Below are 57,108 nucleotides of genomic sequence, written 5' to 3'. Positions count from 1 at the left end.
GCCCGAGCGCAGCCAGCCCGGCGAGCGCCGCGACGCGCGGCACGTTCGGGCCGCCCGGGGCGAGGATTCCCGTGTCGACGGTCTGCTGCACCGCGATGGGCACGAGCACGCGGCCGATCGACGCGACGACCGCGAGCAGGACCGTGACCTGCCAGCCGACCAGCAGCTGGGGTGAGACCTGGATCCCGCGGCGCAGCGTCGCGAGCACTCCCAGGGTGCTGGCGGGAGCGACCCGGTGGTTGCCGCTCATGCCGGCTCCTCCACGACCTCGAGGGCCGCCTCGTCGGCGGCCTCGGCCGCGCGGCGGGCCGTCTCCTGCTCGTACGCCGTGGCCAGCTCGCGGTAGCCGGGGTCCCGCGCGAGCAGCTCGTCGTGCGTGCCGCGGTCGACCACGCGACCGGCCTCGACGTGCACGACCTCGTCGGCCAGCAGGACCGAGGACATCCGGTACGCGACGAGCAGCACGGTCGGGCTGCCGGCGCCGCCGTCGTCGCGCAGGCCGCGCAGGATCGCCTGCTCGATGCGCGGGTCGACGGCCGACGTCGCGTCGTCGAGCACCAGCACCGCGGGGCGCCGGACGAGGGCGCGTGCGAGCGCGAGGCGCTGCCGCTGACCGCCCGAGAGGTTGGCGCCGCGCTCGCCGAGGGGCGCATCCAGGCCACCGGGCAGCGCACGGACGACGTCGTCGACGCGGGCGAGGCGCAGCGCCGCCCAGACAGCCTCGTCGTCGGGCGAGCCGGCCTCCCCCGCATCGGCGAGCGTCACGTTCGACCGGACCGTGTCCTCGAAGATGAACGTCGACTGCGCGACGAGGGCCACGTGCCGGCTGAGGTCGTCCGGCCGCACGTCTCGCAGGTCGAGGCCGTCGACGTGCACCGACCCGTGGGACGGGTCCGAGAGCCGGCTGACCAGCGACACCAGGGTCGTCTTGCCCGCGCCCGTCGGTCCGACGAGCGCGACGGTGCGGCCCGCGGCCACGTCGAGATCGACGTCGTGCAGCAGCTCGAGCTCACCGCCGCCGGGCAGGGCCACGGAGCGCCCGACGTCCCGCAGCTCGACGCGGGCTCCGGCGCCGGGCGACCACGGGGTGGTGCCCACGCTCAGCGCACCGTGCGCGTCGATGACGCGCGCGATCCGGTCGTAGCCGACGAGCGCACGCGGGACCTCGCCGAGCACCCAGCCGAACGCCCGCACCGGCACCGCGAGCAGCGTCAGCAGGTAGGCGGCGGCCACGACGTCGCCCGTCTCCACCCGCCCCGCGCTGACCTGCATCGTGCCGACCACCAGCACCAGCAGCGTGCCCAGGCTCGGCAGCAGGTCGATGACCGGGTCGAACAGCGCGCGGACGATCCCCACGCGCACGTTGGCGTCGCGCAGCTGCGCGGCCCGCGCCGCGAACCGGGCCTCCTCGCGCGCCGCCGTGCCCAGGGACGTGACCAGCACCGCGGCCTCGAAGCTCTCGTGGGCGATGTCCGCGACCTCGGCGCGCAGCTGCTGCGCGTGGATCGCCGCGGGCGACATGCGGCGCTGGAACACGAGGTTCGCGACGACGGCGAGCGGCAGGACCACCAGGGCGGCCAGCGCGAGCCACACGTCGGTCCGGAACAGCGCGACCGCCGCGACGACGAGCATGACCACGACTCCCAGCGCGAACGGGAGCGGGTTGAAGATCGAGGTCGCGGCCTCGACGTCGGCGCTCGCGTTCGACAGCAGCTGGCCGGTCGGGTGCCGACGGTGCCACGACATCGGCAGCCGCAGGTACTGGCGGGTGACCGCCGTGCGGTGGTCCTCCTGGATCAGCGCGAAGCCCTTGCCGGCGAACATGCGCCGGCCGGCGACGGTGACGGCCAGGGACACCGCGACGAGCGCGATCGCCAGCCCGGCCAGCCAGATCTTCCCCCGCGCCTCGGTCGAACCGTTCAGCGCCGGGACGACCACCTGGTCGGTCACGGCCCCGAGCACCCTGCTCACGGCGACCGTGAGGACCCCGAAGACGGCCGAGGTGCCGATGGCGAGGACGTAGGTGCCCGGGTGCGCGCGCAGGCCGCGGACGATCAGCTGGACCGCCCGGCGCGGCACCGAGCCGGTGAGGGCCACCGACGCCGGTGACTCGTCTCGCGTGGGCACGACAGGACCTTCCGTGGAGCTCAGGGGGTGCACTCATCCTCTCACGGCACAGTGAGCGCTTACCCGTCACGCATCGTCGCCGCCCGCGTGCGATCCTGCGCTCATGACCTGGCACGAGATCGAGCGCGCGCAGCTGGCGCAGGCACTCCTGGACGTCTCGCCCGAGGCGCCGACCCTCTGCGAGGGCTGGCAGGCCCGGCACCTGGCCGCGCACATCGTGCTGCGCGAGCGCTCGCCGATGGTCGGCGCGGGGATCGCCGTGCCCGCCCTCTCGGAGCGCGCCGAGGCGGCGATCGCCAGGCTCGCGGACACCGCGGCGACCGAGGGCGCCTACCGCGACCTCGTGGCCCGCGTGGCCGCCGACCGCCCGGCGTTCTGGCACCCCGGCAGCTGGGCCGGCGAGTCGACGAACGTCATCGAGTTCTTCGTGCACACCGAGGACGTCCGCCGCGGCGCGGGCCCGGTCCCGCCCCGCGAGCTGGACCCCGAGCTCGTCGAGGTCCTGTGGGCGCAGCTGCAGCGCTCGGGCGGCATGCGGCTGCGCAAGGTGCCCGTCGGCGTCGTGCTGGTCCGCACCGACGGCGTCCGCCACCGGCTGCGCGCGCCCAAGGTGGACAGCGGCACGGTGGTGGTCCGGGGCGACGTCGGCGAGCTCGTCCTGTACCTCCTCGGCCGCGGCGCCGCCGCCGACGTCCGGGTCGAGGGCGACCCCGCCGACCTCGCCGAGATCGAGCGGGTCCTGCCCTCGCGCTAGCCGGCCGCCTGGTCCGGGTGGCCGGTGGCGAGGATGTCGACGACGAAGACCACGGTCTGGCCCGCGAGCTCCTCGCTGTCCGTGACCCCCAGCGCGTACGTGGGCGGCACGACGAGCATGACCTGGCTGCCGACCGGCTGGTCGACGAGCCCCTCGGCCCACGCCTGCACGTCCTGCAGCGAGAACGAGACCGGCAGGCCGTGCGTCCAGGTCGAGTCGAACGGCTCGCCCGTGGTCCACGCGAACCCGGTGTACTGCACGGTCACGACGTCGCTCGCGCCCACCTGCTCCCCGGTCCCGCGGATCAGCGGTGCTGCGACGAGCGTCGATGGCGGGTCCGTGCCCGTCGCGGTGATCGACGGGGCGCCCGACGCGTCCAGCGTGACCGCCGGAAGGTCCGAGCGCGGGGGCACGGGTTCGCCGTCGGCGCGGGTCGGCAGCACGTCGACCACCGTCACGGTGGGGTAGCTCGTGGCCCCCGACCCGCTGCCCGGGCTGACCTGGAGCAGGCGTGCGCCCACCTTCTGGCCGCGGAGCGTGTCGTAGAGGTCCGTGCCGAGGTCCTCCTCCGTCAGCAGCATCGCCGTCGGGTTGGTGGAGTAGCTCTCCTTCACCAGCGAGGCGTCGGTGGCGTCCTCGAGCCAGAAGTCGATGAGCACGGGACCGCCCTCGACGAGGTCCGCGCCCGTGCCCTCCCAGATCTGCTCGGTCCGGGTCTTGTCCACCTGCAGCGGGGTCACGTAGGTGATCGTCGGCGCCGCACCGGGTTCACCGGACACCGTCACCACGGCGGGCTCCGACTCCGGGGTGCTGCACCCGGCGAGGGTCAGCAGCGCGATCGCCAGACCGGCCACCAGGGCTCGGCCCTGCAGTCGTCGCACGTCGTTCCTTCCGGCTCTGGGGTCCCGGCGGCCGCCAGGTCGATGGTCCGGGCGGACTCCAGGACCGCCACACTGTACGGCCCGAGTCTGTCCGGCCCGTGCAGAGTCGCAGCCCTGCCCGCCTTCGGGCTACATCGACTCGATGAGCCGGTCCACCCGCTCGTCGACGCTGCGGAACGGGTCCTTGCACAGGACCGTGCGCTGGGCCTGGTCGTTGAGCTTGAGATGCACCCAGTCGACCGTGTAGTCGCGTCGGGCGTCCTGCGCCGCGCGCACGAAGTCGCCGCGCAGCTTGGCCCTCGTGGTCTGCGGCGGGACGGCCGTGGCTTCGAAGATCTCCAGGTCGGTGGTCACCCGCTCCACCATCCCCTTGGCGGCGAGCAGGTTGTAGAGCCCCTCGGTGCGGGAGATGTCGTGGTACGCCAGGTCGAGGCGCTGCACCCGGACGTCGGACAGGTCGAGGTCGTGCTTGGCGCGGTACCGCTCGATGAGCTTGTACTTGATGACCCAGTCCAGCTCGCGGTCCACCAGCGAGAGGTCGCCGGTGCGGAGTGCGCGCAGCCCGCGCTCCCAGAGGTCCAGCACCTGCTTGTTCTCGGGGCTCGGCCCGCCCTCCGACGCCAGGAAGTCCGTGACCCGCGTGAGGTACTCCTCCTGCAGGTCGATCGCCGTGACCGTCCGACCGTTCGCCATGGTGACCGGGTGCATGCCCGTGATGTCGTGGCTGATCTCGCGGATCGCCCGGATCGGGTTCTCCAGCGCCATCTCCCGCATGGGGATGCCGGCCTCGATCATGCGCAGCAGCAGGTCCGTCGTGCCGACCTTGAGCATCGTGGTCGTCTCGGACATCGACGAGTCGCCCACGATCACGTGCAACCGCCGGTAATGCTCCGCGTCGGCGTGCGGCTCGTCGCGCGTGTTGATGATGGGCCGGGAGCGGGTGGTCGCGCTCGAGACCGCCTCCCAGATGTGGTCGGCGCGCTGCGACAGGCAGTACACGGCCCCGCGCGGGGTGGTGAGGACCTTGCCGGCGCCGGTGAGGATCTGGCGCGTGATGAGGAACGGCACGAGCACGTCGGAGAGCCGCGAGAAGTCGCCCTGCCGGCGCACCAGGTAGTTCTCGTGGCAGCCGTAGGAGTTGCCGGCCGAGTCGGTGTTGTTCTTGAACAGGTGGATCTTGCCCGGCAGGCCCTCGTGCTCGAGCCGCTGCTGGGCGTCCGCCACCAGCCCTTCGAGGATGCGTTCGCCGGCCCGGTCGTGCGTGACCAGCTGGCGCACGTCGTCGCACTCCGCGGTCGCGTACTCGGGGTGCGAGCCGACGTCGAGGTACAGCCGTGAGCCGTTGCGCAGGAACACGTTGGACGAGCGGCCCCAGGCGACCACCTTGCGGAACAGGTACCGCGCGACCTCGTCGGCCGACAGCCCGCGACCGTCCTGCGCGGCGCAGGTCACGCCGTACTCCGTCTCCAGGCCGAAGATCCGTCTGTCCATCGCCGTGCTCCTTCCGTCGCTCGTGCGTGCGGACTCGCTCAGTCCGCGTCGAGCAGGTCCTCCAGCAACGCCCCGGCGAGCCGGCGGAACGTCCGCCGCGGGCGGGTCCGGTCGAGCACCGCGACCTCGAGCTGCGTCGCCGGGATCGCCCGCGTCTCGCCGCCGTCCTCCGTCGGTGCACCGAGCGTCCGCACGGCCAGCGCGAGCACCTCGGGCAGCGTCAGGCCGGGCCGCCAGTCGGTCGCCAGCAGCCCGCCGAGGCGCTCCGCCTGCCCGCCCATGACGACGTAGCCGTGCTCGTCGGTCACCGAGCCGTCGTACGCCAGCCGGTAGATCTGGTCGCCCGCGGCGGCGCGGCCCACCTCGGCGACGACGATCTCGACCTCGAGGGGCTTGGACTCGGTGGTGAACGAGGTGCCCAGCGTCTGGGCGTAGGCGTTGGCCAGCCCGCGCGCCGTGACGTCCTCGCGGTCGTAGGAGTAGCCGCGCAGGTCGGCGTAGCGCACGCCGGCCACCCGCAGGTTCTCGAACTCGTTGTACTTGCCGACCGCCGCGAAGCCGATCCGGTCGTAGATCTCAGAGATCTTGTGCAGCGCGCGCGACGCGTTCTCCGTGGCGAAGGCGATGCCGTCGTCGTACTGCAGGACGACGACCGAGCGGCCGCGGGCGATGCCCTTGCGCGCGTAGTCCGCCCGGTCCTTCATCAGCTGCTCGGGCGAGACGTAGAACGGCATGCTCATCGCGCACCCCCGCGTCCCTCATGGGTGCGTCGGCGTTCCTGCTCGACCTGCTCTGCGACGGCCGCGAGATCGGTGTCGGCCACGCGCAGGTACCCGGACTCGGTGACCGTCGCGACGACCGGCCAGATGCCCCGGGTGTGGTCCGGACCCCCGGTCGCCGAGTCGTCGTCGGCCGCGTCGACGAGCGCCTCGACGGCCACCCGCACCGCGCCCGCGGCGTCGAGCCCCGGCCGCCAGAGCTTCTTGAGCGAGCCGCGCGCGAACACCGATCCCGAGCCGACCGCGTGGTGGTCGTGCTCCTCGTACCGGCCGCCCGTGACGTCATAGGAGAAGATCCGGCCGATGCGCCGGTCGAGGTCGAAGCCGCCGAACAGCGGCACCACGGCCAGCCCCTGCATCGCAAGCCCGAGGTTGCCGCGGATCATGGTCGCCAGCCGGTTGGCCTTGCCGTCGAGCGACAGCAGGCTGCCCTCGATCTTCTCGTAGTGCTCGAGCTCGAGCTGGAACAGCCTGACCAGCTCGACCGCGAGGCCCGCGGTGCCGGCGATGCCGACCGCGGAGTACTCGTCGGCCGGGAAGACCTTCTCGATCTCGCGGCTCGCGATCATCGAGCCCATGGTCGCCCGGCGGTCGCCGGCCATGACGATCCCGCCCTCGAACGAGAGGGCCAGGATCGTGGTGCCGTGCGGCGCCAGGACGTCGCCGCCGGGCCGGTTACCCGGCAGGAGCTGCGGGGCGTGGCTGGACAGGAAATCCACGAACGACGACGAGCCCGGTGTCGTGAACGCGTGCGGCAGCCGCCCGGAGGCGGACAGGTCGTGAGAACTCATCGGCGCTCACTGACCGCCCTTCTGCACGAATCCGCGCACGAACTGCTCGGCGTTGGACTCGAGGACGTCGTCGATCTCGTCGAGGAGCGCGTCGACCTCGGCGTCCCGGGCCTGAGCGCTCGGTGCCGCCGGGGCCGGGGTGTCGGGGCCGTCATCCGGCTCGGCGTCCTCGCGGCGCGGGCGAACGTGTTCCTGACCAGCCATGGTGACCTCCCCGGAGTGCCGACGACGTGCTGACGCCCACCCTAGGCCCATCCTCCGACGCTCCCGGTCCCCGCGCCACGGTGCGGACGGAACGTCGCCCACCGAACCCCGGCAGCCGTGGGCCGAGCGTCACGCGCCCAGCGCCTCCAGCAGCGACGCGGCATCGGGGCTGCGGTCCAGCAGGCCCCCGACGTGCGCGTACGTGCCGCGCAGCGGGTCGCGCATCGGCACCCTCTGGAGCGTCGCGGCACCCGGCACGTCGAACACGACCGAGTCCCAGCTCGCCGCGGAGATCTCGCCGCCGTAGCGCGCGACGGCCTCGCCGCGGAAGTAGGCCCGGGTGTCCCGCGGCGGGTGCAGGACGGCCTCGGCCACCTGCTCGGCGCTCACCAGCAGCTCGACCGCGTCCGCCTGGACCAGCCGGTGGTACAGGCCCCGCTCGGGCCGCACGTCGGACCACTGCAGGTCCATCGCGGCGAGCCGCGGGTGGTCCCACGCCAGTCGGTCCCGGCGCCGCATGCCCTCGAGCAGCCGCAGCTTGGCCAGCCACTCGACCTCGCGCGCGCAGGACGCCGGGTCCGTCGCCAGGCGGTCGAGGACCGACGTCCAGCGGTCGAGGACGTCCGTCGTCTGTGCGTCCGGCTCGTCACCCACGTGGGCCAGCGCCCCCCGCACCGCGTCGAGGTACTCGCGCTGGACCTCCAGCGCCGTCAGCCGGCGCCCGTCGGCGAGCTCGAGCCTGGTGGTCAGCGTCAGGTCGTGGCTCACCAGGTGGACCGCGTGCACCGGGTCGCGCAGGACGAGGCGGTCGATCGGGGCGAGCGCGCCGCCGGCACCGCCGTCGGCCACCGCCCGCTCGATCAGCCAGAGCACCAGGGACGTGGTGCCGAGCCGCAGGTAGGTGGCCACCTCGAGCATCGTCGCGTCGCCGATGATCACGTGCAGCCGCCGCCAGCGGTCCGGGTCCGCGTGCGGCTCGTCGCGCGTGTTGATGATCGGCCGGCGCAGCGTCGTCTCCAGACCGACCTCCGCCTCCATGTAGTCCGCGCGCTGGGACAGCTGGAACCCGGGCTCCTCGCCGCGCTGCCCGAGCCCCACCCGACCCGCGCCGGTGAACACCTGGCGCGTCACGAAGAACGGGATCAGCCGCGCCGCGAGGTCGTTGAAGGGGACCGCCCGGTCGACCAGGTAGTTCTCGTGCATGCCGTAGGTCGCGCCCTTGCCGTCCACGTTGTTCTTGTACAGCGCGACGTCCGGCAGGGCCGCGGTGGACGCCAGGGCGCGGACCGACGCGAGCATCACGCGCTCCCCCGCACGGTCCCAGCGCACGGCGTCGAGCGGGTTGGTGACCTCGGGCGACGAGTACTCCGGGTGCGCGTGGTCGACGTACAGGCGGGCGCCGTTGGTGAGGATGACGTTCGCTGCGCCCGGGTCCTCGTACTCCTCGGTGGCGGCCCTCGGCAGGGCCTGCGGCCCGTCGCCGGACGGCGCCGGCACGGCGGGGTCGTCCGTGAGCAGCGAGGGATGGGCCGACGCGCGCTGAAGGTGGAAGCCGCGGGCGTCGTGCAGCGGGTCCTCGTCGTCGTAGTCCCAACGCGCCTTGGTGCGCGCGCCCTCGCGGGCCGCGGCGTGCACGGCGACGACGTGGCTCGACAGCAGCATCGGGTTGGCCAGTGGGCGTCCGGGCTGGAGGATCCCGTACTCGGTCTCGATCCCCATCACGCGGCGCACGGTCACAGGACCACCCTAGGGTCCCGCTAGCAGTGATCGACGCGTCCGTCTGTGCTGGTAGAGGCTCAGAGGTACTGACCGGTGCTCGTGACGTTCTCGATGGTGCGCGAGCCCTCCGCGCCCTTCTTGCCCTGCACGATGGTGCGGATGAAGACGATGCGCTCGCCCTTCTTGCCGGAGATGCGCGCCCAGTCGTCCGGGTTGGTCGTGTTCGGCAGGTCCTCGTTCTCGCGGAACTCGTCGACGCACGCGGTGAGCAGGTGGTCGACGCGGATGCCGCGCTGACCGCTGCTCAGGAAATCCTTGATCGCCGACTTCTTCGCGCGGTCGACGACGTTCTGGATCATCGCGCCCGAGTTGAAGTCCTTGAAGAAGAGGACCTCCTTGTCGCCGCTGGCGTAGGTGACCTCGAGGAACCGGTTCTCGTCGCTCTCGGTGTACATGCGCTCGACGACGCGGGTGATCATCGCCTCGACCGCGGCCGAGGCGGACCCGCCGTGCTCCGCGATGTCGTCCGGGTGGATCGGCAGCGTCGGCACCAGGTACTTGCCGAAGATCTCGCGCGCGCCCTCGGCGTCGGGCCGCTCGATCTTGATCTTCACGTCCAGCCGGCCGGGCCGCAGGATCGCGGGGTCGATCATGTCCTCGCGGTTGGAGGCGCCGATGACGATGACGTTCTCGAGCCGTTCGACGCCGTCGATCTCGCTCAGCAGCTGCGGCACGATCGTCGTCTCGACGTCGCTGGAGACGCCGGTACCGCGGGTCCGGAACAGCGACTCCATCTCGTCGAAGAACACGACGACCGGGTGCCCCTGCGACGCCTTCTCGCGCGCCCGGGCGAAGATCAGCCGGATGTGCCGCTCGGTCTCGCCGACGTACTTGTTGAGCAGCTCCGGGCCCTTGACGTTGAGGAAGAAGCTCTTGGTGTCCGCGGTGCTCTCGCCGCGCGCGGCCGCCGCGGTCGCCGCCAGCGAGTGGGCCACCGCCTTGGCGATCAGCGTCTTGCCGCACCCGGGCGGACCGTAGAGCAGCACTCCCTTCGGCGGCTTGAGCCCGTGCTCGAGGAACAGCTCGGGGTGCAGGAACGGCAGCTCGACCGCGTCGCGGATGGCCTCGATCTGCGGCCCGAGGCCGCCGATGTCCTCGTAGTCGATGTCCGGCACCTCTTCGAGCACCAGCTCCTCGACCTCGGCGCGCGGGATCACCTCGAACACGAAGCCGCTGCGCGAGTCGATGGTCAGGGCGTCGCCGATGCGCACGTGCGCGTCCCTGACCTGCCCGGCGAAGCGCACGACGCGCTCCTCGTCGCCGCGACCGACCACGAGCGCGCGGTCCGCGCCGAGCAGCTCCTTCACGGTGACCAGCTCGCCGACCTCTTCGTACCCGCCGGCCTCGACGACCGTGAGGGCCTCGTTGAGCATGACCTCCTGGCCGGGGCGCAGGCTGGACACGTCGAGCGAGGGGCTGGACCCGACGTGCATCTTGCGGCCCGACGACACGATGTCCACCGTGCCGTCGGCGCGCGACCCGAGGAACGTGGCGTACGTGCCGGGCGGCTTGGCCAGGTCGTCCACCTGGCGCTTGAGGTCGATGATCTGCTCGCGGGCCGCGACGAGCGCGTCACTGAGGCGCTCGTTCTTCGCGGCCAGCACGGCCAGCTCTCGGTGCAGGTCCCGCCCAGGGGCGGCCGGATCGGTCATCTCGTCGGCCTCCGTTCCGCGTCGTGCGTGGTCGTCACTCCGTTCCCACCGTGCACCGCGCTGTGCCTGCTGGTCCGACGACCCTAACCACCAGTGTCAACCGTCGACGTACGACGCGCGCGGACCGGCTCAGATGCTGACCACGGGTTCGCCCGGGAGCTCAGGCTTCCGTGGGCGGGTTCGTCGCAGGGGCCTGGCCGACGTCGCGGCGCGCGCGGCGCAGCTTCTTGTCCGAGACCAGCCGCTCCCCCATCGCTTCGGGCGACCAGAGCTCGGCGTCGTCCACGGCAGGGGCACCGTCGGGAGCCACCGGGTAGGCGCCCTTCGCGGGCCGGCGGCGGCGCTGCGGGGCGTCGACCCCGTCCGCGAGCCGGCGCGTGGTGAGCAGGAAGCCGGTGTGCCCGATCATCCGGTGCTGCGGACGCACCGCCAGCCCCTCGAGGTGCCAGCCGCGCACCATCGACTCCCACGCCTCGGGCTCCGTGTACCGACCGTCGGTCCGGATGTCCTCGGCCAGCCGCGACAGCTGCGTCGTCGTCGCGACGTAGGAGATGAAGACGCCGCCGGGCGCGAGGGCGTCGGCGACCGCGTCGAGGTTCTCCCACGGCGCCAGCATGTCCAGCACGACGCGGTCGACGGTGCCGGGCTCGGCCACGGTCGGCAGGACGTCGGACAGGTCACCGACCGACAGCTCCCACGCCGGGTGCGGGCCGCCGAAGAAGCCCTCGACGTTGCCGCGCGCGATCGCCGCGAAGTCCTCGCGCCGCTCGATCGAGTGCAGGGACCCGCCGTCTCCGACCGCGCGCAGGAGCGACATGGTGAGCGCGCCGGAGCCGACCCCGGCCTCGATCACCCGGGCACCCGGGTAGATGTCCGCCATCGCGACGATCTGGCCCGAGTCCTTGGGGTACACGACGGCCGCGCCGCGCGGCATCGACAGCACGTAGTCGGCGAGCAGCGGACGCACGGCGAGGTACTCGATGCCGGCCGTGTTGCGCACGACGGAGCCCTCCGGCGCGCCGAGCAGCAGGTCGTGGCTCAGGTAGCCGCGGTGCGTGTGGAACGAGGCTCCCTCGGCCAGCGTGATCGTGTGCAGCCGGCCGCGCGGGTCGGTGAGCTGCACGCGGTCGCCCGCGCGGAAGAGGCCGCGACGCTGCGCGGCCCCGGTGGACGTCTGGTCGGGGTTCACGGTCCCCGAGTCTAGGAGCGGATGGCGGCGACGACGTCCATCGCGCGGACCAGGCCGACCACCCGACCGTCCACCACCGCCGCCACGACCGGCGAGTGCTCGGTCCCCCGACCGACGGCCGCGACGAGCTCCTGCCCGACGAGGGTGCCGTCCACGACGGCACCGACCGGCAGCGGGACCGCCACGGCGGTGACGGGCGTCGTGCCGGCGACGTCGGCGGGGACCGAGGCCGCGGCCACGCGGTCGACGTAGGCGGCCGGTCGGCCGTCCGGCGAGAGGATGACGACCTCGTCTGCACCGGCCGCCGCCGCCAGGGCACCCGCGTGCGCGATCGACTCGGTGTGACCGACGGCGACCGCGCGCCGCCCGACGGTGGCCAGCGTCAGCTGGCCGACCGCCTTCTGCGAGCGCCCACCGCGCACGGCCGCGGACGCCCCCGACCAGAGGAACGCGCCGATGAGGGCGGCCCACACCACGTCGAAGATGTCCGGCTGGCGACCTTGCATGAGCGGCAGCAGCAGCGCCCACGCGAAGACGGCGACCGCCACGAGGCGCCCCACCCATCCGGCCGCGACGGTGCCCGTGTGCCGGTTCTTGGTCGCGGCCCACACGGCCGCCTCGAGCAGGTAGCCCCCGTCGAGCGGCAGGCCGGGGATGAGGTTGAAGAACCCGACGAACGCGTTGGTCAGGCAGCCGGACCACAGGAGCAGCCCGACCAGGCTCACCGAGTCCACCGGCCGGGCCAGCGCGAAGAACCCCGCCGCGAGCAGGAGGTTCGCGATCGGGCCCACCACGGCGATCAGCGCGCTGCTGGCCGGTGTGGGCGTCGCGCCGCCGAACGCGGTGTGCCCGCCCCAGAGCGTCAGCACGAACTCGCGGGGCTGCTGCCCCCGGGCGCGCGCCATCAGCCCGTGCGCGAGCTCGTGCACCAGGACGGAGGCGAGCAGCAGGACGACGAAACCGAGGGCGACGACGTAGACCAGCGCGCCGAGGTTCTCGGAGCGGGCCCGCACGCTCGGCGCGAAGATCAGCGTCAGCACGACCGCAGCGATCAGCCAGCTCGGGGCCAGGATGATGGGCGCACCGACCGCCCGGCCGATCACCCAGCCGGAGGATCGCCGGGCCGGGGGTCGGGAGTCGCTCACCGACCCAGCGTAGGTCTCCGTCCGTGGGTCGATGACCGGTCGTGTGGGCGGCGGCGCCTACGCTCGACCACGTGACCGTGCAGCACCTCGACCAGGACACCCCCGACGCCCCCGCCAACCCCGGGGCGAGCGCCGACGACGCCGTGGAGGAGCTGGTCGAGGTCGCCGTCGAGCAGGCCGCGACGGAGCGGCCGCCGTCCCGTCCTGGGCTGTCCCCGTCGCGGGCCAACGACTTCCTGCAGTGCCCGCAGCTGTTTCGGTTCCGCGTCATCGACCGCCTGCCGGAGCCGCCCAGCTCGGCGGCCGCCCGCGGCACGCTCGTGCACGCCGTGCTGGAGCACTTGTTCGACCTCCCCGCCGCCGAGCGCACGCTCGCCGCGGCCCACGGCCTGCTGCCCGACCAGTGGGCCACGCTCCTCGAGCGCAACCCGGACGTCGCGGAGCTCTTCGCGCAGCCCGCGGACCTCGCCGAGTGGCTGACCAGCGCCGAGGCGCTGCTCGCCACGTACTTCACGCTCGAGGACCCCACCCGCATCGAGCCCCGGGAGCGCGAGCTCATGGTGTCGACGGAGCTCGAGGAGGGCGGCCCCCAGCTGCGCGGCATCGTCGACCGCGTCGACGTCGCCCCCAACGGCTGGGTCAGGGTGGTCGACTACAAGACCGGCCGGTCCCCGCGCGCCGGCTTCGAGAGCTCGGCCCTGTTCCAGATGCGCTTCTACGCCTACGTCATCTGGCGCACGCGCGGTGTGCTGCCCAAGCGCCTGCAGCTCGAGTACCTCGGCGACGGCGTCGTGCTCACCCACGAGCCCACCGAGCCGGAGATGGCCACCATCGAGGCCCGGGTGCGGTCCATCTGGGCGGGCATCGAGGACGCTGCCCGGTCGGGCGACTGGCGTCCGCGGACGTCCAAGCTGTGCGACTGGTGCTCGTTCAAGGCGCTCTGCCCGGCGTTCGGCGGCACGCCGCCGGAGATCCCCGCAGGTGCGGTCGAACGGTCGATCGGCGTCGTCCCCGCCGCCTGAGCGGCGTCAGCTCGCGCGGCGCAGGTCCAGCACGTCGCCGCTGCCGATCCGGGCGAGGTCGGCCAGGGTGAGGTCCGCCAGCGACGCGACGCGGCTCAGCCCGGGCCTCGCCGTGAGCGCCTGCATCACCTCGACCGCGACCACCCGGGCACCCGACGCGACCGCCGACGCGATCCCGGAGTGGGAGTCCTCGACGGCCACGCAGTCGGCGATGTCGACGCCGAGCCGCTGGGCGGCCACGAGGTACGGCTCGGGGTCGGGCTTCGGGTGGGTGACCTCGTCGCCGCTGATCACCACGTCGAAGAGCCCCACCGCGGCGGCGAACGGCTCGGCCAGCGTGCGGAACGAGGATGTCACCAGCGCCATCGGCACCCGCGCACCGTGCAGCGCGGCGAGGATCTCCTGCGCGCCCTCCTGCCACGGGATCCCGGCGGCGACCCCCGCCGCGACCCGCGTGTTGAGGAAGTCCGCGATCTCTTCGTCCGGCAGGTCGACGCCGCGACCGCGCAGAGCCTCGGCGGCCACATGCATCGGGTTGCCCACCATGGCCAGGCCGTCCTGCCGCGTCCACACCCCGCCGTGCGCCTCGACCAGCTCGGTCTCGGCCGCCATCCAGTACGGCTCGGTGTCGATCAGCGTGCCGTCCATGTCCCACAGGACGGCGGTCGGCGCGGCGAGGTCGGTGAAAGTGCGGGGCATCGGTCCATCGTACGAGCCGGCCGCGGCGGGCTTCCGACGCGCGCGCAGCGGTGCTGTGCGGAGAAGGCGCTCCCCAGCGCAATACGCTGAGACGATGAGCGAGACTCCATCGGCCGACCTCCCGGTCCGCGAGACCGTGCTGCTCGCCGCCTTCGAGGGGTGGAACGACGCCGGGTCGGCCGCCACCCAGGCACTGGAGCACCTGCATGAGGTGTGGGACGCCGAGCAGGTGGACGAGCTCGACCCCGAGGAGTACCACGACTTCCAGGTCAACCGCCCCGTCGTCGGCCCCGGCCCGGACGGTCGCCGGGAGATCACGTGGCCGACGACCGCCGTCGCGGTGGCCACGGCTCCGATCAGCGGTCGTCGCGTCGTCCTCGTGCACGGCATCGAGCCGTCCATGCGCTGGCGCCGGTACTGCACCGAGCTGCTCGACATCGCCGCCGGCCTCGGCGTCGACGCGGTGGTCACGGTCGGCGCGCTCCTGGCCGACGTGCCGCACACGCGGCCGATCCCGGTGAACGCGACGAGCGAGGACGCCGACGTGCGCGACATCTTCGGGCTCGAGCCGAACACGTACGAGGGTCCGACGGGGATCGTCGGCGTCCTCCAGCACGAGGCCGCCGCCCGCGGGCTGCGCGCGATGTCGCTCTGGGCAGCCGTGCCCCACTACGTCGCGCACCCGCCGTCCCCCAAGGCGACGCTCGCGATCCTGCACCGGATCGAGCAGCTGCTGGGCGAGCCCGTCCCCCTGGGCGAGCTGCCCGACGACTCCGCCGCCTGGCAGCACGGTGTCGACGAGCTCGCCGCCGAGGACTCCGAGATCGGCGAGTACGTGCACCAGCTCGAGGAGGCCAAGGACACGGCCGACCTGCCCGAGGCCAGCGGCGAGGCGATCGCGCAGGAGTTCGAGCGCTACCTGCGCCGCCGCGACAAGGGCACGGGCGGCTGAGCCCGCCCACCCCCGAGCAGCAGAAGCCCCTGCCCCTCCTCCGCTCGGACGTCCGCAGATTCGATCGCCGGAACGCTCGAACGTGCGGACGCAAGCGGCGGGTGCCCGCGGACGTCCGCAGATTCGGACGCCGGAACGCTCGAACGTGCGGACGCAAGCGGTGAATGCCCGCGGACGTCCGCGGATTCGGTCGCCGGGACGCTCGCATGTGCGGACGCAAGCGGCGGGTGCCGCGGACGTCCGCGGATCCGGTCGCCGGGACGCTCGAACGTGCGGACGCAAGCGGCGGGTGCCCGCGGACGTCCGCAGATTCGGTCGCCGGGACGCTCGGATGTGCGGACGTCCGGGACTAGCCGGTTGCCCGGCGGTCAAGCGGAAGGAGGCCGGCTTCGGCTACAGGCGGATGCCCAGGAGGGCGTCGAGGAGGCGGCCGATGATGCCTGGGGCGCCCTCGACGGGGTCGGCCGTGCCGGCCAGCGCCAGGTCAGCCCACGCGTCGATCGCCGCGAGCGCCGCGGGGGTGTCGAGGTCGGTCGCCAGGGCGAGGCGCACGGCCGCCAGGGTGCCGTCGGCGTCGGGCCCGCCGTTGCCGGACACGGAGCGCCGCCAGTGCTCGAGCCGCTCCTGGGCGGCGACCAGCCCCTGCTCGGTCCATTCCCAGTCGTCGCGGTAGCGGTGCGCCAGGATGGCCAGTCGGATGGCCATGGGGTCGACGCCCTGCTCGCGCAACCGTGAGACGAGCACGAGGTTGCCGCGGGACTTGCTCATCTTGTGCCCGTCGAGGCCGACCATGCCGGTGTGCAGGTGCACGCGCGCGCCGTGCCCCGAGTCGAGCAGGCGGGCGTGCGACGTGCTCATCTCGTGGTGCGGGAACAGCAGGTCGGAGCCGCCACCCTCGACGTCGAACGGGAGCCCGAGGGCGTCGCGGGCGATGACCGCGCACTCGATGTGCCATCCGGGCCGGCCGCGGCCGAGCGAGCCGCCGTCCCAGGCCGGCTCCCCCGCGCGCTCCCGACGCCACAGCAGCGGGTCGAGCGGCGCCCTCTTGCCGGGCCGGTCGGGGTCACCGCCGCGCTCGCTCGAGAGCGCGCGCATGGTGTCGTCGTCGAGCCCGGCGACGGCGCCGAAGTCAACGTCCGCCGTGAGGTCGGCATACACGTCGCCCAGTCCGTCGTCGGCCCCGTCGAGCGCCTCGGGCGTCGGCACGCGATAGGCGGCGCCGGCGGCGAGCAGGACCTCGACGGCCTCGACGACGGACGGGATGACCTCGACCACGCCGAAGTAGGCGTCGGGCGGGACGACCGCCAGCGCGGTCATGTCCTCGGCGTACAGCGCGGTCTGCTCGGCGGCCAGGTCGCGCCAGTCGACGCCGGTCGCGGCGGCGCGCTCGAGCAGCGGGTCATCGACGTCGGTGACGTTCGAGGCGTACCGCACGCGGTGCCCGGAGTCCCGCCATGCGCGCCCGAGCACGTCGAACGCGACGTAGGTGGCGGCGTGACCGAGGTGGGTCGCGTCGTACGGGGTGATGCCGCAGACGTACAGCGTCGCGTCCGGTCCGGCCGCGGCGACGACCAGCCGGTCGGTCGAGGAGTCGCGCACCTGGACCGGGAGGCCACGTCCGGGGAGCTGCGGGATGTAGGGGGTCGGCCAGGTGAGCACGCCGGAAGCCTAACGGCGTCCCGGCACCGGACCGCGCCGAGGTCCACAATGCCGGAGTGAGTACCGAGCCCCTGACCCAGCCGGACGAACGAGTGTGCGTGGAGACGGCGGACGGCGGCTGGGAGCGCGCCGACCCCGGTGCGAGGAGCCGACGGGCGCGCTGGGTGATCGTCTCGATGGACGACCTGCCAGACGCGGCGCGACGGCACGGCATCAGCGAGCACGCGATCGCCCTGCTCGAGCACCGCATCCCGGGCGCCCACCCGCCGGGCCCGAACCACGCACAGCGCGCGCGCCTCGACCGCTCGCCGGACGGGGAGCTCATCCTCACCACGCCGACGCTCTCGTACGTCGAGGCCACGCACGACGTGCACACCGGGGCACTGACCAGCGTCGTCGGCAAGGACGTCGTCCTCATGGCCGAGCTGGGCGACGCGGGAGTCCTCGATCGGGCCGTCGCCAAGCTGACCGGCGGGTTCCCGGTACCCGACGAGGGCGTCCACCAGGTCGTCGCCGCCGTCGTCCTCACCCTCGTCGCGGAGGCCTCGGACGTCGAGATCGGCCTGGGCGACGCCGTCGCGGACGCCGAGCGCCTCGTGTTCTCCACCGCGCGGCACGACAACCCGCTCGAGATGATCTACGACCTCAAGCGCGAGATCGCCGAGGCACGCCGCGCCCTCAGCCCGGTCACCTCGGTGCTGCCCGAGCTGATCGCCGAGGCCGAGGAGGCGCCGGGCCAGCGCCAGTCCCAGCCGTGGCTGCGCCGGGCGGAGGCCTGGGTGGACCGGTTGGACAAGCACCTCGACGGCTACGACGACCTGCTCAGCGACATGCTCTCGGTGCACCTGTCGCAGGTGTCGGTGCGGCAGAACGAGGACGTCCGCAAGATCTCGTCGTGGGCGGCGATCGCCGCGGCGCCGACCCTGGTGGCCAGCATCTACGGCATGAACTTCGAGCACATGCCCGAGCTCGACTGGACCTACGGGTACCCGCTCGCCATCCTCGCGATGGGCGCCATCTGCGTCACGCTCTACCGACTGTTCCGCCGCTCGGGCTGGCTGTGACGGCTAGGTCGTCGGCGCGCTGTTCGCGTCGAGCACGCCCGTGAGCAGCAGGATCACCACGAGCGCGGCGAGCCCGAGCCGGTAGTACACGAACGGCTTGTAGCTGAAGGTCGAGACGATCTTCAGGAAGACGATGATGACCAGGTAGCCGACGACGAACGCCACGAGCGTCGCGACGAGCGTCGGGAAGAACCCGGGCGTGCCGCCCTTCCCGAAGTCGTCGAGGCTCTTGGCCAGCTGGAACAGGCCGGAGCCGAACACCGCCGGGATCGCCAGCAGGAACGAGTACCGCGCGGCCGCCTCGCGGGTGTAGCCCATGAGGAGCCCGCCGGTGATCGTGCCGCCCGACCGGGACACGCCGKGGATCAGCGCGAGCGCCTGCCAGAAGCCGAACTGGACGGCGTGCCGCCCCGTCAGCTCGGTGAGCTCGCGCTGCTTCGCCCCGCGCTTGTCCGCCCAGCCGAGCACCAGGCCGAACCCGGCCAGGGTCAGGGCGATGAGCCAGAGGTTGCGGAACGTCTGCTCGATCGCGTCCTGGAACGCCAGGCCGAGGATCACGATCGGCAGCGAGCCCAGCACGATGAACCACGCCATGAGGGCGTCGTGGTCGGAGGGCTGCCCGGCCGGCATGCCCGCGCGGGACCGCCAGTCGGACCCGTGGTCGCCGCGCAGCGCGCGCCACCAGGCGGTGGCGATGCGCGCGATGTCCCGCCGGAAGTACAGGATCACCGCGGTCTCGGTGCCCAGCTGGGTGATCGCGGTGAACGCCGCCCCGGGGTCGGAGGACCCGATGAGCTCGCCGACGATGCGCAGGTGCGCGCTCGACGAGACCGGGAGGAACTCGGTCAACCCCTGCACGAGCCCCAAGAGGATCGCTTCACCCAGTCCCATGGCGTCCGTCACGACGGGAACGATAGCCGGGGTGCGTTGCCGCAGATGACAGGCGGCTGCCGATTAGTGTTGCGCCTCATGGAACAGCGCCACCTGGGCCGCACCGGCTTGCGGGTCTCCCGGCTCGGGCTCGGCACCATGACCTGGAGCCGTGACACCGACGAGCACGACGCGACCGAGCAGCTGCGCGACTTCACCGACGCCGGCGGCACGCTGATCGACACCTCCGCCTCCTACGCGGACGGCGGCGCCGAGGAGCTCCTGGGCGAGCTCCTCGACGACGTGGTCCCGCGCGACGAGGTGGTGCTCTGCACCAAGGCGGGGATCCGCCGCACCAGCTCGGGCGGTGTGGTCGACGCCTCCCGGGGCGGGCTGCTCGCCTCGCTCGACGGCTCTCTGCGCCGCCTGCGAACCGACCACGTCGACCTCTGGCTCGTCCAGACCCCCGACCCCCGGACCCCGCTCGACGAGACGGTCTCCGCCCTGCGGCTCGCGGTGACCAGCGGGCGCGCCCGCTACGTCGGCCTGTCCAACCACGCCGGCTGGCAGGTGGCTCGCGCGGCGAGCCTGCTCGAGGGCGAGGTCGGGCTCACGGCGGTCGAGGCGGAGTACTCGCTGCTCCAGCGCGGGATCGAGCGTGAGGTGGTGCCCGCGGCCGTCGCCCTGGGCATCGGCGTGCTGGCCTGGTCGCCGCTGGGTCGGGGCGTGCTCACCGGCAAGTACCGGCGCACCATCCCGGCGGACTCGCGGGCCGCGTCGCCACACCTCGCGGGCTTCGTCGAGCCCTATCTCGCGCGGGCGTCGGCGACGATCGTCGAGGCGGTGGCGACGGCTGCCGACGGCCTCGAGCGCACCCCGCTGGAGGTCGCGCTCGCGTGGGTGCAGAGCCGCGGCGTCGCCTCGGCGATCGTCGGGGCCCGGACGGCCGTGCAGCTGCGGGCGTCGATCGCGGCACAGGACCTGGTGCTGCCCGACGAGCTGCGCAAGGCGCTCGACGAGGTCAGCGCCCCGAGCCTCGGGTACCCGGAGCGGTTCTAGCGGGTGGCCTCGTCGGCGAGGTCGTCGACGTCCGCGTCGTCGTAGTCCTCGTCGTCCTCGTCGTCCTCGTCCTCGTCGTCGTCCTCCTCGGCGAGGTAGAACGGCGTGGCCTCGCCGTGCACGGTGCCCAGGGCGTCGTCGTACACCTCGAACGCGTCGGCCAGGATGTCGTACGCGTCGTCGACCGCCGGGTCGTCCTCGCCGTGCGGCGCGGCGACGGCGGTGTAGTGGGCCTCGAGGGCTGCGATCAAGCGGTCCAGCGCGGCACGCGGGTCGACGGTCATGCGACGACCGTAGCCTCCCGCGAGGCACAATGGCAGCGCGTAAGGTTCTTCGGCACTGGGCTTGGCCAGAGCGTCGAGCACAGCTTCAGGTCGGCATCGGAACGACATCGGGACGTAGGCGCGGACCGCGCGGGACGGGGTGGTCGATGGCAGACGGACAGACGAGGACGAAGCGGCCCGACTGGGTCGCGCAAGGCGGTCAGTACGAGTACCGCGTGCTCCGGATCCCGGCGACGACCTCGCGCAACGACGCCCGCCGGATGCTGACCGAGCAGGCGGAGCTGGGCCGCTGGGAGCTGTCTCGCACGCTGCTGTTCGCGGGCGGAGAACGGAAGGTCTGGCTGCGGCGCAAGGTCATCCGCGTGCGCAGCACGCTCGCGGAGACGTCGTTCCCGGACTGAGCCCGAGCGCAGGCAGGGACCTACCTACAGCTCCTCGAGGGCGACGCTCTCGTCGGCGAGGCGGTCGGGGTCGATCCGTCGGCCGACCAGCGCGCGCAGCCGGTCGTTGACGTCCCACACGTTCACGTTCATGGCCGCGCGCACCCGCCCGTCGCGGAGCCAGAACGCGACGAGCTGCGCCCCGGCCGGATCGCCCCGCACGACCACGGGGTCGTCCGCGTCCGCGTACCCGACGTACTCCATGCCCAGGTCGTACTGGTCGGTGTAGAAGTACGGCTGCCAGTCGTGCACGGCGTCCTGGCCCAGGATGGTGCGACCCGCCAGCCCACCCTGCCGGATCGCGTTGTCCCAGTGCTCCACCCGCAGGCTGTGCCCGAGGGCGGTGTTGTGCGCGAGCGCCACGTCGCCGGCCGCGAGCACCGCGGGATCGGCGGTGCGCAGGTGCTCGTCCACCGCGATCCCCCGGGCGTCCGCGGCGAGGCCGGCCGCCACCGCGAGGCCGACGTTCGGCGCGGCGCCGACGCCGACCAGCACGACGTCCGCGGGCACGAGGTCGCCGCCCACCCGGACGCCGGTCACGCGGCCGGCGTGGCCCTCGAACGCCTCCACGCCGACGCCCGTGCGCAGGTCCACGCCGTGCGTCCGGTGCAGCGCCGCGAAGTAGGCGGCCAGCTGCGGACCGAGCACGCGGAGCAGCGGCTGGGCGGCGTACTCCAGCACGGTCACGTCGCAGCCGGCCGACCGTGCCGCGGCCGCGACCTCGAGGCCGATCCATCCGCCGCCGACGATCACCAGTCGCGACCGCGCCGCCAGGTCCTCGCGCAGGCGGTCGCTGTCCCGCAACCGGCGCAGCGTCCGCACCCCGTCGAGGTCCGCGCCCGGCACGTCCAGGGTCCGCGGGCTCGACCCGGTGGCCAGCACGAGGTGGTCGTAACCGAGCACGGAGCCGTCCGACAGCGTCACCGACCGCGCCGACCGGTCGACCGACGTGGCGGTGGTGCCGAACCGGGTCTCGACGTCGTGGTCGGCGTACCAGTCCACGGCGTGCACGAAGACGTCGTCGCGCGGCGAGGTCCCTTGCAGGTAGCCCTTGGACAACGGAGGTCGCTCGTACGGACGGTCCACCTCGTCGCCGATGAGAACGACGGGCTCGTCGTCGCCCTCCTCGCGGAGCGTCGCGACGACGTGCGCGGCGGCGAGCCCCGCACCGACGACCACGGTTCCTGCCATGACGACCTCCTCGACGCCTCGGGACCCGCGACCCTACGACCGGACCGCGGCGAGGAACTCCGCCCGAGTGGCGGGCGAGTCCCGCAGCGCTCCGGAGAGCGCGGACGTCGTCGTCACCGCGCCCACCGCGCGGACCCCTCGCATGCTCATGCACAGGTGCTCGGCCTCGACGACGACCCCGACGCCGCGCGGGGCGAGCTCGGCGTCGATCCAGTCCGCCACCTGCCGGGTCAACCGTTCCTGGACCTGCGGGCGGCGGGCGAACATCTCCACCACGCGGGCGAACTTCGACAGGCCGAGGATCCGCCCGGCGGGCAGGTAGCCCACGTGGGCCACGCCGATGAACGGCAGCAGGTGGTGCTCGCACAGCGACTGGACGGGGATCGAGCGGACCACGACGAGCTCGTCGTACTCCTCGTCGTTCGGGAACGTCGTCGTGACGAACGGGCGCGGAGTCAGCATGGCGGCGTAGGCCTCCGCCATCCGACGCGGGCTCTGATCCGTACCCGGCGTGTCGCACGGGACCCCGAGCGCCTCGAGGAACGCCCGGGCGGCGTCCTCGGCGGCGTCGATCCCGACGTCTGCACGGGTGGTCGTCAGCGTCACCGCAGCCTCATTTCTATCGGGTGCTCCTCTGTACGTTAGAAACCTGCGCCGGTAGTGTCAAGAGGGTGGATGGTGTGAGCACGGGGACGTTCGCGGCCGACGCCGAGCGCATCGGCGCGCTCGCCGACCCGGTCCGCCTGGCGCTCTACCGCTTCGTCGGCACGCAGCCTGAGCCGGTGAGCCGCGACCAGGCCGCCGAGGCCGTGGGCATCCCCCGCCACCAGGCGCGGTTCCATCTCGAGCGGCTCGAGGCGGACGGGCTGCTCGTCGGGAGCCGTGCCCGCCTCAACGGACTGACGGGTCCGGGGGCGGGGCGTCCGGCCAAGCTCTACCGACGAGCCGCGCGCGAGATCGCGGTCACCCTGCCCGACCGCGAGTACGAGCTCGCCGGGCGGCTGCTCAGCGACGCGGTCGCGGAGTCGGCACGGACCGGCGGTCCGGTCCTCGACGCGGTGAACCGGACGTTCGCGGACTACGGGGCGGCCGCGGGACGCGCGGCGTCAGCGGACGCGGGCACGGCGGAGGACCCGCTGGACGCAGCGGCGCAGGCGCTGGCGCGGCACGGGTACGAACCCCGCCGGGACGGGGATCGCGTCGATCTGCACAACTGCCCGTTCCACGCGTTGGCGCAGGCGCAGACGGAGCTGATCTGCACCGCCAACCAGTGCCTGGTCGCGGGACTCGTCGACGCGCTGGCGCCGGGCCGGCTGACGGCGAAGCTCGAGCCCGACCCGCGCCGATGCTGCGTCGTCCTCGAGAAGAGGACCTAGCTCAGCAGGTGCGCAGGAGGCGGTCCAGGACGCGGGTGCCGAAGCGCAGGGCGTCGGTGGGCACGCGCTCGTCCACGCCGTGGAACATGCCGGCGAAGTCGAGGTCGGCGGGCAGCCGCAGCGGCGCGAACCCGTAGCCGCGGATGCCCAGGCGCGACAGCGACTTGTTGTCCGTGCCGCCGGACAGCGTGTACGGCAGCACGGTCGCATCGGGGTCCTCGGCCACGAGCGCCTCGACCATGCGGTCGACCAAGTCCCCCGCAAAGGGCACCTCGAGGGCGGTGTCGTGGTGGAGGCGCTCGATCCGGACGTGCTCGCCCGCGAGGTCGGCGACCGTGCGTGCGAACTCGTCCTCGAGCCCCGGCAGGAACCGGCCGTCGACCGTCGCCTCCGCGGAACCGGGGATGACGTTCGCCTTGTAGCCCGCGGCGAGCTGCGTCGGGTTGGTGGTGTGGCGCAGCGTGGCGCCGACGAACTTCGACGCCGGCCCGAGCGCGGCGACCAGGCGGTCGACGCCCTCGGGGTCCTCCGGGTCGAACGGGAGGCCGGTGAGCTGGGCGACGCCCTCGAGCAGCGCGCGCACGGTGGGCGTCAGCTGGAGGGGCCAGGCGTGCCGGCCGAGCCGGGCGACGGCCTCGGCCAGGTGCGTCACCGCGTTGTCGGTGTTCACCTGGCTGCCGTGGCCCGCGCGGCCGTCGGCCACGAGCCGCATCCACGACAGGCCCTTCTCGGCCGTCTGGAGCAGGTAGGCGCGCCGTCCGTCCACGTCGACGGAGAACCCGCCGACCTCGCTGATCGCCTCGGTCGCGCCCTCGAAGAGCTCCGGCCGGTGGTCGACCGCCCAGCGCGCCCCGAGCGACCCGCCGGCCTCCTCGTCGGCGAACATCGCGACGACCACGTCGCGCGCCGGCTTGCGACCCTCGCGGGCCATCTGCCGGACCACGGACAGGATCATCGCGTCCATGTCCTTCATGTCGACGGCGCCGCGGCCCCAGACCAGGCCGTCGCGCTCCTCGGCGCCGAACGGGTCCACCGACCAGTCGTCGGCCCGCGCGGGCACCACGTCGAGGTGACCGTGCAGCACGAGTGCCGGGCGGGTCTGGTCCTCGCCCTCCAGCCGCACGACCACGCTGGCCCGGCCCGGGGTGCTCTCGAACAGCTCAGGGTCCAGCCCGACCTCCGTGAGCAGCCCCATGACGTGCTCGGCGGCCGCGCGCTCCCCCGGTCCGGAGTCGTCGCCGTAGTTCGACGTGTCGATCCGGATGAGGTCGCGACAGATCTGCACGACCTCGTCCTGCGCGGTCAGGGAGCTGCTGGCGGGCGTGCCGGAGGCCGGGTGCGTGACGGGCATGCCGTCCACCGTACCGGCCCCCGGCACGTGCTCACCGGCGCGTTCAGGCCGGGTCCGAGGCCGCCCCGAGCAGGCCGCGGCGCGCCAGCAGCGGGTCGATCAGCGGGTCCCGGCCGCGCAGGTCGCGGAACGCCTGCATCGGGTCGAGCGAACCGCCGCGCGACAGCAGCCGCGCCCGGAACGTGTCGCCGTTGGCCCGCAGCAGGCCACCGTTCTCGCGGAACCACTCGACCGTGTCGGCGTCGAGCACCTCGGACCAGATGTACGAGTAGTAGCCGGCCGAGTAGCCGCCGCCGAACACGTGGTTGAAGTACGTGGTCCGGTACCGCGGCGGCACCGGCGCGTAGACCACGCCGGCGCGCTCGAGGGCGGCGGCCTCGAACGGCTCGACGTCCTCGACGTCCGTCGGGACCTCGTCGGGCGCCAGCCGGTACCAGGCCTGGTCGAGGAGCGCCGCGGCCAGGTACTCCGTCGTGGCGAAGCCCTCGCCGTCCTGCCGCGCGGCGAGCAGCGTGTCCACCCACTCGGTGGGCATCGGCTCGCCCGTCTCGTGGTGCAGCGCGAACGCGCGGACGATCGACGGGTCCCACGCCCACATCTCGTTGACCTGTGACGGGTACTCGACGAAGTCGCGCGGCACCTCGGTGCCGGACTGCGACGGCCAGCGGACGGCGGAGAACAGGCCGTGCAACGCGTGCCCGAACTCGTGGAACAGCGTGATGACCTCGTCCCACGTGAGCAGCGTGGGCTCGCCCTCGGGCGGCTTCGGGATGTTGAGGTTGTTGACGACGACCGGTCGCTCGTCGAGCAGCGTCGACTGGTCCACGAGGTTGTTCATCCACGCCCCGCCGCGCTTCGACTCGCGGGTCCACCAGTCGCCGAGGAAGAGACCGAGACCGGCGCCGTCCTCGTCGAACACCTCGAAGACGCGCACGTCCGGGTGGTAGCCCACGAGGTCGTGGCGCTCGGCGAACGTGATCCCATACAGCGCGGTGGCCGCCCGGAACACGCCGTCCGCGAGCACGCGCTCGAGCTCGAGGTAGGGCCGCAGCAGCGCGTCGTCGAGCGAGCGCCGCTCCTTCTTGACCTGCTCCGCGTAGAACGACCAGTCCCACGGCTCCAGCGTGGCTCCGGGGTGGTCGCGGTCGAGCGCCTCGGCGAGGTCGGCGCCCTCGGTCCGCGCGTTGGCGACGGCGACGGGTGCGAGCCGCTCGAGGATGTCGGCGACGGCCTCGGCGGTCTTCGCGGTCGCGTCCGCCGCGATGTAGGCGGCGTGGTGCGGGTAGCCCAGGAGCCGCGCGCGCTCGGCGCGCTTGCGGGCCAGGCCCAGCAGGGACGGGCGCGTGTCGTGCGGGCCGCCCGCGCCGCGCCCGACGGATGCCCGGAAGACGCGTTCGCGCACGGCACGGTCGCGCAGCACCGCGAGCGGCGGCTGCTGGGTGGGCAGCACGAGCTCGAGGAACCACCCCTGCTCGTGACCGCGGTCGCGGGCAGCCTTCGCCGCGGCGGCCCGGGCATCCTCGGCCAGGCCGTCGAGCTCGCTCTCGTCGGTGATCAGCACGCCCGCCGCGTTCGTCGCTGCTAGCAGGTCGCGGCCGAACGCGGTCTCGAGGCTCATGATCTCGCCGTTGAGCGCGCGCAGCCGGTCCTGCGCGGCCTCGTCGAGACCCACGCCCGCGCGCACGAACTGCGTGTGCGTCCGGTGCAGCAGCCACGCGGTGTCGGGCTCGAGCTCGAGCGCGCCCGAGTCGACGTCCGCCTGCAGCGCAGCGACGCGCGCGAACAGCCGGGCGTCCAGGTAGATCGCGTCGTGGTGGGCCGCGAACAGGGGCGCGATCTCCTCCTCGACGGCCTCGAGCCCGGGTGTCGAGTCCGCGCTCGACTGGTTGTAGAAGCTGGTTCCTGCCACGTGGAGCAGTCGACCGGAGCGCTCCAGCGCCTCGAGCGTGTTCTCCACAGTGGCCGGGGCCGGGTCGGTCGCGATCGCCTCGATCTCGGTCCGCTGCCGGGCCATGCCGGCGAGCAGGGCAGGGCGGTAGTGCTCCTCCCGGATCCGGCTGTGGTCGGGGAGCCCGTACGGGAGGGTGGACGGCACGCTGAAGGGGTTGTCGGCGGCGAGGTCGCTCGGATCCATGGCGGACATCATCGCCGACGGGTGGGCCGACCGCCCGTCACGACCTGCGGGCGAGGAACGCGTCCTCGGCGGCGTAGTCGAAGAAGCCGCCGGTCGTGTCCATCCGGGCGAAGCCCGGGAACGCCTCGCGCCAGTCCCCCCGCGACGCCTGGTCGACCAGCCAGTCGATGCAGGTGCGCACGGTGTCCTCGTACCGGCCGGGCGCGATGTACCCGAGCTCGGCGTGCGCCCGGGCCATCCCCAGCACGACCGGATGGGGAACCGACCACGGCGTGCTGCCCAGGTCGCCCTGGGGTGCGCCGGGCAGCATCACGTACGCGGGGCTGACGCCCATCGCGACGTCGACCGCGGCGGAGATCTCCGCGACCGTCAGCGTCCGCGGGTCGGTCGCGTTGAGCACGCGGTGGGCCGGGCGCGCGGCCGCGAGCCGGACGAGCTCTCCCAGCACCGCCGTGGCGGTCGTGCTGAACCGGCTCTCGCCGTCGTAGGCGAGCACCCGCACGTCGCGCCCGTCGAGCGCGCGCTTGACGAACAGCCACTCCCGCGGCTGGCGGCACCCGGCGCCGTGGATCGCGCCCGGCCGCAGGATCGTCGTCGGGATCGCCGAGGCCGCCCAGGCCTGCTCGAGCGCGACCTTGCCGGTCGCGTAGGTCTCCCGCCCCGGCGCGACGGTCGGCCGGTCCTCGTCGAGCGGGACCGGGAAGCGGGCGAACTCGTCGGTCTCGAACCCGTTCCCCCCGTCGTCGACGTAGACCGCGGCGCTCGAGACGACGACCGCCGACCCGATCCGGTCGGCACGCGCGACCAGGGGCTCCGCCTGCCGGTCGTCGTAGGCGACGACGTCCACGAGCACGTCCACGCCGCGCCCCAGCGCCCGGTCGAGCACCTCCGGGTCGTTCCGGTCACCCGGTACCACCTCGGCGCCGTCCACGTCGGCCGGGTGGCGCGCCAGCACGCGGACGTCCCAGCCGTCCGCCAGCAGCGCGGGCACGACGGCCCGGCCGATCTGCCCCGAGCCCCCGATGACCAGCGCCGTCGACATGCCGCCGACGCTACGCCAGCGCGCCCGCCAGGTCCTCGTAGGTCCGGTACCCGTGCGCCCGGCCGACGGCGGCGTTGTACAGCCGCCCGGCGTGCGTGGTCAGGCCAGCACCCAGCGCCGGGTCGGCATCGACCGCGCCGTGCCAGCCCAGGTCCGCGAGCGCGGCCAGGTAGGGCAGCGTCACGTTGGTCAGCGCCAGCGTGGAGGTCACGGGGACCGCGCCGGGCATGTTGGCGACGCAGTAGAAGACGGACCCGTGCACGGTGTAGGTCGGGTCGTCGTGCGTGGTGGCGCGGGTGTCCTCGAAGCAGCCGCCCTGGTCGACCGCCACGTCCACCAGCACCGAGCCCGGCTTCATGCGGGAGACGAGCTCGTTGGTGACCAGGCGCGGCGCGCGGGCTCCCGGGACGAGCACGGCACCGATGACGAGGTCCGCGTCGAGCAGCTCGCGCTCGATCGCGTAGGCGCTGGAGGCGACGGTGCGAACGCGTCCGCCGAACGCGGAGTCGGTGTCCCGCAGCCGCGGCATCGACAGGTCGAGCACGGCCACGTCGGCGCGCATGCCGACGGCGATCTCGGCCGCGTGCCGGCCGACGACGCCGCCGCCGAGGACCACGACCTTCGCGGCGTCGACCCCCGGCACCCCGCCGAGCAGCACGCCGGCTCCGCCCTCGTTCTTCATCAGGTGGTACGCGCCCACCTGGGTGGCCAGCCGGCCGGCCACCTCGCTCATCGGCGCCAGCAACGGGAGCGACCCGTCGGGCAGCTGCACGGTCTCGTACGCCAGCGACGTCGTCCCCGCGGCGAGCAGGGCGTCGGTCGCGGGGCGGTCGGCCGCCAGGTGCAGGTAGGTGAAGAGGACCTGGTCCTCGCGCAGGTAGCCGTACTCGGAGGCGACCGGTTCCTTGACCTTGCAGACGAGGTCCGCGCTCCCCCACACCTCGTCGGCGCCGGGCACGATGTCGGCCCCCGCTGCCGTGTACTGCTCATCCGTGATGGCGGAGCCCGCCCCGGCGCCGGCCTGCACGAGCACCTGGTGGCCCGAGGACACGAGGTGGTGCACGCCCGCCGGGGTGAGGGCGACGCGGTACTCGCGGTTCTTGACCTCGCTGGGGATGCCGACCTTCATGGGGGGGCTCCATCCGTGTTCGCAACAGCAGTTCCCTGCATCTTGAACTTCCTGTGTTGCAAACGCATGACGATCGACGATCATTCGCTAGATTTGCGCCATGTCAGATCAGGATTCGGCCCAGCGCCCTCTCGCCGCTGCGAGTCGAACGACGTTCGGCGCCGTGGAGCTCGACGACGTCGACCGTCGCCTCCTCAGCGAGCTCGAGCGCGACGGCCGCATCTCCAACAAGGAGCTGGCCGCCGCGGCGGGCATCGCGCCGTCCACCTGCCACGCTCGCGTCCGGGCGCTCCGGGAGTCCGGCGTGCTCCGCGGCTTCCACGCCCAGGTCGATCCCGAGGCGGTCGGTCGCGGGCTCCAGGCGATGATCGCCGTGCGCCTCCAGGCCGCGGCGCGCGCCCGGCTCGCGGAGGTCGCGCACCGGTTGGCCCAGCGCCCCGAGGTGCGCGACGTCTACCTGCTCGCCGGCGTCGACGACGTCCTGGTCCACGTCGCGGTGCGCGACTCGCGCGAGCTGCGCGCGTTCGTGCTCGAGCACCTCAGCACCCGACCCGAGGTCGCCCACACGCAGACGAGCCTGGTGTTCGAGCACGTGCACGCCCCGGGAACCGCCTCGATCTGATCAGCCGGCGAGGCGCGCCCAGAGCGCGGCCTGCTCCAGGATGCTTCGCGCCACGGGCTCGTCGTCCAGGACGTCCCAGACCCAGAACGCCGACTCCGTGGACCGAGCGAACCCCCATGCGGCGATGCGGTCGGCGTCGAGGTCCCCCGCAACCGTCCGCACCCGCGTGCGCAGCACGGCGACCGGGTCGTCGTGCGCGAACGGGTCGTCCACCTGCTCGAGCAGCGGCCACAGGTCGTACGCCGGGTCGCCGCGCATCGGCTTCGGGTCGATCGCGAGCCACCGGCCCTCGCCGGCGTCGAGCAGGTTGCCCGGGTTGAAGTCCCCGTGCACGAGCGACGCGGCCGTGCCCGGGAGCGTGCGCAGGAGGTCCGCGGCCCGTCGCACGAGCGCGCGGTCGATGTCGTGCCGGTCCGCACGCTCCTCCAGGACGTCGGCCCAGCGTGCGCACACGTCAGCCATCACGGGGACCTCCGGGACCTCGGGGACGGCCCAGAGCACCCGGGCGACGGCGGCCGCGCGCTCGAGACGGTCCTGCGCGCTTCCCAGAGCCAGCGACAGCATCGTCCCCGGCTCGACCCGCTCGAGCAGGAGCGCCCAGTCGGCCGGGTCCGCGTCGAGCAGCGCGGGTGCGCCCCGCCCGTGCCAGGCGCGCAGGGCGACCGCCTCGGCGCGCGCCTCGTCGTGCGGGAGGGAGATCTTCAACACGGCGCGCGACCCGTCCGCGCGGAGCACCGGTGCGCACCACGACGACGCACCGCTCGTGTACGGCGCCCCCGGGGTCAGGTCCCAGCGCTCGACGGCACGGCCGACCAGCTCGGGCAGCCGCGCGATCCAGGCCCGTCCGGCGGGCGTGCGACCGGGACCGTCGTGCAGGATCGCAGGGATGACGGGATCGGCCACGGAGCGAGGCTAGCGATGGACGTCTTCCACAAGGGCCGGGCGGGCGCGCCGGCCGGGTTCTTCGCGTGCGAGGCGGCCGGCCTCGACTGGCTGCGGGCGGCCGGCGGCGTGCGAGTCGTCGACGTGCTCGGCGTGCACGACGACGGCCTCGACCTGCGCCGGCTCGCGCCGGTGCCGCCCACCCGCGAGGCAGCGAGCGCGTTCGGCAGGGACCTCGCGCTCACCCACGCCGCGGGTGCCCCCGCCTTCGGCAGCCCACCCGCGGGGTGGTCGGGAGACGGGTTCTTCGGGCCGCTCGACCAGCCGCTGCCGATGCGCTCCGGCTCCTACGCCGGCTGGGGCGAGTTCCTGGCGGAGTGCCGGCTCGACCCGCTCGCCGACGCACTGGAGGACCCGGAGCCCGCGGACGCGCTGAGACGGGTGGCCCACCGGCTGCGGACCGGCGCGCTCGACGACGACGACGAGCCGGCGCGCCTGCACGGCGACCTCTGGTCGGGGAACGTGGTCTGGACGCCCGACGGGGTGACGCTCATCGACCCGGCGGCGCACGGCGGCCACCGGGAGACCGACCTGGCGATGCTCGCCCTGTTCGGGCTCCCGTTCCTGGCCGAGGTCCTCGCCGGGTACCGCGCGGTCCATCCGTTGCGGGCCGGCTGGGAGCGGCGGGTCGGGCTGCACCAGGTCTACCCCGTCGGCGTGCACGCCCTGCTGTTCGGCGGCGGCTACCGCGCGCAGCTGCTGCGCCTCGCGGGTGAATGGCGCGCGTGACGTGCCGTGCCCGGCCGCGCGGACCACGCCCCCCTGTGCGATCCTGCGGCCACCGACGCGCAGAGGGCTGGAGGGCACGGGGTGAGCGCTGGGGACCCGCAGGGCCTCAATCCCTGGGTCGGCGCGCGCGGTGACGAGCCCTATCCGCCCCTGCTGCCGAGCCCGCGTGGGCCCCTCGAGGACCGCGCCGTGCGCTTCCTCGGTCCTGCCCTGCGGGTCCGGCGCGGGCCCCGGATCGGCTTTCTCCTCGTCGCCGCGGTCGTCGTCGGGAGCCTGCTGCTGGGAGGCCGTTGGTGGCTGTCGACGGCGACGATCTTCGGGCCGCCGTCCGGCCTCGAGGAGGCGACCCTCCCGCTGGGTGCGCCGCCCGCCGTCCCCGCCGCCACGTCGGGATCGTTCGCGTTCACGGCGATGCAGCCCGACGGCGCGGGGCCCGTCACGTACAGCCCGTGCCGGCCCATCCACTACGTCGTTCGACCCGACGGCGCCCCGGTCGGGGGCGCCGAGTTCCTGACGGCCGCGATCGCGACCGTCTCCGCGGCGACCGGGCTCCAGTTCGTCGACGACGGCCCGACGCAGGAAGGGCCCGACGCGGACCGCAGCGCCTACCAGCCCGGGTCGTACGGACGGCGCTGGGCGCCCGTCCTGGTCACCTGGTCGACGCCCGAGGAGACTCCGAGTCTCACCGGCGACGTCGCGGGGATCGGCGGGTCCGCCATCGTGACCCGCGCCGGCCTGTCGGTCTACGTCACGGGGTCGGTGACGCTCGACGCGGGCGACCTGGCCCAGCTCATGGCCGCACCGGCCACCCGTGCGACCGCGCTGGGCATCGTCACCCACGAGTTCGGGMACCTCGTCGGCCTCGACCACGTGGACGACCCGTCGCAGCTGATGAACCCGAGCACGAACGCGTCCGTCTCCACCTTCGGCAACGGCGACCTCGCCGGCCTCGCCGCGCTGGGCAGCGGCGCGTGCGCGCCGAACGTCTGACCGAACCCTTCACGCCCCCTCTCACGGAACTCCCAGGTCGACTGGGTACGCTCGCCGGGCCCCGCCAACCGAGGAGACCCCCATCCACCGTCGACCGATCGTGCTCGTGCACGGCACCCGGACGTCCTCCGCCATCTGGCGGCGACAGGTCGAGGCGCTCGAACGCTCCGGCCACCCGACGGTCACGCTGGACCTGCCCGGTCACGGCCGACGCTCGCACGAGCGGTTCAGCCTCGCGGGAGCACTCGACGCGATCGACGAGGCCGTCGACTCGTGCACCGAGCCCCCGCTGCTGGTCGGGCTCTCCCTCGGCGGCTACACGAGCCTCGCGTACGCCCGCCGGAACGAGGACAAGGTCGCCGGCGTCGTGCTGGCGGGCTGCTCGACCGAGATCAAGGGCAAGCCGCTCGGCGCCTACCGGCGCGCCTCCGGCATGGTCACCCGCGCACTGCGCCTGGGCGGTGGCGACTGGCACGTCGTGACCGACATGCTCGCCGCGATGACGGGCTACTCGCCGCTGGCGGACCTCCGCCGGACCGCGCTCCCGGTCTGGCTGGTCAACGGCAGCCGTGACCCGCTACGGATCGACGAGCGCCGGTACCGCGACGCCCGCCCCGGCACCCGGCTCACCGTGGTGCCMAACGCCGGCCACGACGTGAACGCCCACGCGCCGGTCGCCTTCAACCGCATCCTGTTCGACGCCCTGCACGAGCTGCGCCACCGGAGCGGCGGCCTCGCCGTCGCCTGATCTGCGGCTCCGGCAGGCACAGTAGTGGCGTGGACCCCGCGCAGCTCGCCGACGCCTCGCGGCTGCGCACCCGGGCGACCGTGCTGCACGCGGACGCCGACTCGTTCTTCGCGGCCGTCGAGCAGCGCGACAAGCCGTCCCTGCGCGGCAAGCCCGTGCTCGTCGGTGGCACCGGACCGCGCGGCGTCGTCTCGACCGCGTCCTACGAGGCCCGCCGGGCGGGTGCCCGCTCGGCGATGCCGATGAGCCGCGCCCGCCGGCTCGCTCCCGCCGCCGCCGTGCTGTTCCCCCGGTTCGAGGCGTACGCCGCGTACTCCCGGATCATCATGGCGACGCTCGGCACTCTCTCGGAGCTCATCGAGCCGCTGAGCATCGACGAGGCGTTCGTCGACCTCGAGGCCGGCCCGTTCGCCGACGACCCCGCCGCGGCCGCCGCCGACGTCCGCTCCCGGATCCGGGAGCGCACGGGCCTGGCGGTGTCGATCGGCATCGGCCGCACCAAGCTCGTCGCCAAGCTCGCGTCCGACGCCGGCAAGCCGGACGGGCTGCTGGTGGTCGAGCCCGCCGACGAGGACGACTTCCTGCTCCCGCTGCCCGTGCGCGCCGTCCCCGGCATCGGCCCCGCGACGGCCGCCGCGCTCGAACGTCTCGACGTGCGCACCGTCGCCGACCTGCGCCGCCAGGAGCTCGACGTCCTCACCATGACCGTCGGCGAGTCGTCGGGCGTCAATCTCTTCCGGCTGGCCCGCGGGATCGATCCGCGGCCCGTGGCCCCGGGCGGTGAGCGCAAGTCCGTCGGCGCCGAGCGCACGTTCGCGGAGGACATCTTCGGCTCGGAGCTCATCGCCGCGGCGATCGACCGGGTCGCCGACGAGGCGCTGCGCCGGCTCACCGCGCACGGCGGCGGGGCCCGGACCGTCGTCGCCAAGGTGCGGTTCGCCGACTTCACCACGCTGACCCGCTCGGTCACGCTCCCCCAGCCGTCGGCCGAGCCAGCCGAGCTGCGCGCCGCCGCGCACCAGGCCGCCCGCGCCGCCGGGATCAGCGACTCGGTGCGGCTGCTGGGCGTCTCGTTCCACAACCTGTCGGCGCACGCCCAGCTGACCCTGCCGTGGGGCGACGACGAACCCGCGCCGGTCGTCGTCGACGAGCCGTCCGACGACGCACCCGCAACCCGGGGCCTGCTGACCGAGGAGAACGCCCGACCCGGCCTGGACGTCGAGCACCCGACCCTCGGCCGCGGCTGGGTGGTGCACGTCCGCGGGCACCGGGCCACCGTGCGGTTCGAGACGGTCGACACCCCGCCGGCGCGCTCGCAGGTGGTCGACCTCGAGACCGACCCGCTCCTGCTCGTGCCGCCCCTGACTCCTACGCTCGACGAATGACGGACGTGCCCCGCAACATCGGCTCCGCCCTGGCCCAGGTGCTCGAGCCGTGGGAGCCGCACCTGCTTGCCCGGTTCAACGACCACGAGCTCAAGGTGGTCAAGCTGCACGGGGAGTTCGTGTGGCACACCCACCCCGACACCGACGAGATGTTCGTCGTCGTCACCGGCTCGCTGACCATCCGGCTGCGGGACGGCGACGTCGTGCTCGGGCCGCAGGACGTGTACGTGGTCCCGCGCGGCGTCGAGCACTGCCCGTGGGCCGGGGAGGAGGTGTCGGCGCTGCTGGTCGAGCTGGCGGGGACGGTCAACACCGGCGACGCCGGCGGCCCGCGGACCGCCGTCACGCGGGAGCTGGGTCCCGACCGTCCAGCCTGATCGTCCACGGCGTGACGGTCTCGACCACGAGGTGCGAACCGCTCCACGGGTCTCGCGCCAGCGTCGTGCGCACGTCGTCGACCGAGGCGGCCTCGACGGCGTGGACCACGCGGAGCTCGTCGACCAGCGGGCCGCCGAGCACCAGGAAGCCGGACTCGACGAGCCCGTCCATGAACGCGGCGTGCTCGGGCCAGCCGAGCTGCTCCTCCATCGGCTTCGACGCATCCCATGCGGGACCCGACCGGGTGAGCACGACCAGGAACATCGCCATGCCTCGTTGTACCGCAGGGCGCACGCCGTCCGCGAACATCAGGCTCAGGTTCGTGACGTCAGCTGCTCGACGCGAGCGACCAGCTCGTGCCACGCGCGCTCCGGGGGAACCCCGTGGCCGGCGTCGGGGATCACCAGCAGCTCGGCGTGCGGGATCTCGCGCGCCAGCGCCTCGCCGTGCGGGAGCGGGAACAGCGGGTCGTCCGCGCCGTGCACCACGAGCGTCGGCGCGGTGATCTCGCCGAGCCGGTGCCGCCAGGGCGGACCGGGATCGACGAGGTACGGGTTKACCGTGCTGGCCCGCAGGTCCCGCGACCGGTCCACGGTCCGCTCCGCGATCACGCGCTCCCGGTCCTTGTCGTAGCCCCCGCGCTGGAAGGGCCGCTCGAGCTCGGTGAGGTACGCGACGACGGCGTCGCGGTCGGCCCAGTCGGGTTCCGGCGTCCGGCCGTCGACGAGATCCCGCGTCTCCTGCGACATCCCCGGCAGGCCGTCCGAGCCCGGTGTGCTGCTCACCAGCGTGAGCGTCGAGAACCGATCCGCCTCGTCGAGGGCCAGCTGCTGCGCGATCATCCCGCCGCCCGACACCCCCAGCACGTGCGCGCGGTCGAAACCCTCGTGGTCCATCAGCGCGAGCACGTCCGCCACGACGTCGGCCATCGCGTACTCCGGCGCACCCACCGGCCAGGTCGTCGACCGACCCTGGTCGCGCGCGTCGTAGCGCAGCACGCGGTGCCGTCGGCCGAGCAGCTCGACCAGCCCGTCGGGCCAGTGGACCAGGCTGCAGCCGGCGCCGTGCACGAGGACGAGCGGCGCGCCCGACCCCTGGACGTCGACGCACAGGCGCACCCCGTCGGCGACGTCGACCATCCGCTCCGTCACGCGAGCGCCTGCCGGCTGCGTCGGTCGTTCTCCTTCTCGATCGCCGCGACGAGCTCGTCCTTGCTCATCCGCGAGCGCCCGGCGATCTCGAGCTCCTTCGCGACGTCGTACAGGTGCGCCTTGCTCGCGTTGGCGTCGACACCGCCCGCCGTCGGGGCGGTCGAGCCGAACCCCTCGTCGGCGCGCTGGTCCGACGGGCCGTACTCCTGCTTCGGCCGCCAGCTGTCGCCGACCTTCTCGTGCGTGTGCTTCAGCGCGGCGAACGCGACGCGGTGAGCGCGCTCCTCGTCGCCGTCGTACTGCTCGATCGCCGCGTCGTAGGCATGCGCGAAGGTCCGCTGCGCCTTCTCGTCGGAACGCTGCAGCGTGCTCGGTAGCTCGCTCTGCTTGGCGGCGCCGGATCGGGTCGTCTTGGGCACATCACGATCGTGACTCCCCGACCCGGACGCCGCCAGCGCAGCTACTTCGCCTCGGCCTGCGCCGCGTCGGCCGCCGCCTTGATCGCGTCGGCCTCGACCTTGTCGATGGCCTTCTCGACGATGGCGTCCGCCTTGGCGAGCGCCTCGCGGATCGCGACGGCGCCCGGGTCGGAGACGAGCGCGACGATGCCGGAGTGTCCCGGCGCGACCGCGTCCTGCAGCTCCTCGGCCAGGTCCTTGCGGTGGGCCAGCTCGCGCGCCTTGCCCGTCGCGGCGCCCACCGCGCCCAGCACGGCCGCGCTGCCGATGATCGACGGCGGGAAGATCAGGCCGAGCGCGACGCCGCCGACGACGCCCCAGGAAAGTCCCCGACGCGTGCTGTGGTCCGTGGCCTTCTGGATCTCGAGCTTGCCGTCCGCGTCGCGCTTGACGACGACGACGCCCTCGATGTCGAGGGTCTTGCCGTCCGCCACCGACGTGAGGGTCTCGTAGGCCGCCCACGCCGTGTCGGTGTCCGAGAAGTCGGCCACGAAGAGGGTGTAGGCGCCGTCGCTGAGTGCGGCGACGACGTCGGTGGGCTGGTCGTCCGACATGAAGTACTCCTTGGTCCGTCCGGAAAGGTCGCGTGGAATGCGACGGACCGACCGTATCCCCCACAACGCCCAGAACACAGCGAGCGGCGCCCGAGCTCGCGGTGCGCACCCCGCGGTCCGCACGGACACCGGTCGGTCTACGCTCGTGGGGCATGAGCTTCCTCTACGAGGAGAGGACCTCACCGTCGCCGTTCGTCGACGTGGTCTGGCGCACCCGAGACACCACCGACGGCACCTACCTCGCGTCCGCCGACGCCCGGTGGGACATGATCTTCACGATCACGGCGCACGGGCCGCGCGTGCTGCTCAGCGGGCCCTCGTCGGAACCGTCCGTGGTCCCGTACGCCGCCGGCAACGTCAACCTCGGCATCCGGTTCGCGGCCGGGACGTACTTCACCCACGTCCCCGTGCGCGCGATGTGCGACCGCACCGTGGCCCTGTGGATGCCGTCACCCACGACGTTCCTGCTGGCGGGGACCCCGTGGCCGTTCCCGGGGATGGACGACGAGCAGGTCGACACTCTCGTCGCGGCGTTCGTCGACGACGGCTACCTCGCTCACGACGACCTCGTCGAGTCCGCTCTCGACGGCGACGCCGGGTCGCGATCCCGGCGCACCGTCGAGCGGCACTTCACGCACGCCACAGGGATGAGCCCTCGCCGCGTCCGGCAGATCGAGCGCGCCCGAGAGGCCGTCGCCCGGCTCCAGCACGGCGACCCGATCGCCGACGTGGCCCACGCCCTCGGCTACGCCGACCAGTCCCACCTCACGCGCGACCTCAAGCGGCTCACGGGGTACACGCCGGGTCAGTCGCAACAGCGCGGGGAGCCCGTCTGAATGTCGTCTCGGTTCAAGACGTCGCGCGGGGCCGGCGGCTTGACTCGGCCGGACATCACCTCGAGGGGAAGGCATCGCCATGGACGTCCGACCGTACGAGATCGCGATCCCCGACACCGACGTCGCGGATCTCGTCGACCGCCTCGGCCGCACCCGGTGGCCCGCCGAGCTCACGTCCGGCTGGGAGCGCGGCACCCCCGTCTCGTATGCCCGGCGCCTCGCCGAGCACTGGCGGACCTCCTTCGACTGGCGTGCGGCCGAGGCGCGGCTGAACCGGATGCCGCAGTTCGTCGCCGACGTCGACGGCCAGCCCGTGCACGGCCTGCACGTGCGATCGAGCCAGAGGGGCGCCACGCCTCTCCTGCTGTGCCACGGCTACCCGGCGTCCTTCGTCGAGTTCGCCGCCCTGGCGCCCCTGCTGGCCGAGCCCGCCGACGGCCCCGCGTTCCACGTCGTGGCGCCGTCGATCCCCGGGTTCGGGTTCTCCACCCCGCTCGCCGGGCTCGGCTGGGACCTCGGCCGGACCGCGCTCGCCTTCGACCGGGTCATGACGAGCCTCGGCTACGACCGCTACGCCGTGTTCGGCGGGGACGTCGGCGCGGGGATCAGCGAGCAGATCTGCCTCGAGGCCGGCGACCGCGTGATCGCCTCGCTGGTCGCCACCGACCCCGGCGCGATCGCCACCGCGTACACGCCGCCGACCGACCACCTGACCCCGGAGGAGAAGGAGCGCCACGCCGCGCTCAAGGCCGCACGCGCCGAGGACTTCGGCTACCTGCAGGTCCAGACCACGCGCCCCCTGAGCGTCGCCTACGGCCTCACCGACTCGCCGGCCATGCAGCTCACGTGGATCGCCGAGAAGATCCGCGAGTGGACCGACCCGGAGCGCGAGCTCCCCGAGGATGCCGTCCCCCTCGACGACCTGCTCACGCTGGTCAGCGTGTCGTGGTTCGGGCGCGGAGGCGACGGCGCAGCCAACCTGCTGTACGAGGCGGCGCACGCCCCGGCCGCCTGGGGTCGGCGGCACGACCGGCCGCAGGGCATGGTCGCGTTCGGCGACGAACCTCTGATGCGCCGGATCCTCGACCCCGACGGACACCTCGCCTTCTGGGCCGAGCACCCCCGGGGCGGCCACTTCCCCGCGCTCGAGCGACCGCAGGAGCTCGCCGCCGATCTGCGCGCGTTCCTCGCCTCCGTCCTCGTGGGGTGAGTTCGCCGGTCCTGTACGGATGTGGGTGGGATGCGGTCTGATCGTGTCGAGCGACCGTGCGGCGCGGTCGCGCTGAGTGGAGGACCCCATGGCGACGATCGTCTCGACCCTGTTCATCTCGCTCGACGGCGTGGTCGAGATCGACCCCGCCTGGCACTTCCCGTACTTCGACGACCACATGGGTGCCGCGGTGGGCGAGGACTACGAGGGGACCGACGTGCTGCTGCTCGGGCGCGTGACCTACGACAGCTTCGCCGGTGCGTGGCCGGGCCGCGAGACCGCCGGCGGCCCGGACGCCACGTTCGCCGTGCAGCTGGGCGACCTCCGCAAGATCGTCGCCACCCGCGGGTCCCAGGACCTCGGCTGGCGCAACGCCGAGGCGGTGCGCGGCGACCTCATCGAGGCGATCACGGCGGTCAAGGCCGAGCCGGGCGTGGGCAAGATCCTCGTGGCTGGGTCGATCTCGGTGGTCCGCCAGCTGTTCGCGGCGGGCCTGATCGACGAGCTGCGCCTGCTCGTGCACCCTGTCGCCGCCCGGCGCGGCGAGCGGCTGTTCGACGAGGGCGAGCCCGTCTACCCGCTGCGGCTGGTGCGCTCCGACATCTTCCCGACGGGCGTCGTGCGGCTGATCTACGCGCCGAGCGAGCTGCCCAGCACCGCGTCGTACGACGACGTGACCGACAACGTCCCGGGCGCCGGTCAGGACTGACGTGTCGATCGGGTGGCCGCAGGCCCTCGCGTGGCGGCTGCGACGACACCTGCTCGAGCCGGTCGGCGACGGGTCGGCCGCGGACGTCGTACGCACCCTGGGCGCGGTCCCGGCCCAGCACGACACCGCCGTCGAGCTCGCCGTCGGCGTCCGGCGCCGGAGCCAGCGGCCCGGGGACGTCGCTCGCGCCCTGGCGGACGGCGAGCTGATCACGACGTTCGCCTTCCGCGGCGCCGTCCACCTGATGACGCCCGAGGACGCCGGCGCGTACCTGGCCCTGCGGGCCTCGAGCCGGATGTGGGAGCTGCCCAGCTGGCAGACCTACTACGGCCTGGCACCGTCCGACTGGCCRGCCTTCCGCGGGGTGGTCCGGGAGACTCTCGCCGACGGTCCGCTCACGTTCGCCGAGCTGACGGCGGCCGTCACCGCGCACCCCGCGTTCCGGCGCCTGGAGGTCACCTGGACGCTGCTCAAGCCGCTCGCCTGGCAGGGCGACCTGAGTTTCGGTGCCCCGCGCGACGGGCAGTCGACCTTCCAGCGCCTCGACACCAACCCCCGGTGGACCGGGCTCGTCGACGTCGACGACGCCGGGCGGCACGCGGTCGAGTCCTACGTCCGGGCGTACGGGCCGACGACGCCCGACCACCTCCAGTACTGGCTCGGCGAGGGGCTCGGCGCCGCCCGCAAGCGCATCCGGAGCTGGCTCGCCGACGTCGACGACCGCCTCACCGAGATCGACGTGGACGGCGAACCGGCCCTCGTCCTGCGCGAGGACCTCGACGCGCTGGTCGCGACGCCGCCGTCGACGGCCGTCCGGCTCCTTCCCCGGTACGACCAGTGGGTCCTCGGCCCCGGGACGGCCGACCGGCACGTCGTGCCGCCGGCGCACCGCGGCGAGGTCAGTCGCGGGGCCAACGTCGCCCTCGTCGGCGGCGTCGTCAGCGGCACCTGGTCGTGGGCGGCAGACGAGGTCGTCGTGACCTGGTTCCCCGACGCCGACCCCGGCGAGCGCGAGGCTGTGGCGGCCGAGGTCGAGCGGCTCGCGACGATCCTCGACCGACCGCTCCGCACGGACGCGCGAACGTGGGAGGGCGCATGACGGACGGGCCGACGCCCTTCGAGGTCCACCCGTCGGGCGCCTACTTCCACGGCACGAAGGCGGACCTGGCCGTGGGCGACCTGCTGGAGCCCGGCCGCACGTCGAACTTCGGGGGCGGTCGGACGGCGGGGCACGTCTACGTGACCGCGACGCTCGACGCGGCGACGTGGGGCGCGGAGCTGGCGCAGGGGGACGGCCCGGGTCGGATCTACGTCGTGGAGCCGACCGGGCCTCTCGAGGACGACCCCAACGTGACCGACAAGAGGTTCCCGGGCAACCCGACGCGGTCCTACCGGACCCGGGAGCCCGTGCGGGTCGTCGGCGAGCTCGAGGACTGGGTGGGGCACCCGCCCGACCAGCTCGCGGCGATGCGGGCGCACCTGGCCGACCTCGCCGGCCGGGGCGCCGAGGAGATCGACGACTGACCGGCGGACCTGCGTCGGCCGGGGGTGCGACCCGAGCTGCGCCCCTCGGGCTCAGCGGACCTGCGGCACCTTCTCTGCGCTCCCGCCCGTGGCGACGCCGCTGGTCACGACGCCGACTCCGAGGAGTGCGATCCCGAACTGCAGGACGGTCTCGACGTACGCCGGGTGCGCGAAGTCGTAGGCGACCCACGCCACGAAAACCATCAGTGCGAACGCGGGCAGCATCGCCTGCAGGACCCGGGCGCCGTACCCCAGCGACCGGTCGCGCAGCAGCGCCAGTCCGAGCACGGTGCTTCCGCCGATGAGCCCGACGAACGCGAGCCCGCTCACGCTCGAGACAGCCGCCGCGATCGTCCACTCCGGGTGCCCAGCGGCGATCGCGAGCGGTCCGAGGACGCCGAACCAGGTGGCGAGCACCGCCAGGCTGCCGAGCAGCACCCTCCGCGTCCCCCGGGCGACGCGGTTCGTCCCGGCGAAGCGCGGACCCTCACGCAGGAGCACGATCCCGAGGGTCACGTAGGTGTAGCCGTGCAGCAGCATCGCGAAGTATGCCCAGCCCGCAGGAGAGGTCATCGGGTCGTACGGGAGGTTCTCGCCGGTGGTCCCGTGGTAGATCGCGTCGGCGAGGGCGTAGGTCGACAGCACGATCGCGCCGGCCAGCGCGAGCTTGTGGTGCGTCGAGAGCGGGGTACGCGTCGGGGACATGTCTGCTCCTTCGGGCTTCGTCGGTCGCGGTCGATGGGATCGACGCTAGGGACCGGTCACCCGCGGCGGCGTCCTCCTCGAGCCACCCGGTCGCGTCGCCGCGCGGACGACAAAGGTCGTCCGTGAGGACGATCCGCACCGCTCCTGTCCTCCCTATGCTCGACGGCATGAGGCGACCCGGTCGGCTCGACGCAGTGATCGTGCTGGTCGCCGCAGCGGTGGCCGGTATCGCCGCCGCGCTCGACGGCGCCGGCTGGGCGAACTGGTTGTTCGGCACCGTCCTGCTTGCGAGCCTCGGGGTAGCGGTCCGTCTCGCGGTGGTCGCGGCGCACCGCGCCCGTCAGGAGTCGGCCCGAGCGCAGCGCCTCACCCAGACCCGTCCGGACGACGTCGCGCTCGCCGCCGTGCACGACGAGAGCCGYCGCCTGCACGCGGACACCCTCGTGGTCCTGCGCGGCTGCCTGCGGAGCGTCCTCGACGAGGTCGATCACCTCGACGCGGACCACCCGGTTCCCGCACTGCGTCGTGTGCACGAGCAGACCCAGCTCGCCACGAGCGAGCTTCGCCGCCAGCTCGGGCTGCTGCGTGCAGATCCACCCCCCGACGACCGACCCACGGACCCGACGGTCGGCACCCGACTGAACCGCGCGGACGTCGTGATCGCCGTCGCGCTCGTCGCGCTGGCGGTCGTCGAGACCCTGACGTTCTCCGGGATGGAGGGCGCCGCCGCGTCGGGTGCGTCGGTCGGGATGACGGCGCTCGCCGCCGCGCCGGTGCTGCTGCGACGTACCGCTCCGGGCCTCGGGTGCCTTCTCGTGGCGGTGGTGTTCGGCCTGGGCATCGTGCTGGACGCGTCGGTGATGCCCTCGTTCTGGGCGATCGGCACGCTCGGCTCGCTGCTGTGGACGGTGGCGAGCCGCGCCAGGTCCTGGAGCCCCGACGGGGTCGCCGCCGCCGCCCTGGTGTCGACGTCCCTCCTCAGCGTCCAGCTCTCCGCCCCGGAGAACGTCGCGGCGGTCGTCCTGATCCTGGCCGGGGCCGTGGGCGGCGGTCTTGCGGTGCGCTGGGCGCGACGGCGCGAGCGAGAGTCTCGTACGGCAATCCGCCTGCGCGAGGCGGAGCTCGGCGCCGCCGCACTCGAGGCGGTGACCGCGGCACGATCGGGTTTTGCACGCGACCTGCATGACGTGGTGTCGCACGCCGTCGGGCTGATCGCCGTCCAGGCGTCGGCGGGTCAGGTGTCGTGGCCACGGCACCCGCAGGACGTGGAGCGATGCGTTGCGGTCGTCCGCGACACGGCTCGGTCGACCCTCGCCGAGCTCGACCGGTTGATCCCCGCCCAGTCGTCCGCATCGCGGTCGATGGCCGACGTCGGCTCGCTCGTCGACCGCGTGCGCGCAGCCGGGACACCCGTCGCGCTCACGACGAAGGGCACGGTGCCGGACGCGCTGCTGCCGACCGTCCACCGGGTGGTCCAGGAGGCGCTCACCAACGTGGTGCGCCACGCGCCCGGCAGCGCGGCCGAGGTCTCCATCGACGCCCGCCCCGACGGCGTGACCGTGCGCGTCGTCGACGTCGACAGCCCAGCCCTCGGCACCAGCGGGCGAGGCTACGGCCTGGTCGGCCTCGCCGAGCGGGTCGAGTTCGTCGGCGGCACGCTCACGACCGGGCCGCGGGAGGGCGGCGGGTTCGTCGTCGACGCGTGGATGCCCGCCACGCCGGTGGTCGTGCCGTGAGCGTCCGCGTGCTCGTGGTGGACGACAACGACCTGCTCCGGGCGGGGCTCGTCACCGTGCTGCGCAGCGACGGCGACCTCGACGTGGTCGGCGAAGCGAGCGACGGCGTGAGCGCCGTGCAGCTCGCGCAGCGCCTCCACCCGGACGTCGTGCTCATGGACGTCGAGATGCCGGGCGGCGACGGGATCACGGCGACCGCGCGCCTCACCAGCACGTCGGCCTCGTCCCGACCGCGCGTCCTGATCCTCACGATGTTCGACCTCGACGAGTACGTCCTCGACGGCCTGCGGGCCGGCGCGAGCGGCTTCCTGCTCAAGACGACCCGGCCGGACCGGCTGATCGCCGGCGTCAAGGCGTGCGCGGCGGGCGAGACGACGCTGGGGCCGAGTGTCGTCTTGCGCCTCGTCGAGACGTACGTGATGAAGCCGGGCGCGGACCGCCCGCCCGGGCTCGACGACCTCACCGACCGCGAGCGGGACGTGCTCCGCGTGCTGGCGCGGGGCTCGTCGAACGCCGAGATCGCTGCCGAGCTCTACCTCGCGGAGACGACCGTCAAGACGCACGTCGCCCGCATCCTCGCGAAGCTCGGAGTGCGCGATCGAGTGCAGGCCGTCGTCGTGGCGCACCGGGCCGGCCTCGGCGCGAGCTGACACACATCCGGGGCTGGGCGCTCCCGAGAACACACGGGGCCTCACATCGTCCTGCGAGAGGACCTCGCGACGCTGCCGTCGACGGCAGTCCGGCTCCTTCCCCGGTCCGGCCAGTACCCCGGGGCGCGCCGGGACGGGAGGAGCAGCGGCTCCTCCCGTCCCGGCCACGCGACGGCTACTGGATCCGTTGCGTGAGGTTCCCGCTCGTGCTGGCGTTGAACCCGGCGCTCCCGCTGTAGACGACGGACACGGTGTGCCTGCCCGTGGTCAACGTGCTCGTCGAGTAGGCGGCCTGGCCGCTCGCGTTGAGCACCACCGGTGCGCCGACGGCGGAGCCGTCGATCCGGAACTGCACGGTGCCGCTCGGGGTGCCCACCCCCGGCGCGACCGCTGTGACGGTGGCCGTGAGAACCACCGTGGATCCCCGCGGGGCAGGGGTGCCGCTGGAGGTGACGACAGACCTGCTGGACGCCTTGTTCACCGTCTGCGACCGCACTGCGGACGTGCTGGCGCGGAAGTTGACGCTCCCGCCGTAGGCCGCCGACACGGTGTGCGTCCCCGGCACCATGGCACTGGTGACGAACCGGGCGCGCCCGGTCGCATCGAGCGCCACCGGACCGCCCACCGCACTGCCGTCGACGACGAACTGCACGCTCCCGGTCGCCGCGGCGGGAGTCACCCGAGCCGTGAAGGTGACCGTCTGCCCGAACACCGACGGGTTGCGGCTGCTCGTGACGGCGGTGGAGGACGTCGCCTGGTTCACGACCTGCGTGAGCAACGCGCTGCTGCCTCCGGCGAAGACGGCGGAGCCGCCGTAGGTCGCGATGACCGAGTGACTGCCTCCGGTCAGCGCGGAGGTGGCGTACGTCGCCCGCCCGTTGGCGCTCAGCGTCACCAGTCCGCCCACGTCGACTCCGTCGACGGTGAACTGCACCGTGCCGGCCGGGATGCCGGTGCCCGTCGTCGGTCGGACCGTGGCCGTGAACGTGACGGCCTGCCCGTAGGTCGACGGTGCGCGGTTGCTCCTCACCACCGTGGTGGTAGCCCGTAGCCCGGAGCCCACAGTCTGGGTGAGCGTCGGGCTGGTGCTGCCGAGGTAGGCGACGTCACCGCTGTAGGTCGCGACCACGGCGTGGGTTCCGACCGTGAGTGCGGTCGTCGCTACGTCAGCCTGTCCACCGACGAGAGGTACGGGGGCACCCACGGCGACGCCGTCGATCGTGAGCTGGACCGTCCCGGTCGCGGTCGACGGGCTGACCGTCGTCGTGAAGACCACGTTGCCGCCGACGGTCGACGGGTTCGCGCTGCTGACGACGGCGGTCGTCGTCGCGGTCTTGTCCACGGTCTGCGTCGTCGACGCCGAGCTCGGGAGGAACACGGCGTCACCGGCGTAGTCGACCGTGACGGGGTACACCCCCGCGGGCAGGGCGTTCGTCGTGAACGTCGCCGAGCCGGCGGCGTCCAGCGCCACCGTGGTGCCCGTGCCGTTCACCGCGAACGTGACGTCGCCGGTCGGCGTGCCCGCAGCCAGCAGCGCGTTCACCGTGGCGGTGAAGGTGACGTCCTGGCCCACGGACGACGGGTTCGGTGCGTTCAGCACGACCGTCGTCGACCCTGGCTTGGGGACGTCCACCGTGACCGGGCCCGCGTACGCGGACGTGCCGATCGCGTTCACCGCGGCGACGCGGTAGCTGTACGGACCAGGGCCGACAGCGACGTCCGTGTAGCCGGTGGCGTCGGGCGCGAGCGTGGCCAGCACGCCGAACGGTCCGGCGCCCACGGCACGCTCGAGCACGATGCTCGTCGCGTCGGACGCGTTGTTGGTCCAGCTGACCGCCACCTGCGCGCCGGCCGGCAGCGCCGGCGCCGACTCGACCACGGCCGCCAGTGCCGTCGGGGCCTTGGGCAGACCCACGACCGTGACGTCGTTGGACGGCGAGTCGCCGGCCGCGTTCCAGGCGATGACCCGGTAGGTGTAGGTCGCCGTCGGGTCGGGCGGGTTGTCGGAGTACGTCGTCGAGTTGGCCGGGGCGTTGGCGACGACCGCGTAGGCCCCCACGACGCCGTCGGTGACCTCGGCCCGCTCGATGCGGAAGCCGACCTCCGCGGTCCCCGCGTTCGTCCACGTCGACGGCTGCGCGTAGTCGACCGGAGTCCCGTCCGTCCACGCGAGGTCCACGCTTCCCCGGGTGAACGTCAGAACCGGCGCGTCAGGCAGCGCCCTGGCCACGTGCACCGACACCGGCCGCATCATGTCCATCTCCTCGTGGCTGAGGATGTGGCAGTGCCACACGTACTCCCACCCGAAGTCGGCGAGCACGTTCTCGATGGGCGCGACGGGGTTGCCGTTGGTGTCGGTGTTGTTGAAGCCCGCCTCGGTGCCGTTGGGGCCGTTGAGCGACCCCTTGGCGCCGATGGGCATCATCGGGTTCAGCGGCCGCACGCTGTCGGGGACGCCGAACGGGAGCGTCGGGACGATCGGACGCACGGCGACGATGGTGTCCTCGAGCGGACTGACTCTGACCGTGTCCTTCCAGCCCAGCTCGGTGGGATCAGGCGGGATGATGATGTTGTCCCAGGTGACCCTGTTGATCAGCTGCACGTCGTAGAGATGGAAGTGCAGCGGATGGGTGTCCACGCCGTTGTGCGTGATCTTCCAGATCTGGGTGCCGTCCGCCGACGACGAGATCGGTGTGACGTCCAGGCTGCTGGGCAGACCTGTGGTGTCGAGCAGCTCGGTCGCGGGGTTGACGAACGGGTACAGGATGATGTTCTGCAGCAGCGGGGTCGCCCCCGGCGCCTCGAGGCCCATGTTGGCCGTCATCCGTCCCCACTCGTCGAAGTTGGCCGAGTTCATCTCGTCGTGGATCCCCTTGCCCTGCAGCGGGATCGACAGCTTCGTGCCGGCGAGCGTGTCGAACGTGAACGGGTCGCCGCCCTGCTGGTGGATACGGGCGAAGCCATCGCACTTCGGCGCCGGGTTCGGCCCGCTGCAGTTGCCGGTGGCCGCGAAGTCCGTCCCGTAGGCGGAGTCGTACGCGTCCTGCCCGACGATGACCGGGTCCGAGCCGGACTCGAAGACCCCGGAGCCGTCGGCGTGGTGCGCGAACGCCGTCACGAGCGCGCCCATGCGGTCGGCCGTGGTGTTCGGCCGGTCGAACGCGGTGGCGGGTGCGGCGCTCGACACCTTCACCTGCATGACGGTGCGCGTGTTCGGTCCGTACCCGGGCAGCGTGCTCGGTGCACCGGCCGGGGAGAGGTCCGGTCCGCCGGTGTAGTAGTCGTAGCCGGGGACGCGTGCCGGGAAGGCCGCAGGGGCGTCGTTGTACAGGATGAGCGTCTTGCCCCGGTACTGCGAGAAGTCGACGATGACGTCGGCCCGCTCGGCCGGTGCGAGCAGCAGGGAGTGCTGGTCGACGTTGCCCACGTCGAACCGCGTCGGGTCGGTGATCCAGGTGGTCTCGTGCGCCGGGACGATGACCGGGGCGGGCAGGAAGCCACCCTCGGTGCCGATCTGGACCCAGCTCGGGCCCTTGGGGCTCTTCGCCAGGTCAGGAGTCGGGAAGACCACCGGGTCGGTCTGCGCGGCCTCGAGCTCGGACGTCTTGAGGGCGACCTCGCTGAGCGTGCCCGTCGTCGGGTCCGCGACGTACCAGGAGAGGTTCCAGAAGCGGTCGTTGGACGCGTTCAGGACGCGGTAGCGGTACGACTTCGGGTCGACGGTCGTCGTCGGGTAGGCCGTGCCGTTGACAGTGGGCGTGTCGTTGAAGGCCTCCATGCCCACTGAGACGTTCGGGGTGGACGGGATCTGCGGCGGCTCGCAGAACGGTTGCACGTCCGGGTCGCAGGTCGGGTCGTAGTACGGGTTGTCGATCGGCGGGTACGTGGCGTCCTTGGCCGGCGGCCAGAACCACGGGCCGTACATCCAGCGTCCGAACGAGCTCATGCCCGAGGCGGAGCCGGGGTTCTGCGCGGGCATGTAGACGTGCGGGGCCCACAGGCTGCCCATGCCACCCCACTTCGCGGCATCCCACGTCGGGTCCTGCTGGGCCATGGTCGCCGCGCTCGGCACGAAGGTCTTGTCCTCGACGACCAGCGGGGTCCCGAGGCCCAAGCCGTCAAGTGCGCCTCCGGGAGCGATGAGGCTCTGCTCCATCGGGTCGGTGATCAGGTATGCCGAGGCCTCGCCGGCGTACACGTTGAGCCGCGTGATGCCCCAGGAGTGGTCGTGGTAGAACATCAGCCGCGCGCTCTGCTGGTTCGTGTAGAAGAAGGTCTGCGCGCCCGGGCCCGGGTCGGGCATGTCGGGGACGTTGCTCACGCTGACGCCCGTCGGGTACGCCGTGTCCTCGCCGGCGGGCGTCACCCACTGGTGCGGGGTGCCGTCGCTGATCCACGGCGTGATGCCGCCGTGCAGGTGCAGGGTCGCCCTGTTCTCCGAGTAGCAGGTCCGGGGCTTGGGGGTCTGTCCGCACATGGGGTTGCGCACCCCGTCCGTGACGGTGCCCTCGTCGGCGGCCATCTCCATCGGCACGCCGTTCGCGTCCAGCGTCATCATGTCGGGACCTGCCCCGGAGCCCATCAGCGAGGTGTCGACGGGCAGGAAGAGGTCGCCCGCGACACCCGTCGGGAGCAGGTTGCGGAACAGGATCCGGACGGGCTTGTCCTTCGTCGCGACGATCGTCGGGCCGAGGTAGTGCGGGTCGTCGACCCCGGTGAACCCCGTGATCGGCGTGTCGGCGACGGTCGGGTCGAGGTTGGCGTTGCTGAGCGCGACTTGGCGCCCGGGCACCACGCTCGTGGAGAGCTGCACGTAGCCCCGCAGCAACGTCGCCGGGAGGTCGCGGTGGAACTTCATGCGGTACTGGACCACCGCGATCTCGTAGTAGTCCGTGCCGGGATAGGTGGTCGTGTCCGGGACCGCGACCGGGATGTACTGGCCGAGGTCGTTCGCCCCGTCCGGGCCCAGACCCGGCAGGGTGTCGACGAACTTCTTCAGCCCGGGCGTCAGGTAGCCGGCCCCGGGGCTCGTGACGGTGATGCCCGTGACGGCGCCCTTGACCGCGACGGTCGCAGTGGCGCTCGCACCCTTGTCGGCGGTCCCGACGGTGTCGGTGATCGCGACCACCGGAGCGGAGTCGTATCCCTCGCCGCCCGTCGTGACGTCGATCTGGCCGATCCCGACCGTCGCCTCGGCGGTCGCCGCCGTCGCGTTGACCTGGTCGCCGTCGAGGATCGTGACGGTCGGGGCCGTGGTGTAGCCGGAGCCGGCATCGACGACCTCGATCGCGGTGACCACGCCGTTCGCGTCCATGGTCGCCGTCGCAGTCGCAGGCGTGCCACCGGGAATGTCGGGCAGCGTGAACTTCACGATCGGCTGGATCGTGTAGCCGCTGCCGGGGTCGGTGAGCCTGACGTCGTCGACACCGCCGCTCGCGACCGCCGTCGCCTCGAGGCCCGGAGTCGGGTTGCCACCCGTCAGGGTGACCACCGGGGCGACGAACCCGAAGCCCGGCTCGTCGACCGCGATGCTCGTGATCACGCCCGTCGAGATCGCGGCGGTGGCCGCTGCGAGGGTCGGGGTGACGCCCGCCGCCGTGACGGCGACGTCGGGCGGCGTGGTGTATCCGCTGCCCGGTTGCGTGACGGTGATCGCGTCGATGCCACCGGTCTTCGGGTTGACGGTCGCCGTGGCCTCGGCTCCCGTGCCGCCGCCGTTGCTCAGCGTGACGACCGCGTCCGCGAGCGCCTGCGGGCTGTTCGCCCAGTTGGGGTAGGGGCCGAAGTAGTGCGGCACCCTCGACTCGTCGGTGGGGCTGCTCGGCGTCGCCGCGACGAGCGGGCCGGCGGCCGCAGCCGCGACCGGTCCCGACATCATCACGGCGAAGACGGCACCTAAGAGGGCCGCCACCGTCCTCCCCGCCGGCCCGAAGGTGCCCCTGTGCACAATCCCCGTTGATGACCTCATGACGTCCTCGCCAGTCTCGGAACTCCGCACGACTGGTTGCCGCGCGGTGCGGATCTGGCTTCTAGGTATCCACCTGACGCAAAACGGACACTAGGGACAAAAGTCCTGTGACACTCCTGGGCGGGGGCTGTGGGTTGGGGTGCGCGCACACCGCGCATGACGTCAGGTCGCGCATCCCCGTGACCGGTGCGCGCGGGCAGACGCCCGGGCCACCGGTCGGGCTCGGGCGGGCTGGTGGTCGTCGCGCTACTTCGCGAGCTCCTCGTCGATCGTGTCCACCCACCGAGCGATCTGCTGTGGGTCCCGCCAGTCGCCCGCCATCTTCTTCGCCATGGCGGAGGCCGGGAACCCGGTGGCATCCGGGAGCAGCCGCCCCCCGAACGTCACCGTCCCGCGTGCGTCGATCTGCTTCGCGGCGGCCCGCACCTGGCCGACGGGCCCGATCTCCCCTGTCGTCGCGGTCGCGTCGAGCGGACCGGTGGCGACGAGCCAGACCGGAACCTGGGACAGCCCCTGCGCGTGGCGGCGGACGAACCGGCGCGCGTCCTTGTGCCAACGGCCCGCGTAGAGCGCACCCGCGACGACGACCGCGTCGACGTCCGTAAGTCGCTCGACCTCGGCGGCAGGTCGGACGACGGCATCGTGACCGTGCTCACGCAGGTCCTCGCCGATCGTCTCCGCCACACCCTCGGTGCCGCCTCGGGTACTCCCGTAGGCGACCAGCACGCGCGTCATGATGTCCTCCCCGATCGCGGCGGCCACCCCGTGGTGACCGACAACTCCATCGTCGTCGTGCGGCCGACGGCGACCAGGGCCAGAGGTCCCGAGCTCACGAGACGAAAAAACCCCCGATCCGCGTCTCCGCAGATCAGGGGCACTTTCGTCGCTGTCTCAACGAGTGTCCGGAGGGGGACTTGAACCCCCACGCCCTTTCGGGCACTAGCACCTCAAGCTAGCGCGTCTGCCATTCCGCCACCCGGACAGGTGGACCGCAGGGCACCCGGAGGCGCCCTCAGGTGCGGCAGAAAAGATAGCACGGCGCGGCGCCCGGGCACGCATCGCGCGTGCGAGGCAGACTTGCCGCAGACGCCGGGACCGGCCGTCACCGGCTGTGATGCAGGGAGCCCCATGACCGACGCCAGCAGCTCGACCGGACGGACCACGTCCACCCCATCGGCGCGCAAGGTCGCCGGCGCGCGGCGCAACCCGAGCGCGTAMGGGGTCGAGCACACCGCTCCGCGATGGCTGCGCAACGCAGCAGGCACCTCGTGGCGGCTGCTGGTCGTCATCGCGATGGTCGCGCTGATCTTCTACGTCACGGGTCGCGTGCAGCTGCTGTTCGTGGCGCTGTTCCTGGCGTGCGTGTTCACCGCGGTCCTGCGGCCGCTCGTCGACTTCCTCGCCCGGTCGATGCCCCGCGGGCTCGCGACCGCCCTGGCACTCCTCAGCGGCATCGTCTTCTTCCTGGGGCTCCTGACGTACGTCGGGTACTCGATCGCCAACCAGTGGACCGACCTCACCGAGCAGTTCAGCGACGGCATCGGGCAGATCACCGACTTCCTGGAGAGCGGGAACCTGCCGTTCACCATCACGAACGACCAGATCGCCGAGTGGATCAACAACGGCCAGAAGTGGGTGCAGGAGCACGCCGGTGACCTGGCGGGCCAGGCGGCCGCCGGAGCCGGCTCCGTGGTCGAGGTGTTCACCGCGCTCGCGCTGGCCATCTTCTGCACGGTGTTCTTCCTGGCGCGTGGGCGCGAGATGTGGACGTGGTTCCTCAACCAGCTGCCCGCTCGCGTGCGCGAGAACTGGAAGACCGCGGGCGGCGCCGGCTGGTACACGTTCTCCGGCTACACGCGCGGCACGGTGATCATCGCGGTCACCGACGGGATCCTGGCCTTCATCCTGCTGACCATCCTTCGGGTGCCGCTGTCCGCCCCGCTCGCGGTGCTGGTGTTCATCGGTGCGTTCATCCCGCTGATCGGCGCTCCGCTGGCGATGGTGGTGGCGATGATCGTGGCTCTCGCCGCGAACGGGTTGCTGTCGGCGGCGCTCGTCGGTGCCGGCATCGCCCTGATCGGCCAGTTCGAGGGGCACTTCCTGCAGCCGATCGTGATGGGCAAGCAGGTGGCGCTGCACCCGGTGATCATCGCGCTGGCCGTCACCGCGGGAACCCTGACCGCGGGGATCCTCGGCGCGGTCATCGCCGTCCCGCTCGTGGCGGTCTGCTGGGCGATCTTCGCGCGGCTGCGCACGATGGACCCGCCGATGGACGAGGACGAGGCGGACGACGAGGTCGAGCCGGTGGACGACACGCAGCATCTCGACGACGACGAGGCCGTCACCCAGGCCTGAGCGTCACCGGAAGTCCCGCGACGCCGTCCGGACCTTCAGCGACATGGCGCTCAGGTGCTCGGCCACCAGGTTGGTCGCCCCGTCCGACCGCTCCAGCCGACCGCGAACGACGAGCGCCCGTGACGTGCGGGCGACCTTGCGGAACTTCTGCCACAACCCTGCCGAGCAGATGATGTTGAGCAGCCCGGTCTCGTCCTCGAGCGACAGGAACGTGATCCCGCCCGCGGTACCCGGCCGCTGCCGGTGGGTCACGACGCCGGCGACGGCGACCCGCCGCCCGAGCTCGTGGGTGTACGCCTGCTCGACCCGCAGGACCCCCGCCGCGTCGAGCCCGTCGCGGACGAACTGCGTCGGGTAGGAGTCGACCGAGACGCCCGTCGCCCACACGTCCGCGGTGGCGATCTCGACATCGCTGAGCCCAGGCAACATCGGCGCGCTCACCCCCACCGAGACGCCCGGCAGCGTGTCCGGTCCCTCCTGCGCGAGCGCGCCGGCGGCCCAGAGCGCCTCCCTCCGAGTGACGTCCAGGCTGTCGAGCGCGCCGGCGGTGGCGAGGGCCTCGAGCTGCGCCGTCGACAGCTGCACCCGTCGGACCAGCTGGCGCAGGTCGGCGAACGGGCCGTGCGCGCGGCGCTCGTCGACCACCCGTTGCGCGACGTCCTCCCCCACCGACCGGACCGACGAGAGCCCCAGCCGGACCGCGAGGGACCGCGTCCCGTCCCCCGTGCGCACCCCCGGCGCGGTGACCGGACCGGTGCCGCTCGGCGCGGGGACGAGGAGCGGCTCGCCGCCGTCCGGCGTCGGACCCAGCCGCTCGACGCGCGCCAGCGCATCCGACGCCTGCACGTCCGGGCGCAGCACCTCCAGGCCGTGCCGGCGCGCATCGGCCGCCAGGCTCTGCGGCGAGTAGAAGCCCATCGGCTGCGCGGCCAGCAGCCCCGCGTAGAACGCGGCCGGGTGGTACACCTTCAGCCACGCGCTGGCGTACACCAGGAACGCGAACGAGTAGGCGTGCGACTCCGGGAACCCGAAGTCGGCGAACGCCCTGAGCTTGTCGAAGATCTCCGCCCCGGTCTTCTCGTCGATCCCGTGCCCGGCCATGCCGGACATCAGCCGCCCGCGCATCGCCTCCATCCGCTCGGTCGAGCGCTTGGACCCCATCGCCCGCCGCAGCTGGTCGGCCTCCGCCGGCGTGAAGTCGGCGACGTCGATGGCCATCTGCATGAGCTGCTCCTGGAACAGCGGGACGCCCTTGGTCTTGGCCAGCGACTTCTCCAGCAGCGGGTGCAGGTACGTGACCGGTTGGCGTCCGTGCGCGCGCTCGATGTACGGGTGCACCGAGCCGCCCTGGATGGGGCCGGGGCGGATGAGGGCGACCTCGATGACGATGTCGTAGAACGTGCGCGGCTGCAGGCGCGGCAGCGTGCCCATCTGCGCGCGCGACTCCACCTGGAACACCCCGACGGTGTCTGCCGCGCTGAGCAGGTCGTACACGCGCGTGTCCTCGGCCGGCAGCCCGTGCAGGTCGAGCTCCTCGCCCTCGTGCTCGTGCACGAACCCGAACCCGATGCGCAGCGCGGTGAGCATGCCGAGCCCGAGCAGGTCGAACTTCACCAGCCCCGCGTCCGCGCAGTCCTCCTTGTCCCACTGCAGCACCGTGCGGCCCGGCATCCGCGCCCACTCCACCGGGCACACCTCGATGACCGGGCGGTCGCACATGACCATGCCGCCGGAGTGGATGCCGAGGTGCCGCGGCAGGCGCAGGAACCGGTCCGCCAGGTCGATGACCTGCTCCGGGATCTCGTCGAGGTCGTCCGCCGACGGTGGCCGGACCGCCGGGACGACGTCGTGCCCGTCGGCCGTGGCCAGCCCCGGCGTCTCCACCCCCTTCGCGGCACGCAGCACCGACGGCGGCTCCCACGTGTTGCCCCACATCGAGGCCTGCGTGCGCCGGCGGTCCTCGCGCGCGGTGGTGGGCACCGGTCCCGTGTGGCCGGTGTGCGGGCGCGCCTTCCGACCCGGCCCCGCGGACGGCTTCTCGGGCGGAGGGGTCGGCGCGGTCGAGCGCAGGCTCCCCCACCGCTCGATCGACTGCGCCCACGCGTCCTGCTGCCCGGCGTCGTACCCGAGCGCCCGCGCGGCGTCCCGGACCGCCGACCGCGGCCGGTAGGAGATGACGTTGGCCACCTGCGCGGCATGTGTACGTCCGTGCTTCTCGTAGACGTACTGGATGACCTCCTCGCGCCGCGCCGACTCGATGTCGACGTCGATGTCCGGCGGCCCGTCGCGCTCGGGGGCGAGGAACCGCTCGAACAGCAGCCCGTGCCGGACGGCGTCGACCGCGGTCACCCGCAGCGCGTAGCAGACCGCGGAGTTGGCGGCCGAGCCGCGGCCCTGAGCCATGATCCCGTTGCGGCGGCAGAAGTCGACCAGGTCGTAGACCACGAGGAAGTACCCCGGGAAGCCGAGGTCCTCGATGACGCGCAGCTCGTGCGCCAGCTGCGCGTACGCACCCGGGACCTTCTCCGTCTCCGGTGGCCCGTACAGCTCGAGCGCGCCGCGGCGGACCAGCTCGCGCAGCCAGGTGGCCTCGGTGTGGCCCGCGGGCACGGGGTAGGGCGGCAGCTGGGGAGCGACGAGCGACAGGTCGAACGCGCACTCGTCGGCCAGGTCGGCCGCGGTCACCACCGCCGAGGGGTGCCGACGGTGCAGCGCGAGCATCTCGGTGGCCGACCGCAGGTGCGCCATCGGGCCGCCCGGCAGCCAGCCGTCCAGGTCCTCCAGCGACGACCGGGCGCGGACCGCCGCGAGCGCGGCGGCGAGGTCGGCGTCCCGTGGCGTCGCGTAGTGCACGTTGCCGGTGGCGACGAGCGGGAGGCCGGCGTCGGCCGCGAKGTGCGCGAGCGCGTCGGCGCGGTCGGAGTCGTACGGATCGCCGGCCGCGGTGACCTCGACGGCCACGTTGTCCCGCCCGAACAGCGCGACGAGCCGGTCCAGCTCGGTCCTCGCGGCGGCGACCCCGGTGGGGCTGACCCCGGCGACGCCCGACGGGTCCCCGCCCGCGAGCGCGCGCCGCACGGACCCCTTGCGGCAGCCCGTGAGCACCAGCCACTGGCCGGCGGCGGTCTCCGCGAGCTGCTCGAGCCGGTAGTCCGCGGCCCCCTTCTGCCCCGTCCGCAGGTGCGCCTCGGCGATCGCGCGGGACAGCGCGCGGTAGCCGTCCGGCCCGCGGGCGAGGACGAGCAGGTGCGATGCCCGCGGGTCCGGGATGCCGGTGGGGAGGTCGAGCACCGGCGGCCCCGGGGTGGCGCGCGTCTTCTCCCGCGGGTGCCGACGACCGTCCGGCGCAGGCAGGTGCAGCTCGGCACCGAACACCGTGGGCAGCCCGACCGCCTTGGCCGCCTGCGCGAACCGGACCACGCCGTAGAGCCCGTCGTGGTCGGTGAGCCCGAGCGCGCGCAGCCCGAGCCGCGACGCCTCGGCCGCGAGCTCCTCGGGCTGGCTGGCTCCGTCGAGGAAGCTGAACGCGGAGTGGGCGTGCAGCTCGGCGTAGCGCGGAAGGACCCCCTCAGTCATAGGTCGCCTCGCACGTCCACCCGCTCGCCGTGCACGCCAGCAGCACCGCGCGACCGTCGTCGAAGGTCACCTGCAGGTGCGCTCGCAGCCCGGGGCGGTCGTCGGCCGTCGCCCACCAGCGCTCGCTCAACAGCCACGGCCCGGCCCACCCGACCACCGCGCTGGGCGAGCCGGTCCCGTCGTCAGCGGACCGCACCCGCTCGACGGCGACATCCCACGCCTCGACCCGGCGACGACCCTCCGCCCGCCCGCGGGCACCCGACGGCCTGGCGGCCACCGGTGCGTCGTCCGGCTCGCGCGGCAGCCACCGCACCCACGCCGGCTCGCCGCGCATCCCGCTGCGCACGTCGAGCACCACGGGCACCCCGGCGGCGTCGCGCACGTCGACCCGCTGGGGCGGGTCGAGCACCGTCGCCGGTGCGGGGTCGGGCAGCCTGCCCGGCCACGGCCGGTCCACGGGTCGCGCCGGCTCGGTCTGCTCGCCCCACGACCGCAGGTGCACCTGGTCCCGCACGTCGCGCCCGCCCTGCAGGGTGGCGACGAGGATCCCCGACCCGCCGACGATCCCCTGCACCCGGTCCAGCGCGCGGTGCGCGCGCAGGTCACCACCGGACGGCCCGCCCCACAGTCGGCCCTGCTCGGCACCCGCAGGAGCGACGTCGAGGGCGGTGACCGCGAGGTGGACCAGCGTGACGGACCGAGAGTCCTCGTCCGGCCACGGGTTCGTCGGCAGGTCGTCGTGCGCCCACGGGTCCCGACCGGACGCGACGGCGTCCCGTGCGGCCCGCGCGCGGGCACGCGCGGCGGGGTCGGGGTCG

Annotated in this window: 51 protein-coding genes, 1 tRNA gene and 1 pseudogene (1 of these 53 only partly in view); 21 read left to right on the top strand and 32 right to left on the bottom strand. The window is 73.2% G+C overall.

The genetic code is table 11. The features are described 5' to 3' along the window. Together ACXJKA_RS06645 and ACXJKA_RS06640 are read right to left on the bottom strand one after the other, a co-directional pair. Positions 1–250, bottom strand: partial view of an ABC transporter ATP-binding protein gene (locus tag ACXJKA_RS06645; RefSeq protein ID WP_456824397.1) — the 5' portion only. Its footprint begins 1,559 nt before the window's first position; 250 of the gene's 1,809 nt are visible here — the first part of the coding sequence; its start codon is at positions 248–250; its stop codon lies off the left edge, out of view. Further along, on the bottom strand, positions 247–2,127 hold the full coding sequence (locus ACXJKA_RS06640; protein WP_456824396.1) for an ABC transporter ATP-binding protein: 1,881 nt from the start codon (positions 2,125–2,127) through the stop codon (positions 247–249). The genes ACXJKA_RS06645 and ACXJKA_RS06640 overlap by 4 nt, the downstream gene beginning before the upstream one ends. A gap of 103 nt (positions 2,128–2,230) precedes the next feature. Between ACXJKA_RS06640 and ACXJKA_RS06635 the strand changes: the two genes are divergently transcribed. Continuing rightward, positions 2,231–2,881 (top strand): TIGR03085 family metal-binding protein, encoded by a 651-nt coding sequence (locus ACXJKA_RS06635; protein WP_456824395.1) that lies wholly within the window; start codon positions 2,231–2,233, stop codon positions 2,879–2,881. Here the strand turns inward: ACXJKA_RS06635 and ACXJKA_RS06630 are convergent. The 9 genes from ACXJKA_RS06630 to ACXJKA_RS06590 all read right to left on the bottom strand — a co-directional run bounded on the left by ACXJKA_RS06630 (position 2,878) and on the right by ACXJKA_RS06590 (position 12,792). After that, a complete protein-coding gene (locus ACXJKA_RS06630) occupies positions 2,878–3,762 on the bottom strand; it encodes an FKBP-type peptidyl-prolyl cis-trans isomerase (protein WP_456824394.1) in 885 nt (294 codons plus the stop codon). The two genes, ACXJKA_RS06635 and ACXJKA_RS06630, sit on opposite strands and share 4 nt — an antisense overlap. Positions 3,763–3,891: 129 nt before the next feature. Continuing rightward, entirely contained in the window at positions 3,892–5,253 is a 1,362-nt protein-coding gene (gene pafA, locus ACXJKA_RS06625; protein WP_456824393.1) for a Pup--protein ligase, read from the bottom strand. Between the two features lie 38 nt (positions 5,254–5,291). Further along, the gene (gene prcA, locus ACXJKA_RS06620; protein ID WP_456824392.1) at positions 5,292–5,993 is read right to left on the bottom strand and encodes a proteasome subunit alpha; all 702 of its coding nucleotides are present in this window, start codon (positions 5,991–5,993) and stop codon (positions 5,292–5,294) included. Further along, positions 5,990–6,823, bottom strand: a complete 834-nt coding sequence (gene prcB / locus ACXJKA_RS06615; protein ID WP_456824391.1) for a proteasome subunit beta — start codon at positions 6,821–6,823, stop codon at positions 5,990–5,992. Before prcB ends, prcA begins: the two co-directional genes overlap by 4 nt. A 6-nt stretch (positions 6,824–6,829) precedes the next feature. After that, on the bottom strand, positions 6,830–7,027 hold the full coding sequence (locus ACXJKA_RS06610; RefSeq protein ID WP_456824390.1) for a ubiquitin-like protein Pup: 198 nt from the start codon (positions 7,025–7,027) through the stop codon (positions 6,830–6,832). Positions 7,028–7,156: 129 nt separating this feature from the next. Further along, a complete protein-coding gene (gene dop, locus ACXJKA_RS06605) occupies positions 7,157–8,764 on the bottom strand; it encodes a depupylase/deamidase Dop (protein WP_456824389.1) in 1,608 nt (535 codons plus the stop codon). Between the two features lie 59 nt (positions 8,765–8,823). After that, complete coding sequence (arc, locus tag ACXJKA_RS06600) at positions 8,824–10,458, bottom strand: proteasome ATPase (RefSeq protein ID WP_456824388.1); 1,635 nt, start codon at positions 10,456–10,458, stop codon at positions 8,824–8,826. Between the two features lie 160 nt (positions 10,459–10,618). Next, positions 10,619–11,647, bottom strand: a complete 1,029-nt coding sequence (locus ACXJKA_RS06595; RefSeq protein ID WP_456824387.1) for a tRNA (adenine-N1)-methyltransferase — start codon at positions 11,645–11,647, stop codon at positions 10,619–10,621. An 11-nt stretch (positions 11,648–11,658) separates the two neighbouring features. Next, positions 11,659–12,792 carry a site-2 protease family protein gene (locus tag ACXJKA_RS06590; protein WP_456824386.1) on the bottom strand — a complete coding sequence of 378 codons (1,134 nt, stop codon included), beginning with the start codon at positions 12,790–12,792 and terminating at the stop codon, positions 11,659–11,661. 152 nt (positions 12,793–12,944) lie between these two features. Here ACXJKA_RS06590 and ACXJKA_RS06585 point away from each other — a divergent pair, with 152 nt between their 5' ends. Further along, complete coding sequence (locus ACXJKA_RS06585; protein ID WP_456824617.1) at positions 12,945–13,814, top strand: RecB family exonuclease; 870 nt, start codon at positions 12,945–12,947, stop codon at positions 13,812–13,814. Positions 13,815–13,820: 6 nt separating this feature from the next. Here the strand turns inward: ACXJKA_RS06585 and ACXJKA_RS06580 are convergent, their stop codons facing one another. Next, entirely contained in the window at positions 13,821–14,513 is a 693-nt protein-coding gene (locus ACXJKA_RS06580) for an HAD family hydrolase (RefSeq protein WP_456824385.1), read from the bottom strand. Positions 14,514–14,607: 94 nt separating this feature from the next. Between ACXJKA_RS06580 and ACXJKA_RS06575 the strand changes: the two genes are divergently transcribed. Continuing rightward, entirely contained in the window at positions 14,608–15,465 is an 858-nt protein-coding gene (locus tag ACXJKA_RS06575) for a PAC2 family protein (RefSeq protein ID WP_456824384.1), read from the top strand. A 393-nt stretch (positions 15,466–15,858) separates the two neighbouring features. On the opposite strand, the gene mshC is transcribed toward ACXJKA_RS06575, so the two are convergent. Next, positions 15,859–17,124, bottom strand: coding sequence for a cysteine--1-D-myo-inosityl 2-amino-2-deoxy-alpha-D-glucopyranoside ligase (gene mshC / locus ACXJKA_RS06570; protein WP_456824383.1), 1,266 nt, complete (start codon positions 17,122–17,124; stop codon positions 15,859–15,861). Positions 17,125–17,180: 56 nt separating this feature from the next. On the opposite strand from mshC, the gene ACXJKA_RS06565 reads away from it, so the two are divergent. Then, positions 17,181–18,188, top strand: a complete 1,008-nt coding sequence (locus ACXJKA_RS06565; RefSeq protein WP_456824382.1) for a CorA family divalent cation transporter — start codon at positions 17,181–17,183, stop codon at positions 18,186–18,188. A gap of 3 nt (positions 18,189–18,191) precedes the next feature. Here the strand turns inward: ACXJKA_RS06565 and ACXJKA_RS06560 are convergent, their stop codons facing one another. Next, positions 18,192–19,079 carry an undecaprenyl-diphosphate phosphatase gene (locus ACXJKA_RS06560; RefSeq protein ID WP_456824616.1) on the bottom strand — a complete coding sequence of 296 codons (888 nt, stop codon included), beginning with the start codon at positions 19,077–19,079 and terminating at the stop codon, positions 18,192–18,194. Positions 19,080–19,157: 78 nt separating this feature from the next. Here ACXJKA_RS06560 and ACXJKA_RS06555 point away from each other — a divergent pair, with 78 nt between their 5' ends. Then, positions 19,158–20,117 (top strand): aldo/keto reductase, encoded by a 960-nt coding sequence (locus ACXJKA_RS06555; RefSeq protein WP_456824381.1) that lies wholly within the window; start codon positions 19,158–19,160, stop codon positions 20,115–20,117. Here ACXJKA_RS06555 and ACXJKA_RS06550 read toward each other — a convergent pair. Further along, entirely contained in the window at positions 20,114–20,401 is a 288-nt protein-coding gene (locus ACXJKA_RS06550; protein ID WP_456824380.1) for a primosomal protein, read from the bottom strand. The two genes, ACXJKA_RS06555 and ACXJKA_RS06550, sit on opposite strands and share 4 nt — an antisense overlap. A 146-nt stretch (positions 20,402–20,547) precedes the next feature. On the opposite strand from ACXJKA_RS06550, the gene ACXJKA_RS06545 reads away from it, so the two are divergent. Then, the gene (locus ACXJKA_RS06545) at positions 20,548–20,802 is read left to right on the top strand and encodes a DUF5703 family protein (protein ID WP_456824379.1); all 255 of its coding nucleotides are present in this window, start codon (positions 20,548–20,550) and stop codon (positions 20,800–20,802) included. Positions 20,803–20,826: 24 nt separating this feature from the next. On the opposite strand, the gene ACXJKA_RS06540 is transcribed toward ACXJKA_RS06545, so the two are convergent. Further along, entirely contained in the window at positions 20,827–22,032 is a 1,206-nt protein-coding gene (locus tag ACXJKA_RS06540; protein WP_456824378.1) for an NAD(P)/FAD-dependent oxidoreductase, read from the bottom strand. 33 nt (positions 22,033–22,065) lie between these two features. Continuing rightward, positions 22,066–22,638: a GTP cyclohydrolase I FolE gene (gene folE / locus ACXJKA_RS06535; protein WP_456824377.1), complete on the bottom strand. Its 573-nt coding sequence runs from the start codon at positions 22,636–22,638 to the stop codon at positions 22,066–22,068. Positions 22,639–22,712: 74 nt separating this feature from the next. On the opposite strand from folE, the gene ACXJKA_RS06530 reads away from it, so the two are divergent. Continuing rightward, positions 22,713–23,408: a helix-turn-helix transcriptional regulator gene (locus tag ACXJKA_RS06530; protein ID WP_456824376.1), complete on the top strand. Its 696-nt coding sequence runs from the start codon at positions 22,713–22,715 to the stop codon at positions 23,406–23,408. A 1-nt stretch (position 23,409) separates the two neighbouring features. Here the strand turns inward: ACXJKA_RS06530 and ACXJKA_RS06525 are convergent, their stop codons facing one another. From ACXJKA_RS06525 to ald, 4 genes are read right to left on the bottom strand one after another with little or no spacing between them, the layout of a single operon-like run. After that, positions 23,410–24,759 carry a M20/M25/M40 family metallo-hydrolase gene (locus ACXJKA_RS06525; protein ID WP_456824375.1) on the bottom strand — a complete coding sequence of 450 codons (1,350 nt, stop codon included), beginning with the start codon at positions 24,757–24,759 and terminating at the stop codon, positions 23,410–23,412. 43 nt (positions 24,760–24,802) lie between these two features. Next, positions 24,803–26,893: a M3 family metallopeptidase gene (locus ACXJKA_RS06520; RefSeq protein ID WP_456824374.1), complete on the bottom strand. Its 2,091-nt coding sequence runs from the start codon at positions 26,891–26,893 to the stop codon at positions 24,803–24,805. Between the two features lie 37 nt (positions 26,894–26,930). Further along, positions 26,931–27,935, bottom strand: a complete 1,005-nt coding sequence (locus ACXJKA_RS06515; protein WP_456824373.1) for an NAD-dependent epimerase/dehydratase family protein — start codon at positions 27,933–27,935, stop codon at positions 26,931–26,933. 10 nt (positions 27,936–27,945) lie between these two features. Further along, the gene (ald, locus tag ACXJKA_RS06510; protein ID WP_456824372.1) at positions 27,946–29,064 is read right to left on the bottom strand and encodes an alanine dehydrogenase; all 1,119 of its coding nucleotides are present in this window, start codon (positions 29,062–29,064) and stop codon (positions 27,946–27,948) included. Positions 29,065–29,227: 163 nt separating this feature from the next. On the opposite strand from ald, the gene ACXJKA_RS06505 reads away from it, so the two are divergent. Next, the gene (locus ACXJKA_RS06505; protein WP_456824371.1) at positions 29,228–29,686 is read left to right on the top strand and encodes an Lrp/AsnC family transcriptional regulator; all 459 of its coding nucleotides are present in this window, start codon (positions 29,228–29,230) and stop codon (positions 29,684–29,686) included. On the opposite strand, the gene ACXJKA_RS06500 is transcribed toward ACXJKA_RS06505, so the two are convergent. Next, positions 29,687–30,589: an aminoglycoside phosphotransferase family protein gene (locus ACXJKA_RS06500; RefSeq protein ID WP_456824370.1), complete on the bottom strand. Its 903-nt coding sequence runs from the start codon at positions 30,587–30,589 to the stop codon at positions 29,687–29,689. A gap of 15 nt (positions 30,590–30,604) precedes the next feature. Here ACXJKA_RS06500 and ACXJKA_RS06495 point away from each other — a divergent pair, with 15 nt between their 5' ends. The 5 genes from ACXJKA_RS06495 to ACXJKA_RS06475 all read left to right on the top strand — a co-directional run bounded on the left by ACXJKA_RS06495 (position 30,605) and on the right by ACXJKA_RS06475 (position 34,857). Then, a complete protein-coding gene (locus ACXJKA_RS06495; protein WP_456824369.1) occupies positions 30,605–31,357 on the top strand; it encodes a fructosamine kinase family protein in 753 nt (250 codons plus the stop codon). A gap of 81 nt (positions 31,358–31,438) precedes the next feature. Then, a complete protein-coding gene (locus ACXJKA_RS06490; RefSeq protein ID WP_456824368.1) occupies positions 31,439–32,347 on the top strand; it encodes a peptidase in 909 nt (302 codons plus the stop codon). Positions 32,348–32,447: 100 nt separating this feature from the next. Beyond that, positions 32,448–33,095 carry an alpha/beta fold hydrolase gene (locus ACXJKA_RS06485; protein WP_456824367.1) on the top strand — a complete coding sequence of 216 codons (648 nt, stop codon included), beginning with the start codon at positions 32,448–32,450 and terminating at the stop codon, positions 33,093–33,095. 29 nt (positions 33,096–33,124) lie between these two features. Beyond that, positions 33,125–34,480, top strand: a complete 1,356-nt coding sequence (locus ACXJKA_RS06480; RefSeq protein ID WP_456824366.1) for a DNA polymerase IV — start codon at positions 33,125–33,127, stop codon at positions 34,478–34,480. Continuing rightward, positions 34,477–34,857, top strand: a complete 381-nt coding sequence (locus ACXJKA_RS06475) for a cupin domain-containing protein (protein WP_456824365.1) — start codon at positions 34,477–34,479, stop codon at positions 34,855–34,857. Before ACXJKA_RS06480 ends, ACXJKA_RS06475 begins: the two co-directional genes overlap by 4 nt. Here ACXJKA_RS06475 and ACXJKA_RS06470 read toward each other — a convergent pair. Genes ACXJKA_RS06470 through ACXJKA_RS06455 form a run of 4 tightly spaced genes read right to left on the bottom strand, consistent with a single transcriptional unit; the run spans position 34,823 to position 37,021 of the window. Then, complete coding sequence (locus ACXJKA_RS06470) at positions 34,823–35,128, bottom strand: hypothetical protein (RefSeq protein ID WP_456824364.1); 306 nt, start codon at positions 35,126–35,128, stop codon at positions 34,823–34,825. The genes ACXJKA_RS06475 and ACXJKA_RS06470 overlap by 35 nt on opposite strands. A 44-nt stretch (positions 35,129–35,172) precedes the next feature. Continuing rightward, entirely contained in the window at positions 35,173–36,009 is an 837-nt protein-coding gene (locus ACXJKA_RS06465) for an alpha/beta fold hydrolase (RefSeq protein ID WP_456824363.1), read from the bottom strand. Then, positions 36,006–36,428, bottom strand: a complete 423-nt coding sequence (locus tag ACXJKA_RS06460) for a ChaB family protein (RefSeq protein ID WP_456824362.1) — start codon at positions 36,426–36,428, stop codon at positions 36,006–36,008. The genes ACXJKA_RS06465 and ACXJKA_RS06460 overlap by 4 nt, the downstream gene beginning before the upstream one ends. Positions 36,429–36,469: 41 nt before the next feature. Beyond that, positions 36,470–37,021 carry a DUF1269 domain-containing protein gene (locus tag ACXJKA_RS06455; protein WP_456824361.1) on the bottom strand — a complete coding sequence of 184 codons (552 nt, stop codon included), beginning with the start codon at positions 37,019–37,021 and terminating at the stop codon, positions 36,470–36,472. A gap of 152 nt (positions 37,022–37,173) precedes the next feature. Here ACXJKA_RS06455 and ACXJKA_RS06450 point away from each other — a divergent pair, with 152 nt between their 5' ends. The 5 genes from ACXJKA_RS06450 to arr all read left to right on the top strand — a co-directional run bounded on the left by ACXJKA_RS06450 (position 37,174) and on the right by arr (position 41,300). Next, positions 37,174–37,857 (top strand): helix-turn-helix domain-containing protein, encoded by a 684-nt coding sequence (locus ACXJKA_RS06450; protein ID WP_456824360.1) that lies wholly within the window; start codon positions 37,174–37,176, stop codon positions 37,855–37,857. Positions 37,858–37,936: 79 nt separating this feature from the next. After that, positions 37,937–39,067, top strand: coding sequence for an epoxide hydrolase family protein (locus tag ACXJKA_RS06445; protein WP_456824359.1), 1,131 nt, complete (start codon positions 37,937–37,939; stop codon positions 39,065–39,067). 88 nt (positions 39,068–39,155) lie between these two features. Then, entirely contained in the window at positions 39,156–39,776 is a 621-nt protein-coding gene (locus ACXJKA_RS06440; protein WP_456824358.1) for a dihydrofolate reductase family protein, read from the top strand. 1 nt (position 39,777) lies between these two features. Beyond that, positions 39,778–40,875 carry a winged helix DNA-binding domain-containing protein gene (locus ACXJKA_RS06435; protein ID WP_456824357.1) on the top strand — a complete coding sequence of 366 codons (1,098 nt, stop codon included), beginning with the start codon at positions 39,778–39,780 and terminating at the stop codon, positions 40,873–40,875. Continuing rightward, positions 40,872–41,300 (top strand): NAD(+)--rifampin ADP-ribosyltransferase, encoded by a 429-nt coding sequence (arr, locus tag ACXJKA_RS06430; RefSeq protein WP_456824356.1) that lies wholly within the window; start codon positions 40,872–40,874, stop codon positions 41,298–41,300. The genes ACXJKA_RS06435 and arr overlap by 4 nt, the downstream gene beginning before the upstream one ends. A gap of 51 nt (positions 41,301–41,351) precedes the next feature. Here the strand turns inward: arr and ACXJKA_RS06425 are convergent, their stop codons facing one another. Beyond that, positions 41,352–42,005 carry a hypothetical protein gene (locus tag ACXJKA_RS06425; protein ID WP_456824355.1) on the bottom strand — a complete coding sequence of 218 codons (654 nt, stop codon included), beginning with the start codon at positions 42,003–42,005 and terminating at the stop codon, positions 41,352–41,354. A gap of 167 nt (positions 42,006–42,172) precedes the next feature. Between ACXJKA_RS06425 and ACXJKA_RS06420 the strand changes: the two genes are divergently transcribed. Together ACXJKA_RS06420 and ACXJKA_RS06415 are read left to right on the top strand one after the other, a co-directional pair. Then, entirely contained in the window at positions 42,173–43,741 is a 1,569-nt protein-coding gene (locus ACXJKA_RS06420; protein WP_456824354.1) for a sensor histidine kinase, read from the top strand. Beyond that, positions 43,738–44,391, top strand: a complete 654-nt coding sequence (locus ACXJKA_RS06415) for a response regulator (RefSeq protein WP_456824353.1) — start codon at positions 43,738–43,740, stop codon at positions 44,389–44,391. Before ACXJKA_RS06420 ends, ACXJKA_RS06415 begins: the two co-directional genes overlap by 4 nt. Positions 44,392–44,566: 175 nt before the next feature. Here ACXJKA_RS06415 and ACXJKA_RS06410 read toward each other — a convergent pair whose 3' ends face one another. The 3 genes from ACXJKA_RS06410 to ACXJKA_RS06400 all read right to left on the bottom strand — a co-directional run bounded on the left by ACXJKA_RS06410 (position 44,567) and on the right by ACXJKA_RS06400 (position 51,341). Continuing rightward, a complete protein-coding gene (locus tag ACXJKA_RS06410; protein WP_456824352.1) occupies positions 44,567–50,302 on the bottom strand; it encodes an Ig-like domain repeat protein in 5,736 nt (1,911 codons plus the stop codon). Positions 50,303–50,605: 303 nt separating this feature from the next. Continuing rightward, the gene (locus ACXJKA_RS06405) at positions 50,606–51,094 is read right to left on the bottom strand and encodes a flavodoxin domain-containing protein (RefSeq protein WP_456824351.1); all 489 of its coding nucleotides are present in this window, start codon (positions 51,092–51,094) and stop codon (positions 50,606–50,608) included. A gap of 164 nt (positions 51,095–51,258) precedes the next feature. Next, positions 51,259–51,341, bottom strand: a tRNA-Leu gene (locus ACXJKA_RS06400). A 146-nt stretch (positions 51,342–51,487) separates the two neighbouring features. On the opposite strand from ACXJKA_RS06400, the gene ACXJKA_RS06395 reads away from it, so the two are divergent. Beyond that, entirely contained in the window at positions 51,488–52,714 is a 1,227-nt protein-coding gene (locus ACXJKA_RS06395; RefSeq protein WP_456824350.1) for an AI-2E family transporter, read from the top strand. 3 nt (positions 52,715–52,717) lie between these two features. Here the strand turns inward: ACXJKA_RS06395 and ACXJKA_RS06390 are convergent, their stop codons facing one another. Together ACXJKA_RS06390 and ACXJKA_RS06385 are read right to left on the bottom strand one after the other, a co-directional pair. Further along, positions 52,718–56,290: an error-prone DNA polymerase gene (locus ACXJKA_RS06390; RefSeq protein ID WP_456824349.1), complete on the bottom strand. Its 3,573-nt coding sequence runs from the start codon at positions 56,288–56,290 to the stop codon at positions 52,718–52,720. Then, positions 56,283–57,108: pseudogene (locus ACXJKA_RS06385) on the bottom strand (DNA polymerase Y family protein); the annotation flags it as partial. The gene ACXJKA_RS06390 and the pseudogene ACXJKA_RS06385, both read right to left, overlap by 8 nt.

The sequence above is a fragment of the Cellulomonas sp. P5_E12 genome (genome assembly GCF_054049315.1).
The sequence above is the reverse complement of the archived record's forward strand: the minus strand, read 5'-3'. Positions and strand labels throughout refer to the sequence as shown.

Coding starts and splice junctions, on each gene's coding strand:
- ACXJKA_RS06540 (WP_456824378.1), bottom strand. CDS start 22,032: ATGGCAGGAACCGTGGTCGTCGGTGCGGGGCTCGCCGCCGCGCACGTC.
- ACXJKA_RS06470 (WP_456824364.1), bottom strand. CDS start 35,128: ATGGCGATGTTCCTGGTCGTGCTCACCCGGTCGGGTCCCGCATGGGAT.
- ACXJKA_RS06475 (WP_456824365.1), top strand. CDS start 34,477: ATGACGGACGTGCCCCGCAACATCGGCTCCGCCCTGGCCCAGGTGCTC.
- ACXJKA_RS06520 (WP_456824374.1), bottom strand. CDS start 26,893: ATGGATCCGAGCGACCTCGCCGCCGACAACCCCTTCAGCGTGCCGTCC.
- ACXJKA_RS06575 (WP_456824384.1), top strand. CDS start 14,608: ATGAGCGAGACTCCATCGGCCGACCTCCCGGTCCGCGAGACCGTGCTG.
- arr (WP_456824356.1), top strand. CDS start 40,872: ATGACGGACGGGCCGACGCCCTTCGAGGTCCACCCGTCGGGCGCCTAC.
- ACXJKA_RS06580 (WP_456824385.1), bottom strand. CDS start 14,513: ATGCCCCGCACTTTCACCGACCTCGCCGCGCCGACCGCCGTCCTGTGG.
- ACXJKA_RS06545 (WP_456824379.1), top strand. CDS start 20,548: ATGGCAGACGGACAGACGAGGACGAAGCGGCCCGACTGGGTCGCGCAA.
- ACXJKA_RS06495 (WP_456824369.1), top strand. CDS start 30,605: ATGGACGTCTTCCACAAGGGCCGGGCGGGCGCGCCGGCCGGGTTCTTC.
- ACXJKA_RS06405 (WP_456824351.1), bottom strand. CDS start 51,094: ATGACGCGCGTGCTGGTCGCCTACGGGAGTACCCGAGGCGGCACCGAG.
- arc (WP_456824388.1), bottom strand. CDS start 10,458: ATGACCGATCCGGCCGCCCCTGGGCGGGACCTGCACCGAGAGCTGGCC.
- ACXJKA_RS06445 (WP_456824359.1), top strand. CDS start 37,937: ATGGACGTCCGACCGTACGAGATCGCGATCCCCGACACCGACGTCGCG.
- ACXJKA_RS06555 (WP_456824381.1), top strand. CDS start 19,158: ATGGAACAGCGCCACCTGGGCCGCACCGGCTTGCGGGTCTCCCGGCTC.
- ACXJKA_RS06635 (WP_456824395.1), top strand. CDS start 2,231: ATGACCTGGCACGAGATCGAGCGCGCGCAGCTGGCGCAGGCACTCCTG.
- prcB (WP_456824391.1), bottom strand. CDS start 6,823: ATGAGTTCTCACGACCTGTCCGCCTCCGGGCGGCTGCCGCACGCGTTC.
- ACXJKA_RS06450 (WP_456824360.1), top strand. CDS start 37,174: ATGAGCTTCCTCTACGAGGAGAGGACCTCACCGTCGCCGTTCGTCGAC.
- pafA (WP_456824393.1), bottom strand. CDS start 5,253: ATGGACAGACGGATCTTCGGCCTGGAGACGGAGTACGGCGTGACCTGC.
- prcA (WP_456824392.1), bottom strand. CDS start 5,993: ATGAGCATGCCGTTCTACGTCTCGCCCGAGCAGCTGATGAAGGACCGG.
- ald (WP_456824372.1), bottom strand. CDS start 29,064: ATGAAGGTCGGCATCCCCAGCGAGGTCAAGAACCGCGAGTACCGCGTC.
- ACXJKA_RS06610 (WP_456824390.1), bottom strand. CDS start 7,027: ATGGCTGGTCAGGAACACGTTCGCCCGCGCCGCGAGGACGCCGAGCCG.
- ACXJKA_RS06550 (WP_456824380.1), bottom strand. CDS start 20,401: ATGACCGTCGACCCGCGTGCCGCGCTGGACCGCTTGATCGCAGCCCTC.
- ACXJKA_RS06425 (WP_456824355.1), bottom strand. CDS start 42,005: ATGTCCCCGACGCGTACCCCGCTCTCGACGCACCACAAGCTCGCGCTG.
- ACXJKA_RS06525 (WP_456824375.1), bottom strand. CDS start 24,759: ATGCCCGTCACGCACCCGGCCTCCGGCACGCCCGCCAGCAGCTCCCTG.
- ACXJKA_RS06455 (WP_456824361.1), bottom strand. CDS start 37,021: ATGTCGGACGACCAGCCCACCGACGTCGTCGCCGCACTCAGCGACGGC.
- ACXJKA_RS06440 (WP_456824358.1), top strand. CDS start 39,156: ATGGCGACGATCGTCTCGACCCTGTTCATCTCGCTCGACGGCGTGGTC.
- ACXJKA_RS06515 (WP_456824373.1), bottom strand. CDS start 27,935: ATGTCGACGGCGCTGGTCATCGGGGGCTCGGGGCAGATCGGCCGGGCC.